The sequence below is a fragment of the Streptococcus mitis genome, assembly GCF_001579035.1.
Taxonomy (GTDB): Bacteria; Bacillota; Bacilli; order Lactobacillales; family Streptococcaceae; genus Streptococcus; species Streptococcus mitis_J.
Genome location: NZ_KQ970285.1, coordinates 210,199 through 257,219, shown reverse-complemented (window position 1 = coordinate 257,219; position 47,021 = coordinate 210,199). Strand labels below are relative to the sequence as shown.

Sequence of the window (47,021 nt, the reverse complement as noted above, 5' to 3'; positions counted from 1 at the left end):
GATCCCAGTCATAAGAAAATCCAAGCGCATTGATTTGGCGTTTAAAGTTGGCAATATTTTCAGCCGTAAATTCTGCTGGGTCATTACCTGTATCCATAGCGTATTGCTCTGCAGGCAAACCAAAAGCATCCCAACCCATTGGGTGAAGGACATTGTAGCCTTGCGCACGTTTGTAACGGCTGAGGATATCCGTTGCGGTATAACCTTCTGGGTGTCCTACGTGCAGACCCGCTCCAGATGGATAAGGGAACATATCAAGAGCATAAAACTTCGGTTTTGATGCATCTGTTCCTGTCTTAAATGTATGATGTTCTGCCCAGTAGCCCTGCCACTTAGGCTCAATTTCTTTATGATTGTAAAAACTCATGGTCTCTCTCCAATTTTGTGATGTTACTATTATACCATTTTTGAGGGAATTTGAAATGTGTTAAAAGAAAAAACTATATACTGTATTTCATCAATTTTGATGACTATGAATTACTCTATCTCCCACTTTTTTATCTTATTGTTATGCGGGAAATCAAAGAGCATAACAATAAGATTATCTCTTATAACACAAAATACTAATTTTAGACCGAAGATACGACTGGAATGCTCATTAATGTATTTATAATAAATAGCCGACAACCTATGTCGCTTTTTGATTTATGAAGAGCGTCGGATTCAATACGAGGATCAATAAAAGACTACCATTTTAAAAACAGTAGTCCTTATTGTTTATTTTGAATTTACATAGGCGTCTACAGCGATGATAGCTTGAGCAACATCTGAAGGCGAAATCTTAAACGGCATCTGATGGATTGTCTCACCCTCCATAGTTGCTTGTTTACCAACTTTTATTAAATCATCATATCCAACTTGATCTAAATGCATTTCTTTTAGAGTTGTTGGCATACCAATTTTTTTGTAAAACTCAATATACTTATCAAGTTCTTCTTTAGGTCTATTTTCCAATAAAAGTTGTACCAAGGTTCCATAAGCTACTTTTTCACCATGTGTTAAATGATGAATGTCACCTGTCAATGCAGTAAAACCATTATGAATCGCATGCGCCGCAGCTAATCCTCCACTTTCAAAACCTAGGCCACTCAATAAAGTATTAGCTTCAACAATATTTTCTAATGCTGGTGTCACCACTTTAGCTTCACAAGCTGCCATAGCCTGTAAACCATCTGCAAACAGTGTTTCTTCACATTTCTTCGCAATTGCAACTCCAGCCAACGTTTGCTGTTGTCCCAACATAGTTTTTCCATTTGCCTGCATAACCGCACGCGCCTCAACCCAAGTTGCTAAACCATCTGCAATACCAGACGCTAATAAACGCTTAGGGGCTTGTGAAATAACTTTTGTATCAACCAAAACTAAATCTGGATTTTTAGAATAAAATAGATAATGATCAAATGCACCTTCATCTGTATAAATAACAGATAAAGCAGATACAGGTGCGTCGGTCGATGCAATTGTTGGAGCAATAATAACAGGCTTTTCAATCAAATCTGCAATAGCTTTTGCGCTATCAATCGTCCTTCCCCACCAAGACCGATAATACTATCACAATTTTCCTTCTCAGCCAAGGCAACAACTCGATTGATTTCATTGTCAGAAGCTTCACCATTAAACTGGGCTAGAACAATATGGAAACCATACCTATGTAGGTAATCTTCAAATCGTTTTCCAACAATATCATAAACCAACTGATCGCATAATAGAATAGGACGATTCCCCAAATCCAATATTGATTTGGCATTTTCAAATAAGGCATTTTCCCCTTGAATATATCTCGAAGGACTAGCAAAAATTCTCATGTTTGTTTCCTCTCTATCTAAATGGAACGACTATTTTGAGTAGCAAACCAGTCGTCAGAAAAGTCATCAACCGCCTTTTGGATAGATGGCATGGCGAAAGCTGATTCAAAAACATCTGCTCCTGCTGTAACAGCATGCGCACCTGTAGCTAAAGCATTATTTACTTGTGCTACATTTTTAAAGGATGCAGCTAAAATCTTACTAGGAGAGTTCTGTCTATCAATAGCAAGAGCTAATTGACGAATGACAGAATTTGAATCAATGTTCAGATTTTCCATTCTATTATAATATGGAGCTAGGTAATCCACTCCTGCTTCGATAGCTAATAATCCCTGAATAACTGTATAAATAGCTGTTGCAGTGATATGGTAGCCCTCTTTTTTTAGCACCTTTATTGCACGTAATCCAGCTGGAGTAACAGGTACTTTGATAAATATATCATCTCCTGCTTGTCTCCGAATTTCATGAGCATCCTTTAAGATGCCTTCAAAATCTTGAGAAATCACCTGAACATGAATAGAGGGTGTAGAGCCAATCAATTCTCTTACATCTTTGATTCGTTCAAAAAAATTAATAGAACCCTCTCTTTTTGCAATAGTGGGATTTGAAGTTACCCCAGCTAGCGGTAAAATTTCAGACCATTTTTTAATCTCATCTAAATTTAATGTGTCAAGCATAAATTCCATAAAAAGAACCTCTTTATTTTACAATGTATGCTCAGTACGTCCTATAATATCATCTTGGGTTGCCTTAGAAAGAACATTGAAGAATGCAGAGTAGCCTGCAACACGAACAATTAAGTCTCTGTGTTTTTCAGGATGTTTCTGAGCGTCAATCAGCGTCTCTCTGGAAACAACATTGTATTGAATATGGTACCCATGTAAACGATTAAAGAATGTTCGTAACAAAGCAATTAGTTTTAATTTATCTTCTTCTTTGGCTAAGGTTTGAGGATTTACTTTCTGATTTAAGAGAACCCCACCTACGATTTCATCTGTTGGTAATTTTGAAACAGATTTTAAAACAGATGTAGGACCGTGTTGATCCATATTATGTGATGGTGAACAACCCTCTGCTAACGGTGTACCCGCGTTGCGTCCATCTGGAGTTGCTAATGTTCCACGTCCCTGCCCTACGTTGGCTGAGATAGAAGATGTTCCTGAATAACGAATTCCTCCAATAGGACCTCTTCCATAACGTGTATTAGGATATTTAGCAATTTCATCAACATAAATGTCATAAGCAGCAGTAACCAATTTGTCAGCATAATCATCATCATTACCGTACTTAGGTGCATCATGAATCAACATTTCTTGAATGACCTTACCTTCTTCTCCGGCATAATCTGTTTCCAGTGCATGCCAAAGCTGACTTGGGCTTATACGTTCTTCCTCAAATACCAATTTTTTAATTGCAGCTAATGAATCCGACAAATTTGCAATTCCAACTTGCAAACCTGATATATAATCATATACTGCTCCACCTTCTTTAAGGTGTTTTCCACGACCAATACAATCATCAGTCAATGCTGAACATAGAATATCAGGAACTTCTCGTTCCAATGATAAATCAATAGAATTTTCAACAATAACACTCATTCGTGTCAAATATCTTAGTGTTTTATCCCAAGCATTTTCTAATTCAGAAAAGTTCTTCATATCCTTAAAATGACCAAAGCTTGGTGCAAACCGTTTACCCGAAGCCGGATCAATTCCATCATTCATCGTGATAAGTAGAACCTTAGGGAAGTTCATATAACTCATACCTGTGCAACGATAGCCCCATTTCCCTGGAACTGCCGTTTCAACACATCCAATGGCACTGTAATCATAAGCATCATCTTCCAATACTCCTTTTGCAATAAAAGAAGGAATAATAATCTCATCATTATTAAATGCAGGCATACCAAAACCAAGTTTCATCACTTCAATACACTCATTCATGAAACGAGCATCTAAACCTGCATGGTAACGTACAGTTAGATTAGGTTGCGGTAGATGGGTTTGTGCAACTGATTTTAATACCAAATAAGATAATGGGTTAACAGCATCCTTCTTATCTCGAGTCTGTCCACCAATTGTAACATTTTGATATAAAGGACTTCCTGCTGAAGAAAATGTATGTGCTTGACTGCGAACCTTATTAATTGTAATTGTCTTAATCCAAAGATTTGTCAGACGTTCAACAATGCTATCTTCTGTTTCTTTACCACTTTCTAAATCAGCCTTCATATATGGATACATATATTGATCAAAACGACCATATGAAAGAGAGTGGCCATTAGATTCAATTTGTAAAATACATTGAATAAACCAAACTGATTGAATAGCTTCTGCAAAAGTAGTTGCCGGTTCATATGGGACTCTAGAGCAAATATCTGCAATCTCAAGTAATTCTTTCTTACGTTTAGGATTTGCATTTTCGGCTAAACTTTTAGCAAGATCAACAAAGCGATTTGCATATACTTTAATAGCATCGATTACGATAAATATAGAGTCGTAAAAATGATATTTATCAATACTTGCTGGATCTGTTAAATCTAGCGCTGCTTTCGCTTTACGAGCCCGCTCTTCAAAACCTCTTAAACCAAATTGCAACAGTTTCTGATAGTTAACTGCTAAGTGAGCATCTCCAGAATTCATCTTACCTTCCATACCGAAGAATCCTGTTTCCATATAAACAGACACTTCTTCAGGTAACAAGGCACCAGCTCTAGCACGTAAATTATTATTTTCCCAAAACGGAGCAATACTTCTAAGTTGTTCTTTTGTTTCTTCTGTAATATAGAAAACATCTCCATCACGCTTTTCAAAAAGATCCAACTCATTGAGAACAAATTCTAGCGTATATTCTGGAAAAATAGGAGCATCTTTATTGGAAGAAGCTTGATTTCCCGCAATCATAGATTCTTCTTCGATATAAATAGTCATATTTTCCAAAATTTCTTTGAGCATATAGGCGCGTTTTAGGACATTAGGTTGTTCCTTATATCGATCATAAGCGCGTGTTGCTAAAACTGCTCTTTCAGCATCAATATAAGGTTTTTTATTTAAAACATCTTCTCGATATTTGTTCATCCTTTCAGTAAGGCTGCCAAAATATTCTGTCTTGATTGTTGTTCTTGCTACTTCTGTATTTACCATCGTAAGCACCTTTCTTTCGAAAATATTTTTGTTTCTTTCGAAAATATAATACCTGGTTTTTTAGAAAATTTCAAGCTTTTAACTAGAAAAACTTTAACTCTCTAATTTTTAGCACAAATGTGTATGTTTAATGATAATACACAAATGTTTTTTTAGAATTATCATGCTTCATTCTGATAAGCTAAACGATCCTGTACTTTAAAGAATGGGAAATAAACTAATGTAGACATCGCTAATATCACCAGCTGAGTAATAACTCCTTGCCATCCACCAACCATAAATCCTGATATAATAGCTGGGGTGCTCCAAGGTAATGTAACTCCTGAAAATGGCTGCATGAAACCTGTTGCAATAGCTCCATATACTATAACAGCTGCAAGTACAGGAACAAGAATGAAAGGTACAAACATAACTGGATTCATGACAATCGGAAATCCAAATACAACTGGCTCATTTACGTTAAATATTGCTGGAAAAGCTGCTACTTTCCCTAAGGCTTGGTATTGTTTTGATTTTGCTGCAAAAAGCATGGCAACTACAAGACCAAACGTAATCCCTGAACCTGATAGAATTAAAAATGAATCTAAAAATTGTTGAGTAACAATATGTGCACCATTTTCTAATGATAGATTACCAGAGGCTAACATAGCTTTATTAGCATCAAGATTAGATAAAAGCAGAGCTGTCACTACTCCATTTACTACCGATTGTCCATGGACACCAAACCACCATAAAAATGATATGAAAAAGGCAATTCCAATCGCACCATACAAAGATCCAGTTAAACCTTGCAATGGAACTTGAATAACAGAATAAATCATTTCAATAAATGTTCCGCCATTAGTCAATGACTTCGCTAAAATATATACAATCATAGAAGATAAGAAAATTACAAATGCTGGAATCATTGCTTCAAACTGTTTGGCAATAGCTTGTGGAACTTGTTCTGGCATCTTAATAACAATTTTTCTCTTTATAAAGAAGGTATAAATACTTCCTACTACCAAACCTATAATGATAGCACCGATAATTCCTTGGCCTCCAAACCAAACTTTACTAATAGCGTCTCCAATCGCCTCACCTTGTTTAGGGATATAAGATGATCTTAGCAAAATAAAGAATGCAGATACAGAAAGAACCCCAGCTGGCAATGCCTCTACTCCGCTATTCTTAGCATAAGAATAGGCAATTGAAAAACAAGAAATTAGACCCATAATAGCAAAAGTTCCTGAATAGACTTGCATAAAAGGCTCTGTCCAGTCTGCCCCAAATACACTAGCAATACTTTGATTCAATCCTTCAAAGGGTAATTGCCCTATAATCAAGAATAAACTTCCAACTACTGTTAATGGTAAAATAGCCAACATACCATCTTTTAGAGCTATAATACCACGCATATTCACAAATTTCATCATTGGTGCAATGATTTTCTGAACATCCATCTTTGCCATAATAAAACTCCTTTTCTTACCCATTAATCAAAGATAGGGCTAAATCTAATACTTTTTTCCCATCTAACATACCATAATCCATCATCGGAATAACAGCTATCGGAATATCACACTTATCACAAATTTCTTTTGATTTATCTAATGTATAAGCGACTTGTGGACCCAATAGTGCAACATCTATATTTGGCGCATAATCAGCTAATTTGGACTGAGAAAACGCCTCTATTTCTGCTTCAACTCCACTAGCTTGCGCTGCAATTTTCATATTATTTACAAGCATACCAGTGGAAAATCCTGCTGCACAAAACAAACCAATCTTCACCATTATATTTTCCTCCTCTATGTTAATAACAATGATAATACTCTAGTATTATTTTTTATGAAGTTCTTTTCTCAAACTAATAATTTCTTTGATTAAATTAATCTCCGTCATACTAGTCATGAGATGATCTTGCGAATGGACAAAAAGTGCTGTAATCTCCGTTTTTGTACCAGACGCTTCTTGTGCCAAGAATTTTGTTTGTAGATTATGGGCTTCTAATAAGGCGGCATCAGCTAACTGTATTTCTTCTTCACACCGTTCACATGTACCGTTTTTTATGTAATCTAACGCTTTATAAATATGTTGTTTCGCATCACCAGCATATAAAATTAAACCCATGATAATTTGATCTGGAACAATCATTTCCATAAATTCCTCCTCATTTCACTATGTAAAAAGCTTTTTTCATTTGAAATTTTAAAATTTTCTTTTGTATCTATAGAATACAACTACATAATAAAGTTGTCAATCCAAAAACAACAGATAAACTATTTTTATTTATTTAAGCACAAATGTGCAAATGATTAAAAATAAAAAACGATAAACTGAATCAGTCTATCATTTTCACTCACATAAAATATTTCGAAAAGAAAAATCACCATCTTCTTCCAAAACTTTTAAAATTGTATTTTTATCTGTAATCAAATGATTTACTAAATTAGCACGCAAGACAGAAAGAATCGAAGATACTTTCGTATCACCGTAAGCAACAGCTAAACTTTGAGGAATATTTTTTAAATCTTCCAAAGAGATTGCTATCGTTCTTTCCTGTAAGTTTTCATAGACTTCTTTACCTTTTGAATCAAAAAATCGACAACAAATTTCTCCTACAGTTTTAACTTTGGTCAATTCTTTAAAGTCATCCTCTGTAAGCATGTCTAACCATTGATGTTTTCCTTTATTGCTAAAATCACCAATTCCGACTACAGCTATATCTAAATCTTTCCAACTATTTTTCAAATCTTCAAAATATCTTGATTGCAAAATACCATCTGCTAACAATTTATTTTCTTGCACAATCGTTGCATTCATAAATGTACACTCTCCATGAAATTTTCTAGACATTTCATAAATCAGTGTATTCACATGGTATTTAGCGTGTATGTGACTAGGACCACCTGCTAGAGGATAGAAGTGAACATTTCGGACACTTTTGCTGTGGATTAGATCTACTAAATTACTTAAACTTTTCCCCCAAGAAAAGCCAATGTTCATATTATCATCAATTAGATTCCTAAGGACGCCTGCTGCAACTTGAGAAATTCTTTCAGATAAAATTGTTGGATTATCATCAAATTCGTTTGGAATAATTTCTAAACTTTCCAGACCATACTTTTCTTTTACATAATTTTCCAACTTAAACATATTGGTATCAAAATTCTCTATTTCAATTTTAACAATTCCTGCATTCCTTGCTTCTGTTAACATTCTACTAATAGAGGTTCTATAAATTCCTAATTTTGCTGCTATTTGTGACTGATTTAAGTTTTCAATATAATACAGATAAGCAATTTTAGAGAGCAGTTTATTCCTATCTTGATTCATACACTTAACCTCTTACGAAACTACCTTAACCATTATCCCAGCATTTTCTAATGTAGCTATATTTTGTTTAGAAAGTTTTTCGTCTGTTATTACTTCATAGACTTGACTTAAAGCAAATCTTCTTACTATACCCCTTTTATCAAATTTACTTGAGTCAGTTAGGACAATGACTTTATCCGACGCTGCTGAAATATATTGAACTACCTCACTGCGCATTAAATCTTTTCCTGTAAAGCCCATCTCTTTATCGTAACCATCTGTCCCAACAAAAGCTTGATGCACATGAAAAGTCTGTATCATTTCTTTTAATAAAGGTCCCACAGTAACCTGTGAATCCTTCTGAAACTCTCCACCAAGAACAATAATACGACATGAATCATAAGCTCTCACAAAATTTGCTATAAAAAATGAATTTGTTACAATCGTAACATTTCTTTTTTGCTTGCAAATTTCCTCAGCAAGTAAAGCACAGGTTGAACCAGATTCTATCATTATTGTTTCATTATCTGATACCAATTTTACTGCTTCTTGAACAATTTTTCTCTTAATTTCATAATTAATTGACAAGCGTACATTTAAGTCATCTCCACTATTTAACACAGCATATCCATGCTCTCTGTGTAATAAGCCTTTTGACTCTAATTTATCTAAATCTTTTCTAATCGTTACTTTCGATACATTTAATTTTTCCGATAATGTATTAACATCAATCTTTTCATATTCTGATACTAATTTAATAATTTGTTCCAATCTTTTCATTTTACACCTCCGTTTTATTCTACCAAAATAAAAAGCAAAAAACAACAAATTAAACTTTCGTTCGTAATTGTTTTTCTTTCGTTTTTGTGATAGGATAGAATTATAAAGAGGAGGAACTCTTATGGAAATATCTAAAGGAATTATTTTTAATATTCAACACTTTTCAATTCATGACGGTCCGGGTATTCGTACAACTGTTTTTTTAAAAGGATGCCCTCTGCGCTGTCCATGGTGTTCTAATCCTGAATCTCAAAGAATGAAACCTGAAAAAATGAAAGATGCTCAACGAGAGAAATTCACTTTAGTAGGTGAAGAAAAAACTGTAGAAGAAATTATTACAGAGGTATTAAAAGATAAAGAATTTTACGAAGAATCCGGTGGAGGTTTAACTTTATCAGGGGGTGAAATATTTGCTCAGTTTGAATTTGCTAAAGCCATCTTAAAGTCAGCTAAAGAACATCACATACACACTGCCATTGAAACTACTGCCTTTGTTGATCATGAAAAATTTGTTGATTTAATCCAATATGTGGATTTTATCTACACAGACCTAAAACATTATAATTCTATAAAACATAAAAAAGTGACTGGGGTTTTTAATCAAATGATTATTAAAAACATTCATTATGCTTTTTCTCAACATAAAACTATCGTTTTAAGAATCCCGGTTATTCCTGATTTTAACAATAGTTTAGAGGATGCAGAAGAATTCGCTACTCTATTTAACTCATTAAATATCGACCAAGTTCAACTACTCCCTTTTCATCAATTTGGTGAAAACAAATATCGTTTATTAAATCGGAAATATGAAATGGATGGAGTCAACGCACTTCATCCCGAAGATCTTATTGATTATCAAAAGGTATTTCTGAACCATCATATTAATTGTTATTTCTAGTTCATTTCCTTGAAATGCTCTAGCTATTTGCAGATAACAAGCATCTATAATACATACTTAACTTTTCAAAAGGTTTAGCTAAAAAATTTTAGCCAAACCTTTTCTATTTTACCTTGCTCTAGAATTTTTAAACTGCTATACTTATAACAGAAAACCCTTCCAAGGAGGTAGCGGATGTCTCATTCCTTTAAAAAATCTCTCCAAAAAGAAATTCTCCATAGAAGCTCTATCGCAGCCTTTGTGACCTCACTTTTACTACTCATTTTACTTTTTGGTTTTTCCTATTTTTTACAAAAGCAACAACTCTCCAAAGACACGAGACAGATTGTCAAGCAGGTTCAAGAGATGAAAGAAGCCAATAATGAGCTCCTGACTACCATGAACCATAAAATGATTCTTGGATTTTTGGACGGCAAACACACAGAGAGAGAAGTCTTTAGCTTATTTTATGAGACAAAAGCTAAATTAAAGCTTAGTTCTGACCTCATTATTCTAAGCGATACAGGTGAATTACTATTTAGTACCAATCGAAATCATCAAGAAAGTATTTTATCACCCTACTATCTAAAACTACTCATTCAAAATCCTTCTCAGGATAAAGTTACAGAAAAAATTGCACTCTCTTCAGATAAGCAACATTACACACTCTTTATCAAACCACTACTTCAAAACCAACGAGTTAAGGCCTATACTATTGCTTTCGTAAATGAGAATGATTTCATTTCAAGTTTCCCAATGATCAATTCCAAATACATCATTACCGATAGCTTTGGAAATATGTTTTCCAACAATACAAATCAGTTTACTCGTTCCACTCTTGAAAAATTGGATGAAAAACTCCTACACTCTCGCACCCACTGGTATGCGAATGAACCGCTTATTGTTCAAAAAGAAAAAGTCGGTGCTATTTTTTCAATCTATACTTTTCAATCCTTCTTTCCCATTCCTAGCTTACTCGGTCTAGCCTCCGTCCTCACCTTATGTATATTCTTCCTCTACTTCTGGCAAGCAAGACGAATTGCTCATAAGATTGCTACACACAATGCTGTTCCTATTGAAAGTTTGGTTTACCAACTTCAAGAAATTCCCAAACAAGCAGATAAAAGGCTTTCTCTACAAACAGGGGATGAGTTTGAGTTTATGGCAGAAAAAATCAACAATATGTTGTACGAATTAGATCAACTTCATCAAAAAATGCTAACCATAGAAAAAGAAAAGTGGATTTTTGAAAGAAAAATGCTGGAAGCTCAGTTCAATCCTCATTTTCTCTACAATACACTTGAGACGATTAAAATCACTTCTTTAATGGATGCTGCTCTCACACAAGACCTGATTCAAAATCTCACGCGCATTCTTCGCTACAGTATCACCGATTTAGAAAAAGAAACAACCATTTGTCAGGATTTAAAGATTATAGAGGATTACCTTATGATTCATAAGATTCGTTTCGAGCACTTTTCCTATGATATTGTCTGCCCAGAAACTGTCGATAATCAACCTATTCCTAAACTTTTCTTGCTTCCTCTAGTAGAAAATGCTATAAAATATGGGATGCAATACCGTATTGATCTTCATATTGATATCCAAATTACCTTGGAAGCAGATTCTCTAACTTTTTTAGTCAAAGATAATGCTGGAGGACTCACCAAACAAGAGCGACTCGCTATTTTAGACTCTTTAAAAAGCCCTCATACCCAGCATGGCATCGTAAACAGCTACAAACGATTGAGCAATTTCTTTTCTGATGTCCAGCTAGATCTAGGAGTCAATCGCCAAGGAGAAACTTGGGTCAAATTTGTAACGAAAGGACTAACTCATGTTTAAGCTCATTATCGTAGAAGACGAACACCTCATCCGAAAATGGCTAGAGATTGCCGTAGACTACTCTGCCTTAGGTATCCAAGTCGTAGGAACTGCCAGTCACGGTCAAGAGGGAATGAAACTCATCCAAGAAAAAGAACCTCATATTGTCTTAACAGACATCACAATGCCAATTATGGATGCTTTTATGATGTTCGAAGCCACTCGTACCCTCCCCTATGAAAAAGTTATCTTATCAGGTTATAACGATTTTCAAAATGCCAAAAAAGCCATGCAATATGGAGCAGTTGATTTCTTATCCAAGCCAATTGACACCAAGGAATTGACAGAATGTCTTCAAAACATTGTTTTGCGATTACAAGGTAGCACCTATCAAGAAACTCCTTTTTTAGAAGAATATCAAACTTTACTCACCTCTATCCAACAGATTGATACACAAAACCAAATCATTCAACAAATTATTTCCTTTGTCCACAAGCATTATGCAGAGCATTTTACGATTGCGACTATTGCTGAAGCTTTAAACTATAGCGAAAGCTATCTATATAAAGTTATCAAAGAAGACTTCCCCATGACTCTAAATGAATATATCTTACAATATCGTCTGAAACAAGCTATAGATAAGATGGCTGAATCTCCCAACTCCCCTCTAAGCGACATCTCTGATCAAGTTGGATTTTCAGACTATAAATATTTTGCCAAAGTATTTAAAAAGTATCTCCATATTTCCCCAAAGGAATTGAAATCACTCGGAAGAATAGTAAAATAAGCTATTCTTCTTTTTGTAGAGAATTTTACTCTAATAGAATAGAATTATCGGTTTTAAAAACGCTTACATTGTTTTAAAATAAACTTAAATAACACAACGGAGGTATCCATCATGAAAAAGAAATGGATGTATTATGCTGCTTGCGGACTAGCTCTTTTTGGTCTTGTTGCTTGTTCTTCTAATGAATCTGCCGATGGCGGTTCATCTGATAAAGGAGACGGCGGTTCGCTAGTCGTTTATTCACCAAACTCAGAGGGCTTAATCGGAGCAACTATTCCTGCCTTTGAAGAAAAATATGGTATCAAAGTAGAACTGATTCAAGCTGGTACTGGAGAACTTTTCAAAAAACTAGAGTCAGAAAAAGAAGCTCCTGTAGCTGATGTCATCTTTGGTGGTTCTTATACACAATATGCTACCCACGGAGAACTCTTTGAAAACTATACTTCAAAAGAAAATGATAATGTTATCAAAGAATATCAAAACACAACTGGCTACTCTACTCCTTATACACTAGATGGTAGTGTTTTAATCGTCAATCCTGATTTAACAAAAGGCATGAACATCGAAGGATATAGCGACCTTCTCAAACCTGAACTAAAAGGAAAAATTGCAACTGCTGACCCAGCAAACTCTTCTAGCGCCTTTGCTCAATTAACAAATATGCTACAAGCTCAAGGTGGTTACAAAGACGATAAAGCCTGGTCTTATGTAAAAGATCTCTTCACACTTATTGATGGGAAAATCGGTTCAAGTTCATCTGGTGTCTATAAAGCAGTCGCTGACGGAGAAATGGCTGTTGGTCTCTCTTATGAAGATCCAGCAGTTAAACTCTTAAATGACGGAGCTAACATTAAGGTAGTCTATCCAAAAGAAGGAACCGTCTTCCTACCTGCTAGTGCTGCTATCGTTAAAAAAGCGAAAAATATGGAAAATGCCAAGAAATTTATCGATTTTATTATCTCTCAAGAAGTACAAGATACACTTGGTACAACCACTACTAACCGTCCTGTTCGTAAAAATGCCAAAACAAGCGAAAATATGAAACCAATTGACAAAATCAAAACACTCACTGAAGATTATGATTATGTCATCAAGAATAAATCAGATATCGTTAAGAAATACAACGAAGTCTTTACAGATATCCAATCTAAACAGTAAAAGAGGTTCACTATGAGTGAGATCAAAATTATCAACGCCAAAAAAATCTACCACGATGTCCCTGTTATTGAGAATTTGAACATTACAATTCCAAAAGGAAGTCTCTTTACCCTTCTTGGACCTTCAGGTTGTGGGAAAACGACTCTTCTTCGTATGATTGCAGGTTTCAACAGTATCGAAGGCGGAGAATTTTACTTCGATGATACAAAAATCAATAATATGGAACCCAGCAAACGCAATATCGGGATGGTTTTTCAAAACTACGCTATTTTCCCACATTTGACTGTTCGAGATAATGTTGCTTTTGGTCTTAAGCAAAAGAAGGTTCCAAAAGAAGAATTGATTCAACAGACCAATAAATATCTTGAACTCATGCAAATTGCTCAATATGCGGATCGAAAGCCCGATAAACTCAGTGGTGGACAACAACAACGTGTCGCCTTGGCACGTGCCTTAGCGGTTAATCCAAGTGTTCTCCTCATGGACGAGCCACTTAGTAATCTGGATGCCAAACTTCGCTTGGATATGCGTCAAGCCATTCGAGAAATCCAACACGAAGTAGGAATTACAACTGTTTATGTGACCCACGACCAAGAAGAAGCTATGGCTATTTCAGACCAAATTGCTGTTATGAAAGACGGAGTCATCCAACAAATCGGTCGGCCAAAAGAACTCTATCATAAACCAGCTAATGAGTTTGTAGCAACCTTTATCGGACGCACAAATATTATCCCCGCCACTCTTGAAAAACGGAGCGACGGCGCTTATATCGTATTTTCAGATGGCTATGCCCTTCGAATGCCAGCCCTTGATCATGCTGAGGAGCAAGCCATTCATGTAAGCATTCGTCCTGAAGAGTTTATCAAAGATGAATCTGGAGATATTGAAGGAACTATTAGCGATAGCGTCTATCTTGGACTGAATACTGAATACTTCATCGAAACAGGGTTTGCCTCAAAAATTCAAGTTAGCGAAGAATCAACTTTTGAAGAAGATCTACAAAAAGGCGATCGTATTCGCCTACGAATCAATACTCAAAAATTAAACGTCTTTTCTGCAGATGGTTCACAAAACCTGATAAAAGGAGTCAACCATGGAACGTAAAAAACTAAATATTTGGACAGCCTCCTCTTTCTTCATCTTTCTTACCTATCTTGTCTTTCTCGTTTATCCTATCGTTACCGTGCTCAAGCAAGCACTCATACATGAAGGTCAATTCTCACTAGCTAATTTTGTCACTTTCTTTAGTAAAGCCTACTACTCTGAGACACTTGTTAACAGTTTCAAGGTTTCCATTACCGCTACTGTCACTTCCTTAGTCGTAGGAACCCTATTAGCTTATCTCTTCTCTATGTATGACTTCAAGGGGAAGAAATTTCTACAAATATTGATTATCATTGCTTCCATGTCAGCTCCTTTTGTGGGAGCCTACTCCTGGATTCTCTTACTGGGACGAAACGGGGTCATTACTAAATTCCTGACAAATTCCCTTCATCTTCCAGCTATCGATATTTATGGATTCAAAGGAATTGTACTTGTCTTTACACTGCAACTATTCCCACTGGTATTTCTATACGTTGCTGGGACAATGAAGAGTATTGACAATTCTCTACTTGAAGCAGCTGAAAGTATGGGGTCCTTCGGATTTAAGCGTATCGTAACGGTCATTTTACCTCTCCTCGTTCCAACCTTACTAGCTGCTGCCCTACTTGTATTTATGAGAGCATTCTCAGACTTTGGAACGCCTATGTTGATTGGTGAAGGGTATCGGACTTTCCCCGTCTTGATTTATACCCAATTCATTAGCGAGGTTGGAGGAAATTCTGCTTTTGCATCTGCTTTAGCAATTATGGCGATTATCATTGCCTTGGCAATTTTCCTTATCCAAAAACACATTGCAAATCGCTACAGTTTCAGCATGAATTCGCTCCATCCAATTGAGCCTAAAAAAACTACAAAAGGAAAAATGGCTGCCATTTATGCAACAGTCTACGGAATTATCTTTATCTCTGTTTTACCTCAAATTTACTTGATTTATACTTCTTTTCTAAAAACATCAGGTATGGTATTTGTCAAAGGTTATTCTCTAAACAGTTACAAGGTAGCTTTCAATCGTATGGGCTCTGCTATTTTCAATACCATTCGTATCCCTTTGATTGCCTTAGTTCTAGTTGTTCTATTTGCAACATTTATCTCCTACCTAGCCGTTAGAAAACGGAATTTGTTTACAAACTTAATTGACAGCCTCAGTATGGTTCCTTATATTGTACCAGGAACCGTTCTAGGGATTGCCTTCATTTCTTCCTTCAATACCGGTCTATTTGGAAGTGGATTTCTTATGATTACTGGGACAGCTTTCATCCTGATTATGTCCCTATCTGTCAGAAGATTGCCTTATACTATTCGCTCATCTGTTGCTAGCTTGCAACAAATAGCACCAAGTATTGAAGAAGCCGCTGAAAGCTTAGGAAGTAGCCGTCTCAATACCTTTGCCAAGATTACAACTCCAATGATGCTATCTGGTATTATTTCTGGAGCCATCTTATCTTGGGTCACAATGATTTCAGAACTCTCTACTTCTATCCTCCTCTACAATGTCAAAACAAGAACAATGACTGTAGCCATTTATACAGAAGTTCTCAGAGGAAATTACGGTGTAGCCGCAGCCTTGTCAACTATCCTCACTGTTCTAACAGTAGGTTCCTTGCTCTTGTTCATGAAAATCTCTAAAAGCAACAGCATTACACTTTAGTTTTCCCCCTCAAAAACAGCCGAAAGGATTACCCTCGGCTGTTTTTTCTTATCTTGATATTCTTATCAAATCCCTAGTTCCTAGCAAGCAAGTCTAAACTGATTATACTCAATGAAAATCAAAGAGCAAACTAGGATACTAGCCGCAGGTTGCTCAAAGCACTGCTTTGGGGTTGTAGATAAGACTGACGAAGTCAGCTCAAAACACTGTTTTGAGGTTGTGGATAGAACTGACGAAGTCAGTAACCATATCTACGGCAAGACGACGTTGACACAGTTTGAAGAGATTTTCGAAGAGTATTAAATAGAGGCTTCCTCCATCTTCTCACGTCCTAGTTCTCGGTAACTACGGTCACCAACAACCTCAACGCTAAACTGACCGTCCTCATATTCAAGAATCGTCACGCTACCATTATCGAGACCATGTGGATGCATACCATTGATCAGATAAACAATGGTTCCAATGGTCATTCCATGGCTGACAACGAGAGCATTGCCTCCACCTTGTTCTTCCATTTCTTTGGCAATCGCTTCAAAACCTTCCTTGATTCGGCCACTGAGTTTTTCCCAGCCTTCAGCCCAACCAGCTGTATCGACCTCTACCAAGCCCTCAGCCAGTTCAGCATAAGATAATTGGTGAACATGGTCCACATTAAAGATACGAGGAATAATGCCCATGAAAAGATCACCATCATAAGCTCCATCAAAGCTACCAAAACACCATTCTCTGATCCGCTTGTCCATGCGATAAGGAATTTTTCCCTGCAAGCCAAGCTCGTCAAGGATAATTCCCATTGTCTGAATGGTGCGCCCAGAATCACTCGAATAAGCACGCTCAAACTGCAGACCAGATTCTCGCAAACCGATTCCTAACTCTTGAATCCCTCGTTCACCTTCAGTTGTTAAGGGAGTATCGCTCCAACCTTGCGCGCGACCAATCGTGTTAAACATGGTCTTGCCATGACGTACCAAATACAATCGTACTTTTACCATTTTCCGTCCTCCATTTGCTTCTATTATATCATGGATGATAAAACAAAAGCCACCCAGACAGGCGACTTTTGCAGGAGATTATTATGAAAAAGTTTAGGAGTTCTATTAAATAAAGATATTAGATGAAAATCAAATTCAAACTAAATCAGTGTTATCTGTTTCAAATAATATTAGGAGGTCTTTATTTAATGATTATAGTATACACATCCAACCTTAAATAGAACTTAAAATTTCTCCTATTTTCTTAATTTTTAAAACTATGAATTGGTGCTGGGATTTGTCCTCCACGAGAGATAAAATCAACAGACGAAGCTCCATTGACTTTCATTACTGGAGCTGTACCAAGAAGACCACCAAACTCAATCATATCGCCTTCTTTTCCTTTGGGAATGATACGTACAGCTGTTGTTTTCATGTTAATGACACCAATTGCAGCCTCATCCGCAATCATAGCCGCAATGGTCTCAGCAGGTGTATCTTCTGGGATGGCAATCATATCCAAACCAACAGAACAGATAGCCGTCATGGCCTCCAGTTTTTCTAAATTAAGAGAGCCATTTTGCACTGCCGCAATCATACCCTCATCCTCAGAAACAGGGATAAAGGCACCAGACAAACCACCAACTTGGTTGCAGGCCATCACTCCACCCTTCTTAACTTGGTCATTCAAGAGAGCCAAGGCAGCCGTCGTTCCGTGCGTACCAACTGTTTCTAGCCCCATTTCTTCAAGGACACGTGCCACAGAATCTCCAACCGCAGGAGTTGGTGCCAAACTCAAGTCCACAATACCAAACTCCACACCCAGTCTCTCACTGGCCAACTGACCAACCAATTGACCGATACGAGTGATTTTAAAGGCAGTCTTCTTAACTGTTTCTGCTACTACATCAAAGCTCTGTCCACGAACTTTTTCCAAGGCACGCTTGACCACGCCAGGACCAGAAACTCCGACATTGATGATAACATCTGCTTCCCCAACACCATGGAAGGCACCAGCCATAAATGGATTGTCCTCAACAGCATTAGCGAACACAACCAACTTGGCCGCTCCCATATCTGATAGATTAGCCGTTTCCTTGATAACTCGTCCCATATCCGCCACAGCCGTCATATTGATACCAGACTTGGTTGAGCCGATATTGACTGACGAGCAGACCTTGTCCGTTTCAGCCAGAGCACGAGGAATAGAATTGATGAGAATCTTATCTCCCTTTTGATAACCTTTTTGTACCAAGGCAGAGAAACCACCAATAAAGTCCACACCAATCTCTTTCGCAGCCTTATCAAGCGCTTTTGCCAGAACCACGTAGTCCGTCGCATCTGTCGCTGCCCCAATCAGAGAAATAGGAGTCACCGATACACGCTTATTAACGATTGGAATTCCCAACTCAGCTGCAATTTCATCCCCAACAGCCACTAAATTAGCCGCCTTGGTCGTAATCTTTTGATAAATTTTCTCCGCAGCACGATTGATATCTGGATCGATACAGTCCAAAAGGGAAATTCCCATGGTAATGGTTCTAATATCGAAGTTTTGCTCCTCAATCATGGCGATAGTTTCCGTAACTTGTCTAATATCCATGTGCACCTCCTAGATATTATACATAGCTTCGAAAATCGCTGCACTCTGAATATTGATTTTTACATTCAAAGTTTGTCCAAAAGCTTCAAACTCATTTCGCAGATAAGTAAAATCTTGCTTTTCATCACTAGAGACAACAGCCATCATCGTGAAATATTCATCTAAGACAGTTTGAGAAATATCGTCTATGTTCAAACCCAATTCTGCAATTTTGCCAGAAACACCTGCAACAATTCCAGATTTATCTTTACCAACAACAGTTATAATCGCTTTCATAAGCAAACTCCAATTCTTCTTTTAATAGGAAACCTGAACATTAAACAGGATTCTTTTCAAATAGTATAGCATAATTCTAACGAAAATACTCAAAAACGCCTGCTTACGAAGTTGTTCTTAAGCAAAAAACAATTTCGTAAACAAGCGTCTACTATCCCAACTTATGATGAGTGTTCCCGCTAGGACCGAAATCCTAGCGGTAGACCAGAGCTAGACTAAGAGCACAAGACTCCATCATCATAACACTCAACAAAATTGATGATTTTATACTAATTCGATAATCGCCATTGGCGCTGCATCACCACGACGTGGTTCAGTTTTAAGGATACGAGTGTATCCACCGTTACGTTCAGCATAACGAGGTGCGATTTCTGAGAACAATTTTTGAAGTGCTGTAGTAGAAGTGTACTTATCAGTTGCTTCATCATAGTTTTCAGATGCGATTTCATTACGTACGAAAGCAGCTGCTTGACGACGTGCATGCAAATCACCACGTTTACCTAGAGTAATCATTTTTTCAACAGTTTTACGGATTTCTTTAGCACGAGCTTCAGTTGTCACGATTGATTCGTTGATCAAAAGGTCAGTTGTCAAATCACGAAGCATTGCTTTACGCTGTGAGCTAGTGCGTCCTAGTTTACGGTAAGCCATTTATTCCTCCTTTATTTATCTTTTAATCCAAGACCCAAATCAATGAGTTTGAGTTTCACTTCTTCCAAACTCTTGCGTCCAAGATTTCGTACTTTCATCATCTCTGCTTCAGATTTTTCTGTCAAATCATGCACAGTATTGATACCGGCACGTTTTAAACAGTTGTATGAACGCACAGACAAGTCCAGTTCCTCAATCGTACGATCCAAAATACGGTCGTCAGATTCAGTATCAGCTTCTTTCATCACTTCAGTTGACTTAGCAATCTCAGTAAGATTTGTAAACAAATCAAGATGTTCTGTCAAAATACGTGCTGAAAGCCCTAAAGCATCTTCTGGAATAATTGTTCCATTTGTCAAGATTTCAAGGGTTAATTTGTCAAATCCATCATTGCTACCTACACGAGCAGGTTCCACTTGATAGTTGACTTTTGTAACTGGTGTATAAATAGAATCTACAGCAAGTGTTCCAACTGGTGCATTATCTTTTTTATTTTCATCAGCAGGTACATATCCACGACCACTGTTAACAGTCATAGTCGCTTTTAGGGAAGAACCTTCACCGATTGTAAAGAGATAATGATCTGGATTTACAATTTCAATATCGCTATCTGTCAAAATGTCACCAGCTGTTACTTCAGCAGGACCTTCAACATCTAGTTCGATGATTTTTTCGTCTTCAACGTACGATTTCACTGCAATTCCTTTAATGTTCAGAATGATTTGCATCACGTCTTCACGAACACCTGGAACTGTGTCAAACTCATGTAACACACCATCAATATTGATAGATGTCACAGCTGCTCCTGGTAGAGAAGCTAGAAGTACACGACGAAGAGAGTTACCAAGAGTTGTACCGTAGCCACGTTCAAGTGGTTCAATTACAAACTTGCCATAATCTTTATTTTCATCAATTTTTGTTATATTTGGTTTTTCAAACTCGATCATTTAGTTACTCCCTCTTAAACGAAAAGCAGTGTAATGCGATGATTATACACGGCGACGTTTTGGAGGACGAGCACCATTGTGTGGCACTGGAGTCACATCACGAATTGCTGTTACTTCAAGACCAGCGGCAGCAAGCGCACGAATAGCTGACTCACGACCAGAACCTGGACCTTTTACAGTAACTTCAACTGATTTAAGACCGTGTTCTTGTGCAGATTTAGCAGCAGCTTCAGAAGCCATTTGAGCAGCGAATGGTGTAGATTTACGAGAACCTTTGAAACCAAGAGCACCAGCTGATGACCAAGCAATTGCATTACCATGCACATCAGTAATCATAACAATAGTGTTATTAAATGTAGCGTGAATATGAGCAATACCAGATTCGATATTCTTTTTCACACGACGTTTACGTGTTGGTTTAGCCAAGACTTTTACCTCCTATATTATTTTTTCTTACCAGCAATCGCAACAGCTTTACCTTTACGAGTGCGAGCGTTGTTTTTAGTGTTTTGTCCACGGACAGGAAGTCCACGACGGTGACGGATACCACGGTATGAACCGATTTCCATCAAACGTTTAATATTCAAGTTTACTTCACGACGAAGGTCACCTTCAACTTTGATTGCATCCACTTCACGACGGATAGCATCTTCTTGATCTGATGTAAGATCACGTACACGAACATCTTCTGAGATTCCAGCAGCAGCCAAAATTTTCTTAGATGTTGCAAGTCCGATACCATAAACATAAGTCAATGAGATTACTACGCGTTTGTCATTTGGAATGTCAACTCCAGCAATACGAGCCATGTTTTCTCCTTTCTATCTTATCCTTGACGTTGTTTGTGTTTTGGATTTGCTGGGCAAATTACCATAACACGACCATTACGACGAATAACTTTACAGTATTCGCAAATTGGTTTGACCGATGGTCTTACTTTCATTTCTTATCCCTCCAAGTTTTTCGATTATTTAAAGCGGTAAGTGATACGTCCACGTGTCAAGTCATATGGACTCATTTCGACAGTAACACGATCTCCCGCTAAAATACGAATATAGTTTTTACGAATTTTACCAGAAACTGTTGCTAAAATCTGATGTCCATTTTCAAGTTCAACCGTAAACATTGCATTCGGCATTGTATCAACTACTTTGCCTTCAACTTCAATCACATCGTCTTTTGCCACGCAAAAGCACCTCCATAAATTTCGATTCGATGCCTCTAGACACAGAGACAACAATTATAAGTCAGACTATCTCAGTATAACATTTATAGCGAATTTTTGCAAGTGTGAAAAACGCTTTATTTCAAATTTGTCAATACTTTTTTGATATCTGAAAAGACATCATTGATATCTTGATTACCTTCGATGTCGTGAACCAAACCTTTGGCACGGTAGTGAGCAATGATTGGTTCCCCTTGAGCAATATTAACGTCCAAACGACGTTTTACTGTCTCAGGTTTATCATCTTCACGTTGGTAATAATCTTCTTCTTTATAGTCAACTGGTGGGTTAAAGATCTTGTGGAAAGTTTCTCCAGTTACGCGGTGGATAATACGACCACTCAAACGTTCCAAAAGGCTGTCAGGATTTACTTCAATGTTGATAACACCTTCTAGTTCAATGCCAAGTTCAGCCAATGTTTTGTCCAAGGCATGAGCTTGTTCGATTGTACGTGGGTAACCATCCAACAAGAATCCTGTTTCTTTAATATCATCTTGTGAAAGACGTTCTTTTACGATCCCATTTGTAACTTCATCAGGAACCAATTCACCCTTGTCAATATATAACTTAGCAAGAACACCCATTTCAGTTTGATTTGCCATTGCAGCGCGGAACATATCACCTGTTGAGATATGTGCAACATGGAATTGTTCTACGATTTTCGCTGCTTGAGTTCCCTTACCTGCACCCGGTAAGCCCATAATCAAAAGATTCATGATCTGATCTCCTTATTTTATTTTTAAATAGAAGTAAAAAATCTTTTCACCCCTATTTAAAAACAAAATAGAAGAGGGGAGACCAAACTCTCACAAATGTTAGAGTTTAAACCTCCACTCCCTCAGTATTTACTGATTCCGTAAATACTTTTATTCTGTTCTGTCCATGAAACCAACATACTTACGTTTCAATAGGTAACCTTCCAATTGCTTGATTCCTTCGATACCAGTAGAGATAATGATCAAGAGACTTGTTCCACCAAAGGCAACAACATCAGAAAGACCAAATACATCTTTAGCTGCAATCGGCAAAATGGAAATCACACCAAGGAAGAGGGAACCAACAGTTGCAAGACGACGAAGAAGTTTAGACATATATTCTTCTGTACCTTTACCAGGACGAACTCCATGGATATAGGCACCGCTCTTTTGTAGGTTCTCTGCCGCTTTTTCAGGATTAATCTGTACAAACGTATAGAAGAATGTAAAGAGAATAATCAACAAAGCATACATGGCAATACCAGTTGGAGAAGTGGTTGCCAACATCTCTTGTGCTACCCTTACCCAAGCCCAATCATGACCTGTAGCGCTCAAAAATTGAAGAATCGCCGCAGGCGCTGCAGTAATGGAACTGGCAAAGATAACAGGGATAACTCCAGCAGGGTTTACCTTCAATGGAAGGTAAGAGCTAGATGGAGCACCTTGTGCAACCTTAGTATATTGGATTGGAATTTTGTATTCTGCTTGTTGAACATAAGTTGTAAAGTAAATAATCAACAATACAGTAATAATCAAAATGATTACGAAAATGATAGATGAAGTGATACGGCTACTTGGGACGTTCACAAAGTAGTCTACATAGATGCCTTGAATCATCTCTGGAATTGAGGCAACAATCCCGGCAAAGATAATCATGGAAACACCATTTCCGTATCCCTTATCTGTAATTTGCTCACCCAACCAAGTGACAATCATACTACCAGCTGTTAAGATGATACCAATCGTCAGAAAAACTTGTGGAGTTAAAGCAGTTTTAATCAATTGAGCTCCAGCCAAGGTATTAAAACCAGCTGTAATCCCGATAGATTGCACAAAAGCGAGAACTAGAGCAATATAACGAGTAGCTTGATTCAATTTTCTTCGGCCTACTTCCCCTTGTTTTCCCCACTCTACAAACTTGGGTAAAATATCCATTTGCAAGAGTTGGACAACGATAGAAGCGGTGATATAGGGACTAACTCCTAGGGCAAAAATCGAAAAGTTTTTTAGGGCATTCCCCGACACCAAGCTCAACATGTTTAAGAAGGATAATCCACTTAAAGCATTCAAGCTATTGGCATTCACACCAGGAACTGTAATGCTAGTTCCGATACGAAAGACCAAAACGATAAAAATTGTAAATAAAATTTTTGATCGAACCTGCTTGACTTTAAGAGCTTCTCTTAATAATTTAAAAAACATAGGTCACCTCTCTTAGATGACTTCTACTGAACCACCTTTAGCAGTGATAGCTTCTTCAGCTGATTTAGAGAATTTAGCTGCTTTCACAGTCAATTTCTTAGTCAACTCACCGTTACCAAGAATTTTAATACCTGATTTTTCAGCTTTAACAATTCCTGCTTCGATAAGAACAACTGGAGTAACTTCAGCACCATCTTCAAAGACGTTCAATTGGTCAAGGTTCACAATTGCGTATTCTTTAGCGTTGATGTTAGTGAATCCACGTTTTGGAAGACGACGGAACAATGGAGTTTGTCCACCTTCAAAACCAAGGCGAACTCCGCCACCGCTACGAGATTTTTGACCTTTTTGACCACGACCAGATGTTTTACCGTTACCTGATGAAGTACCACGACCAACGCGGTTACGTACTTTACGAGAACCTTCTGCAGGTTTCAATTCATGAAGTTTCATTTTTATTTTCTCCTCTTTTGTAAAATGCTAGCGCCGATAAGGGAGAAAAGGTTGTCTCCCCCACTCAACTCGCCTATACGACGTCATCATAGATGACTATATCTAGTTTTAGGGGATGGTATAGTGCACATCCCCTAAAAATTCATTAGTTTACTTCTTCAACTGTTACCAAGTGAGATACTGCAGTGATCATACCACGGATAGCAGCGTTATCTTCTTTAATAACAGAGCTGTTCAATTTGCCAAGTCCAAGTGCTACAACAGTTTTACGTTGTGATGGAATGCGTCCGATTGGAGACTTAGTCAAAGTAATTTTAATTTGAGCCATTTTATCCCCTTTCTTATGCCAAATCAGAAACTGAAATACCACGAAGGGCAGCAACTTCTTCAGCGCGTTTCAATTGTTTCAAACCTTCAACAGTTGCACGAACAATGTTGATTGGAGTGTTAGAACCAAGTGATTTAGATGTAATATCTGCCACACCTGCCAATTCCACAACGGCACGAACTGCACCACCAGCGGCAACCCCAGAACCTTCTACAGCAGGTTTCAACAATACTTTAGCTCCACCGAATTCTGAAAGAACTTCGTGTGGGATTGTTGTTCCAACCATAGGAACTTCGATCAAGTTTTTCTTAGCATCATCTACTGCTTTACGGATTGCTTCTGGAACTTCTTGAGCTTTACCAGTACCAAATCCTACGCGACCGTTGTGGTCACCAACAACAACAAGAGCTGCGAAACGAAGACGACGTCCACCTTTAACAACTTTAGTAACACGGTTGACAGCAACTACGCGTTCTTCTAATTCAACTGCATTGTCTTTAAATGCCATTTTCTAGTGTCCTCCTATTAGAATTTCAATCCGTTTTCACGAGCTGCATCAGCCAAAGCTTTCACACGTCCGTGATATAGATATCCACCGCGGTCGAACACCACTTCTGAAATACCTTTAGCGTTTGCACGTTCTGCAACGAGTTTACCGACAGCAACGGCTTGTTCAGTTTTAGTTCCTTTTGAAACTTCTTTGTCAAGAGTTGAAGCACTTGCGAGCGTTACACCCGCTACGTCATCAATCACTTGAGCGTAGATGCCTGTATTAGAACGGAATACGTTCAAACGTGGGCGATCAGCAGTTCCAGAGAGTTTTCCGCGAACGCGACGGTGGCGTTTTTGGCGGAGTTTGTTTTTATCTGGTTTTGAAATCACAGTTTTCACCTCTTTAGTTTTAAATCGTGTGCTATGCACAAAGTTGGAAAATAGGTTGGTGGTTGAGAATCAACCACTCAACATTATTTACCTGTTTTACCTTCTTTACGGCGAACAAATTCACCAACGTAACGGATACCTTTACCTTTATATGGTTCTGGTGAACGAAGGCTACGTACGTAAGCAGCTGTTTGACCAACTACTTCTTTTGAAATTCCGCTAACAACGATTGTTGTTGGGTTTGGAAGTTCAAAAGTAATTCCTTCTGGAGCTTCAACTTCATCTGGATGAGATTTACCAACAGCCAAAACAAGTTTAGATCCTTGAAGTTGTGCACGGTAACCAACCCCGCGCATTTCAAGTTCTTTCTTGAATCCTTCTGATACACCAACAACCATGTTGTTCAAAAGGGCACGAGTAGTTCCGTGGATAGTTTTCATTTCTTTTGAATCGTTTGGACGGTGAAGAGTTACTTCAGTACCTTCCACACGGATTTCAATATCTTTTGAGAACTCACGAGTAAGTTCTCCTTTAGGTCCTTTTACAGTTACAAGGTTGTCATTGTTAGTGAGTTCAACACCAGCAGGCAACACGATAACTTTATTACCAATACGTGACATATTTATTTTCTCCTGTTAAATTGTCAGGCCAGAATGGCCAGTTTTCACGGGGTTAAATCGATTTCTCGATTTAAAGGAACATTTAGTTTTCAATTTCAAAGTGAATCTAGGCATCGTCTCGCAGGCATAACTTTAGGTTAGGCAAGAGACGATAACGAAGAGTCACAAAGAAATTGGGAGCTAAATATTACCAAACGTAAGCGATAACCTCACCACCAACATTCTTTTGGCGTGCTTCTTTATCAGTAAGCAAACCTTCAGAAGTTGAAAGGATAGCAATTCCAAGTCCGTTAAGAACTTTTGGAAGGTCTTCACGTTTTTTGTAGACACGAAGTCCTGGTTTAGAAACACGTTTCAAGTTAGTGATAACTTTTTCACCGTTTGGTCCGTATTTAAGGAATACACGGATGATGCCTTGTTTGTCATCTTCGATGATTTCAACGTTTTTTACAAAACCTTCGCGTTTAAGGATTTCAGCAATCCCTTTTTTGATGTTTGATGCAGGTACTTCAAGTACTTCGTGTTTAGCTTGGTTAGCGTTACGAATACGAGTTAGGAAGTCTGCGATTGGGTCAGTCATAACCATTTTGTTTTTCTCCTCTTACTAGTAGTTTGCAAGTTGCACTTGCTAGTTAATACATGATACAAAGAGCGTAACAGCAAGAGCGAAAATAGGCAATTTGATGCAGGAGCGATGCTCCAAAGCAAATTGGTCTTTTTTGCCAAAGCTGTAGCTCGTGTTCAAATTGGCAAGCCCAACTGAACCCGGGCTAAACTCTGTGTGAAAAAGATAAACTTTCCTAGAAACTTCAGTTTCTTCGTCAAGTTTCCTATTTTCACTTAGAGTTTTGACGCCCTTGATATCTTAAATTACCAAGATGCTTTTGTTACACCAGGGATTTGTCCTTTGTAAGCTAATTCACGGAAGCAAACACGGCAAAGTTTAAATTTGCGGTAAACTGAATGTGGACGGCCACATTTTTCACAACGAGTATAAGCTTGAGTAGAGAACTTCGCTGGACGTTTGTTCTTAGCAATCATTGATTTTTTAGCCATTAGATTTACCTCCTATATTATTTTGCAAAAGGCATTCCAAGGCCTGTAAGCAATGCACGTGACTCTTCGTCAGTGTTAGCAGTTGTTACGATAACGATGTCAAGACCACGAGTTTTGTCAACGTCATCGAAGTTGATTTCTGGGAAGATCAATTGTTCTTTCACACCAAGTGTGTAGTTTCCGCGTCCATCAAATGATTTTGTAGGAACACCGTGGAAGTCACGTACACGTGGAAGTGAAACTGAAACCAATTTATCCAAGAATTCGTACATACGTTCACCACGAAGGGTAACTTTTGCACCGATCGCAACACCTTCACGAAGACGGAAGCCGGCGATTGATTTTTTAGCTTTAGTGATAAGTGGTTTTTGACCTGAGATAAGTGCCAATTCTTCAGCAGCTTTTTCAAGGCTTTTAGCGTTTGATACAGCTTCACCAACACCCATGTTCAAAACGATCTTATCTACTTTAGGCACAGCCATCACTGATGAGTAGTTAAATTGTTCTGTCAAAGCAGGAACTACTTCATTAAGATATTTTTCTTTTAAACGATTTGCCATTATACTTCTCCTTTCCTTCGTGATTAATCAAGCACTTCGCCTGATTTTTTGTTGTAGCGAACTTTTTTACCGTCTACAAATTTGTAACCAACACGACCAGCTACACCATTTTTGTCCAAAACTTGAACGTTTGATACGTGGATAGCTGCTTCTTTCTCGATGATACCACCTTGAGGAAGCTCGTTAGTTGGACGTTGGTGTTTCTTAACGATGTTAACACCTTCAACGATAACTTTGTTTACTTTTGGAAGGGCAGTAAGGACAACAGCTTCTGTTCCCTTATCTTTACCAGCGATTACGCGAACTTTGTCGCCTTTTTTTACAAACATTAGGTTTCTCCTTGATTTTTCTTACGCCCATAAGGGCACCCTGGAGGTAAATCCAGGGGACTAGTTTGTTTCTAAAAATTAAAGTACTTCTGGAGCAAGTGACACGATCTTCATGAAGCCACCTTCACGCAATTCACGTGCAACTGGGCCAAAGATACGTGTTCCGCGAGGAGTTTTGTCTTCACGGATGATAACTGCTGCGTTTTCGTCAAATTTGATGTATGAACCATCAGCACGACGAGCACCTGATTTAGTACGAACGATAACTGCTTTAACAACGTCACCTTTTTTAACCGCACCACCAGGAGTAGCTTGTTTTACAGATGCCACGATAACATCACCGATGTTTGCAAATTTACGTCCTGAACCACCAAGAACTTTGATAGTCAAGATTTCGCGAGCACCGCTGTTGTCTGCGACTTTCAAACGAGTTTCTGTTTGAATCATTTCAGTTTTCTCCTTTCAGGTTTGATTAGATGATGACCGCTTCTTCAACAACTTCTACAAGACGGAAACGTTTTGTAGCTGAAAGCGGACGAGTTTCCATGATACGTACGATATCGCCTTCTTTGGCAACATTGTTTTCATCATGAGCTTTGTATTTTTTAGAGTAGTTAATACGTTTACCATAGACTGGGTGGTTACGTTTTGTTTCAACTACAACTGTGATTGTCTTGTCCATTTTGTCAGATACAACACGTCCAACAAGAACTTTACGATTATTGCGTTCCATTGAAATTTCTCCTTCCCTAGTCTATTATTTCGCTTCAGATTGAACTGTTTTGATACGAGCGATTTGTTTTTTAACTTCTTTCAAGCGAGCTGTTTGTTCCAATTGACCAGTAGCAGCTTGGAAACGAAGTTCAAACAATTCTTTTTTCAATTCGTTTTCGCGCTTCGCGAGTTCTTCTTGAGAAAGACCACGAAGTTCTTTAACAAATTCTTTTACTTCATTAAGTTTCATGCCTTCTCCTTATTCTGCTTCACGTTTTACGAATTTACATTTAACTGGCAATTTGTGGCTAGCAAGACGAAGCGCTTCGCGTGCAATCTCTTCAGATACACCAGCAATCTCGAACATCACTTTACCACGTTTAACTGGTGCTACCCAACCTTCAGGTGCCCCTTTACCAGATCCCATACGCACACCGATAGCTTTAGCAGTGTATGATTTGTGTGGGAAGATTTTAATCCAAACTTTACCACCACGTTTCATGTAACGAGTCATGGCGATACGAGCAGCTTCGATTTGGCGGTTAGTGATCCAGTGGCTAGTTGTAGCTTGAAGACCGTATTCACCGAATGCTACTTCTTTTCCACCTTTTGCTTCACCGCGCATTTTTCCACGGAATTCACGACGGTGTTTAACACGTTTAGGTACTAACATTGGTTATTTACCTCCTTTAGTGTTTTTGCGAGCTGGAAGAACTTCACCACGGTAGATCCATACTTTAACACCAAGTTTACCGTATGTAGTATCTGCTTCTTCCCAAGCGTAATCGATATCTGCACGAAGTGTGTGAAGTGGAACAGTTCCTTCAGAGTATCCTTCAGCACGGGCGATATCTGCACCGTTCAAACGACCTGATACTTGAGTTTTGATTCCTTTAGCTCCAGCACGCATTGCACGTTGGATTGCTTGTTTTTGTGCACGACGGAAAGCAACACGTTGCTCCAATTGACGAGCAATACCTTCACCTACAAGGTGAGCATCCAAATCAGGTTGTTTGATTTCGATGATATTGATGTGTACTTGTTTTCCAGTCAATTTGTTAAGTTTTGCACGGAGTGCATCAACGTTAGCACCACCTTTACCGATAACCATACCTGGTTTAGCAGTGTGAAGTGAAACGTTAACTTTGTTTACTGCGCGTTCGATTTCGATAGTTGAAACTGCTGCGTCAGCAAGTTCTTTTTGAACGAATTTACGGATTGCAAGATCTTCATGAAGGTAATCCGCGTATTCTTTTTCAGCATACCATTTGGCATCCCAATCACGGATGATGCCGACACGCATACCAATTGGATGTACTTTTTGACCCACGATTTTACCTCCTTATTTTTCTGCAACAGCTACAGTGATGTGAGCTGTACGTTTGTTGATTGGTGAAGCTGAACCTTTCGCACGTGGACGGAAACGTTTCATAGTTGGTCCTTCGTTTGCGAATGCTTCAGATACTACCAAGTTAGCTTTATCCAAACCAAAGTTGTTTTCAGCGTTAGCTACAGCTGAGTTCAAAACTTTCAAGATGATTTCAGCAGCTTTGTTTGGAGTGAATGTCAAGATTGCGATTGCATCGGCTACGCTTTTACCACGGATGTTATCAAGAACAAGACGTGATTTACGAGGTGAAACACGTACTGTACGAGCCATTGCTTTAGCTGAAGTAATTTCTGCCATTTATGTTCTCCTTATTTTCTACGTGTTTTCTTGTCGTCTGCAGCGTGACCTTTGTAAGTACGAGTTGGTGCAAATTCACCAAGTTTGTGACCTACCATGTCTTCTTGGATGTAAACAGGTACGTGTTTACGACCGTCATAAACTGCAATAGTGTAACCAATGAAACTTGGGAAGATCGTTGAACGACGTGACCAAGTTTTAATAACTTTTTTCTTTTCGTCGTTAGCTTGAGCTTCAACTTTTTTCATCAAATGCTCATCGACGAAAGGTCCTTTTTTAAGACTGCGTCCCATTTTTATATTTTCTCCTTTAAATGTTGTACCACAGCGGCTTGCGCTCACATGGAGCGCTACCGAGCTGGCGGATTTACTAGTTGCTTAAGCGACTAGTTTAATATTATTTCTCGTTGCGACGACGAACGATAAGTTTGTCAGATTTCGCTTTCTTGTTACGAGTTTTAAGACCAAGAGCAGGTTTGCCCCATGGGGTAGATGGTGCTTTACGACCAACTGGTGCTTTACCTTCACCACCACCGTGTGGGTGATCGTTAGGGTTCATTACAGAACCACGAACTGTTGGACGAATACCTTTCCAACGGCTACGTCCTGCTTTACCAAGGTTTACAAGTCCATGTTGTTCGTTTCCGACAACACCAACTGTAGCACGGCAAGTTCCAAGAATCATACGAACTTCACCTGATTGAAGACGAACAAGAACGTATTTGCCTTCAGAACCCAATACTTGAGCAGATGCACCAGCAGCACGTACCAATTCACCACCACGACCTGGTTTCAACTCGATATTGTGGATCAAAGTACCAACTGGGATGTTAGCAAGTGGAAGAGCGTTTCCGACTTTGATATCTGCTTCTGGACCTGAAACGATACGTTGACCTACTTCAAGACCTTTTGGAGCGATGATGTATGCTTTCACACCGTCAGTGTAGTGTACAAGAGCGATGTTTGCAGAACGGTTTGGATCGTACTCGATTGTTTTAACAACTGCTTCAACGTTGTCTTTATTACGTTTGAAGTCAACCAAACGGTAGAAACGTTTGTGTCCACCACCTTGGTGACGAACTGTGATACGACCGTTGTTGTTACGACCAGCCTTGCTCTTCAATGCAACAAGCAATGATTTTTCAGGAGTGCTTGTTGTGATTTCAGCGAAATCCAAAGAAGTCATATTACGGCGACCGTTTGTTGTTGGTTTATAAACACGAATTCCCACGATATTTCCTCCTTAGATTATTCAGCTTCAGCAGCAAACAACTCGATTGCTTTAGAATCAGCTGTAAGTGTGATGATAGCTTTTTTAGTTTTGTTAGTAAAACCAGTGTAACGTCCAACACGTTTAGCTTTTGGTTTTACGTTGATTGTGTTAACGTTGGCAACTTTAACACCTTCGAAAGCAGCTTCAACAGCTTGCTTAATCAAAAGTTTGTGTGCACGAGTGTCAACTTCAAATACATATTTGCCTGCTTCAAGTTGAGCCATTGAGCTTTCAGTGATGACAGGTTTTTTGATAACATCATACAAATTCATTATGCAAGAACCTCCTCGATTTTAGAGATAGCTGCTTGTGTGACAAGAAGTTTGTCGCTATTTGCGATGTCAAGAACACTTGCAGTTGTAGCAGTTGCAACTTTCACGTTTGGAAGGTTACGAGCTGAAAGAGCTGCGAATTCATTTCCTTCTTCAAGGATAACAAGAACTTTAGAATCGATGCTCAATGCTGCAAGAACTTTTGCAAATTCAGCAGTTTTTGGAGCTGTAAATTCAAGAGAATCAACGGCTACAAATTTGTTTTCAGCAACTTTTTCAGAGTAAACTGATTTAAGAGCTAGGCGACGAACTTTTTGTGGAAGTTTGTAGCCGTATGAACGTGGAGTTGGTCCGAAGACAACACCACCACCACGCCATTGTGGTGAGCGGATAGAACCTTGACGAGCACGTCCAGTTCCTTTTTGACGCCATGGTTTGCGTCCACCACCTGATACTGCAGAGCGGTTTTTAACAGCGTGTGTTCCTTGGCGAAGGCTTGCGCGTTGGCTGATGATCACATCAAACACAACTGATTCATTTGGTTCGATACCAAATACTGCATCGTTAAGAACAACTTGGCCAGCTTCTTTACCAGTTTGGTCAAATAATGTTACGTTTGCCATTGTGACTGATTTCCCCTTTCTTTATTATTTACCAGCTTTAACTGCTGATTTGATAGTGATAAGAGATTTCTTAGCACCTGGTACGTTACCTTTGATAAGGATAACGTTCTTTTCTGGAACAACTTGTACAACTTCAAGGTTTTGAATTGTTACGCGGTCGCCACCCATACGTCCTGCAAGGTTTTTACCTTTGAATACGCGGTTAGGTGCAACAGGTCCCATAGAACCTGGACGACGGTGGTAACGAGAACCGTGAGCCATTGGTCCACGTGATTGTCCGTGGCGTTTGATAACACCTTGGAAACCTTTACCTTTAGAAGTACCAGTTACGTCAACAACGTCTCCAGCTGCGAATGTTTCAACTGTGATTTCAGCGCCAACTTCCAAGCCTTCAACGTTTTTGAATTCACGAATGAAGCGCTTAGGAGCCGTGTTAGCTTTCGCTACATGTCCTTTAGCAGGTTTGTTGCTCAATACTTCGCGTTTGTCATCGAAACCAACTTGGATAGCGTTGTATCCGTCTGTTTCAACAGTTTTAACTTGAAGGACAACGTTTGGAGTTGCTTCAATAACTGTTACAGGGATCAATTCGCCAGCTTCAGTGAAGATTTGAGTCATTCCCACTTTTTTCCCTAAGATTCCTTTTGTCATGAGAAAATAGTTCCTTTTCTATATTTTTTATTCAAAAAGTTTTTAACGAGCGTTTTTTATGCTCAAGTCTAAGATACAAAGGGCGTCAAACTCAAAGTGAAAATAGGAAACTGACGCAGTGTCTAGCAGACACTAGGAAGTTTATCTTTTTCACACCGAGTTTAGCCCGTGTTCAATTAGATTGAAACACCAGCCTCTGCTCTTTTATATTTTAGATTAAAGTTTGATTTCTACGTTTACACCACTTGGAAGATCCAATTTCATCAAAGCATCAACTGTTTTTTGAGTTGGGTTAACGATATCGATCAAACGTTTGTGTGTACGCATTTCAAATTGTTCGCGTGAGTCTTTGTATTTGTGAGTCGCACGAATGATTGTGTAGAGGCTACGTTCAGTTGGAAGTGGGATTGGACCCGCAACTTGTGCACCTGTACGAGTAGCTGATTCTACGATTTTTGCAGCCGCTGTGTCAAGCGTACGGTGTTCGTAAGCTTTCAAACGGATACGGATTTTTTTGTTTGCCATCTTTTTCTCCTTTTCGTCTATTTAAGATAATAGGCTAGCTCCACAAGAAAACCGACGCGGTGTTGCGTGGCAATGCAACCGAGCGTGTCGCAACCTCTTGCATCAAAGCTAAGGCTGTAATTTACAGCACCATAATAGAATAACACAAAGCCCCTGCGATTGCAAGGGATTTGTTGCTGTTTTTTCGTTTTTTTACGATGAAACTGTTTTCCTACTTTTTCTTTCTAAAATTAGGGATTTTCTTCTATATAATAAGCTGACTCCTCTTGACCTCAAATTTACCTTCTGATTGGTCCACTAGAATGTCCGCCCTTGACTCAGTTTCTTTATAGTATCGCAGATACTGCTCCCGTCTCATCTGATGGCTAGCCAATATAAAGGAGGCATCGCGATTTCTCACAGTCGTATCTCTAGCTAGGCGCCTCTTTAATTCGGTGTCCTCATCCGTGTAGAAACAGATGGTTTTGTCAAAGAGTTCCTTTGGTAAAAATCCTACAGACATCCCTTCGACAATCAGAATTAGTTTGGCTCCAGATAAGACCTCACTAGCCTTCCAAGGTTCTTCAATTGTTAAGATATCCATGCCAGCCTTTAAAGCGAGAATGTCTCTTTCTAAACTTACCAGTTCATGAGCCACAGGTAAACAAGCGGTCACTTTTTGGTCTGGAGTCTCCTTTGGCACTACCAGATGGCGTCCTGAGGTGATATAAGGATCTGTTTCTAGCAAATTTACCGTAGTATAATCTAAGGTTTGGTACAATTCCTGTGCAAAGGTTGATTTACCTGAAGCCCCATGACCGTATATTCCCAGTGTCCTGACTTTCCCCGTCTCGATCTCTGAGACTAGTTGGTCTACTAAGTCTTTTTTCTTCATTCTCTCTTCACCTGTTCATAGCTTTCTTTTCCGTCATTAAGCTTGTCCCAAATCACTACTTGCTCACTTTGGAGCGATTTTTGCACATCGATAATTCGTTGGTTGGACGATCCTCGAAACTGGAGCATGAGATTTCTCTTAGTTCGGTCATACCGTCCATCTACAAGGATGTCAATCAGTGATAAGAGTTCCAATTTGTCTGGAGTCTCCAGCATCATTTCTTCCCAAGTGTAGCCCGTCCAGGACCAGATGTCTTTTTCTGGTAGTTCCTTTCGAATGCGTTTAACGAGAGGCAGGAGAATCCCCGTATTGAGAAAAGGTTCTCCTCCCAACAAAGTCAAGCCTTGAACATAGGGCTGGGCAAGGTCTGCCATGATCTGTTCTTCTAGCTCTGCTGTATAGGGAATGCCAGCATTAAAAGACCAAGTCGCTACATTATAACACCCCTCGCAGTGAAACATGCAGCCTGATACATAGAGAGAGTTACGCACACCCTCTCCATCCACAAAGTTGAAGGCCTTGTAATCAATAATACGCCCTTGACTGAGTTCCTCACTTTTCCATTCTTGTGGTTTTGGATTATTCATTCGCTACCTCTATCCAATAACGCTCCACACCATTGCGAACATCCTCAAGGAGCCCACCATTTGCTAGAATAACTACTCTGCTAGCAGGATTCTTCACGCTACAGGTCACTAGAGTTCTCTTGATGTTCTTTTCCTTAGCAACTTGCAAGCCCTGACGGAGAGTCTCTTTTGCATAACCCTTGCCTCTTTCAGATGGACGAATGGAGTAGCCAATGTGGCCAGCATAATTCAGTAAACCCTCATTCAGTCTCAATCGCAGATTCAAAAATCCTAGAGCATGACCTGCATCATCAAATGATACAAATTGAATAGAAGGAACACGATTTTCAGGCAAGTTTATTCCTGTCTCTTTTTGCATATTTGTTTCCAACCACTCTTCATACACAAAGTTCTCTGTATCCCAAAATCCGCCATCATGGGCTGATTGGCTCTTTTCAAACTCTGCCATCATCTCTAAAACTGTTTCTTTATCTGCTAATCTTGGTCTGTGTAATTCCATCCTTACCTCCCACTATGAGAAAAGCGAGAGCTGACTCTCACTTTTATTTCTTCTTATTCTTATTTAAAAATTGTTCTCTGAGGTTGAGCAAGCGTTCTTTCTTACCAGCTCCACCTTTAGAGTGTTTCTCGTGATAACGGGTCACTTGTGCACGCCCCTTATCGTCTAATTGATATTTTCCCATTTCATTTCTTTCTAATTGGTTACTTGGTTACCAGCTATTTTAATCGTTGAGCCATTCATATGTTTGACACGCGCTGCGATTTCCTTGTGACGGCCGTTGACCATGGGTCTCGCTTGAGGATTACCTAAATAGCCACAAGTCCGTTTAACAACGTCTACTGTTTTAGGGTCGCTATTGCCACAGTTTGGACAAGCAAATCCTCTCTCAGTTGGTTCAAAATCCCCTTCAAAGTCACACTTGTAGCAACGGTCTATTGGAGTATTGGTTCCAAGATAACCCACACGGTCATAAGCATAATCCCAGACAGCTTCCAAGGCTTTAGGATTTTGCTGGAGGACTGGATACTCACAATAATGGATGAAACCACCTGACGCACCTGCTTCTGGATAGACTTTCTCAAAGTCTAATTTTTCAAACGGTGTTGGATTTTTACGAACATCGTAGTGGAAAGAGTTGGTGTAGTATTCCTTATCTGTAATATCAGGAATAGAACCAAACTTGTCTGTATCTAGTCGACAGAAACGGTCTGTCAAACTTTCAGACGGTGTTGAGTAGATAGAGAAATGGTAGCCATATTGGTCAGACCACTCTTCTACACGGCGTTTCATATCGCGAATGATGTCTAGCGTGAATTCCTTAGCATCTGGATTACTTTCCCAGCTGTTACCAAAGAAAACTGTCGCTACTTCATACAAGCCGATGTAACCCAGCGAAACTGTTGCCCGACGATTCTTAAAGAGCTGGTCAACACTTTCTTCTTTACCTAGACGATGGCCAAAAGCACCGTACTGATAAAGAATAGGAGCATTTGCCGGTGTCGCTTCCTTGGTTCGTTCGACACGGTAAACCAGAGCATCCTCAGCGATATTCATACGCTCGTTGAAGATTTCCCAGAACTTATTCATGTCGCCCTCAGACTCAAGAGCAATACGAGGCAGGTTAACTGTCACAACGCCTAGATTCATCCGACCCGAATTGACTTCTACACCATTCTCATCTTTCCATCCTTGAAGGAACGAACGGCAGCCCATAGGAACTTTGAAAGAACCTGTCAAGTCAACAATCTTATCATAGGATAAGACATCCGGATACATCCGTTTGGTTGCACACTCGAGGGCCAACTGTTTGATGTCGTAGTTAGGCGAACCTTCCTCTAAATTGAATCCTCTTTTAAGCGTGAAGATAAGTTTAGGAAAGATAGCCGTACGGTGTTCTGAACCAAGACCCTTGATGCGAATGTTTAAAATAGCTTTTTGAATTTCTCGTTCAAAACGACTGGTTCCCAGACCAAAACCTAGCGAAGTAAAAGGTGTTTGTCCATTTGAAGTGAAGAGAGTATTGATTTCATACTCAAGAGATTGCATGGCATCGTAGATGTCCTTTTGCGTTTTCTTCCAAGCGTAATCTTCCCGTTTTTCAGGCAATACCCACTCTTCTGCATCTTTGAGATGTTTTTGATAGTTCTTCTCTGCATAAGGCGCCAAAATTTCATCGATACGGTCAGCTGAACAGCCACCGTACTGGCTAGAAGCAACGTTGGCAATGATTTGAGAAATCTGTGCTGTCGCAGTCTGGATAGACTTGGGACTCTCTACCTCTGCATTTCCAATCTTAAAACCATTTTCCAACATACCCTTAAAATCAATCAAACAGCAGTTGGTCATAGGGGTATAGGGACTGTAGTCCAAATCGTGATAGTGGATATCCCCCTTTTGGTGGGCATTGGCTACGTGCTTAGGAAGCATTTGCAGTCCGATTGATTTCCCAACAATCCCTGCTGTCAAATCACGCTGAGTGTTAAAGACATCACTGTCTTTATTAGCATTTTCATTGACAACCGCCTGGTCTTTGTTGAGTAGTTTATGGATACTAAAGTTAATATCTGTCGCTTTTGAGCGCTCAAAATCCCTTTGTGTCCGATAAGTAATATACTCCTCAGCCAGCGCATATTCTTTGGCTTCAAGGAGTTCATGTTCTACAATATTTTGAATTTCGTAAATCTTAACCCCCTGTGGAAAGCGACTATGAATTTCTGTGACAATTCGCTCGGTCAGAGCATTGAGGCGTTTTTCGACCAAGGGTGTCACATCCATAACCTTGTCTGCTGCCTTGTGGAGAGCCTTGTCAATCTTGTCCACATCAAATACAACACGTCTCCCATCTCGTTTCTCGACGAAGAGAGTTGGCAAAATTGTAATTTTTTCTTCTAGTGCAATCATATGCATGCTCTTTTCTAAAATGTTCTTTCTAAAAAGTATTATACCACTCTAAAAAGAAAAATCAATATCTTGTGTTAAAAATCCTAAAATTTTTAAAAATACACAAGATATTGATTTGGTTATTTGATTTTATAGACTTTAAACTCTGAGTAATCAGTCTTTACTGGTTGGTAATTTTCTTTCAAGATTGTTTCCACTTCAGACCAGACTGACACCTTATCGTTCACCACAATCACCTTAGGTTGTTTTTCTTTCAAGTCATTGAGTAGCTTATTCCGATTTTCCTCAGTTGCTGTATAGTGCAACGGGGACAAAATAGCCGATGGCGACAAGCGCTCACTCTTACGATAAAGAGTAGCAGTATCATCCCATGCATAGACAGCATCTTCCGTACTTGTCTCCTCTTTCACTAAATCAGCAAGACGATTACGTTCTTGATAAGGTACCGGATAAAGGACAAACTTTATCAAAAAGGGAACAGTCAAAAGATAGACAAGCCCTAAAACTGGCAGATATAGATTTCCTTTGAAGAAACGACTCCATAGGCTAACTGGCGTCTCTCTTCGTCTTCTTCTAACACTACGCCCCCTCTGTTGACTCTTAATATTGGTTACCAATAAAAGTAGGAAAACAGGGAAGACGACCATCAAATAAGAAGCGTGCAGAGGCTCTTGTGAAAAGAAAAGCAAAATCAAACCTAAAATTGTCACAAAACTTGCAGGAACCGAAATGACGTATAGTTTAGAAGGTTTGGATTGAAAGAGACCTAAAAAGATACAAACCACAAATCCCAAACCAAGGGACAACAAGCCATAAAAAGCCATATTCTCTAAAATTTTAGAAGTGAAATCAAAGCGAATACTGTCAATGGGATAGCGAATACCACTAATGGCATCCCCAAAACTTCCTGTTGCAACACTATAATAGGCAGTTGGATAAAAGACAAGTGAAAAACCTAAAGCCACTGCAAGAAACTGATAAAATCCATGTGTAAAACGTCTATGCCCAAGGTTAAAGACCAACAAGCCTAAACTCACTACAGCAATAAACAGGAGCGATGCCAAGGGAGCAAAGAAAAATCCGCCCGCCAAAGCCAGCCCAATCCGTACAAATCCCTTATCATGGTTTGGATTACTTAGATAAGCCGCAACTAAACTAAAGGCCGCGAATAAGAAAGGAAGCGCTAAAAGAGTCGCATAGCCTCCACCAAAAGCAAGACCTATAACTAGCATATAAAAAATAGTCACCATTTGTCCAGCTTGGTCTCCTTGCTCTGTCAAGGTGTCCGCCGATCGAAAGAGGAAAAATCCTCCTGCTACCAAGGCTAACCACTCAAAGATGGCAAAGAAAAATCCGCCCTGAGTCACGTAAGTCAGCAAATAATAAAGTAAACCTTGACTTCCATAATAGTCGCTGTAAATCTTCCCTGTCTGATGAAGCGCCCAACCTGCATAAAAATCCTGCACTTCTTGTGCACTCATTAAATCGAGTAATAGCGGTACTCCTAGAGTTATTCCTGTTACAAGCGTACTCCATAGTAAAATTTTCACCAAAGGAAGACGACTTGATTCACGATGATGCAATTCTTGTTCGATTTGGTATTCTAGAGGTTCACGATTCTCCTGATGAACTTCTTCTACTCTACCATACACACTCATATCGTTTCTCCTATTCAATTTATCTGTCTTAGTATATCAAAAAGTCCTAGGATTGTCAGCTTGCGATGGGTGTTTGAGTGATTTTTTGCATAGTTTCACAAAGGTTTCAATTTCTCGAAAGCGGTGTAACTGTGTCTGTTTAAATGATATGATATAATCCAATTCTTTCTGGGTCAGCATCTTTCCTCCTACATCTTCTTATTCGTAAAAGACAAGAAAAATAGGACTGGTTTGTGTCCTCAGTCCTAGATTTCTTATAAGATAGGGGCGAATAACTGGGCAATTTCTTTTACAAGCTTTTGATACCAGCTCGTTTTGATAGAATGAGGATAGACTTCCTGAGAATCTGCAAATATATTTTGAAAATCTCGGGCTATTTCCATTATAGAAGGAGTTTTATAGAGTAAGACTGCATTTTCATAATGGTGTACCAAGCTCCGGTAGTCGAGATTGATTGTCCCCACCACCGCAAAATCTTCGTCTACCAACATCTGCTTACTATGAATAAAACCTGGGCTATACTCATAAATTCGAACCCCAGCAGAAAGAAGGTCTGGATAAGCCCCTCTTGTGACTAACTGAATGAACTTCTTATCTGGTATGTAAGGGGTGATAATTCGAACATCGACCCCTCTCATAGCTGCATTTTTGATTGTCTCCGTTAAATCATAATCTATGATCAAATAAGGTGTCGTAATATAGACCGATTCCGTTGCTTGATTGATCAAACTCTGATAAACCTTTTTCCCTACCTGCGTTCGAAAAATTGGCTTGGGTCCACTTCCGTATGGAATGGTTAATCCGTCACTTGGAATAGAATGATTTTCTAAATGATATTGATCAAAATCACTAATCTCTCCTCGATTGATGTACCAAGTGGTCAAAAATAAGCGTGTCAGGGCTTTTACTGCTAGTCCGTCCAAGCGAATTCCACTATCCTTCCAATAACCAAATCTCTCGACGTGGTTAATGTACTCATCTGCCAGATTGACCCCACCAGTATAGGCTATCTGACCATCAACAATCAATATTTTTCTATGATCTCTGTTATTATAGGCCACTGTCAAACGAGGAATAACTTTATTGAATTTATGGGCCTCGATGCCCAGCTGACGAAGTCGATGTGCATAATCTCCTGTTAAAGTAGCCATACAGCCAATATCATCATAGAGCAGTTTAACTTCAATGCCTTGAGCGACCTTTTGCTCCAAGATTTCTAGAATACGATTCCACATCAAACCTTCTTCTATAATGTAATATTCCAAGAAGATAAATTTCTCAGCCTTTTTGAGATCTTCTACCATCTTTTTCCACATAGCTTCTCCGTTAGGAAAAAATGTAGAGGCAGTTTGATCATAGATATCGGCATTGGTATCCATACTCAATAAGGACTTGATGACGCCATATGCCGCCTTATCACTTTCTTTTAATTCCTCTTTTAGTAACTGGCTATTTGCTTCTTGGAAATGCATGGAGCCTAGCTTCTTCAGTTGTTTGATTTCTTTTTTGGACAATCGCCTTTCACCAAACATCAGATAGAGCAAGGGGCCAAATACTGGCACAAAGGCTACTAATAACCAGGTTACCTTATTCTCAGGAGTCGTATTACGGTTGACTATCGAAATGATTGTGATGATACTCAGTAGAATGAGGACAGTAATCCATAAAATGGGGGCCATGCGCCCTAAATAAAGAAAGAGACCAAAAACCAGACAAAGTTCAAGTAACATAATCGAAAGACTAAAGCCATACTTGGACATCAATAATTGAAATTTCCTATATTTCATATCCCCTCCTTGATATTTTGAATGCTAAAAACAAGTAATTGATACTAGTATAACTCAGGTATTCGATAGAAGGCAAGTATTTATGATTATTTTCTAGGTAAAAGTAAAAAGGCTGAAAAATCCAGCCCTTTCTACTTGCATAGTCTTATTTAGTTAAAACGATTTGGTCCGATGGGTCTCTATCCATATCATCTACGATGATTTGATTACCGTTTACAGTGTAAATTTTGACATCATCGCCAATAATCATACGTTGATTTGCTGCATCAAATGTGACCTGTTTGACTTTCTGATCCCCGTCAGATTCGAGCTCAGTCCATGTACCAGTCGTTCCAGTGACCACTAAAGTGATACGGTCTCCGTCATCTTGGCCTGTATAAGTCCCATCAATATTAGTTGGTTGAGCCTCAGGCGCATTTTGTGAAGAACTTGTCGTTGCCCGGTTTGTATTTTCTGTGGAAGATGAAGCAGCAGATTGTGATTGCTGAGTTTGTTGTGTTTGCGGTTTAGCTGCTGGTTGTTGAACCTGTTGAACTCTTTGTGAACAAGCTACTAAGAGACTAAGGCTTGCTAGAGTGGTCAATTTATCTGCTCACGTTCCAGCAAGTAGCCCCGTACTTCTGAGATAAAATAGAGAGACCCTGTAATGAATAACAAGTCCTGCGTATCTGCTCTTTCTTCAAAACTACTAATAAATTCTCGGTAAGAAGGAATTACATGGTAACCGGTCACATCTGTCTCGTCCAAGGACCCTTGATAGTCAAAGCCGGTCACCTTGAGTTCTACCTGAGGTAAATTTTCAGTCAGATAACCCAACATCCCTTGATAATCCTTCCGTTTCAAGGCTCCAAATAGGATTTGAGGACGATAACCTTCCTGCTCTTTTTCTTTGATAAATTCAACCAAGCGAGTCAAGGCAGGGAGGTTATGAGCACCATCCAAATAAATCTGTGGGCGAATACACTCCAAACGCCCAGCCCAATGGGTCTTCTCCAAAGCCTGTCTTACAGCCTGTTCATCAACAACATCCTTTCCTTCCCTCATAAAAAGAAGAAACGTTTGCAACGCCAAGGCCGCATTCTCCTGCTGATAAGCTCCTTCTAAGCCTATTTTCAACTGTGAAAGGTTAGCCAAAGAGCTTGAAAAACCCCCATTCAGCATTAAAAAATCCTGACCTGCCTGATAAAGGTCAACAGCTAAAGAGTCTGCTTTTTTCTGACAAACAAGCCTAGCTTCTGAAGGCAACTTAGCAATCACTGCCTTCTCACCAGCCTTGAAAATACCAGCTTTCTGCTCTGCAATTGCTGCTATACTGTCACCCAGAGTCTCCTGATGATCAAATCCGATGGAGGTGATGACAGCAATCTCTCCAGTTACCACATTGGTTGTGTCAAGTAAGCCACCAATTCCCACTTCTAGTAGAAGCAAATCCACCTCTTGCTCTCTAAAATAAAGAAAAGCAATCAAGGTCAGCAATTCAAAAAAGGACAACTGATCATGGGTTTGCAGAAGCGTTTTCTCCATCTCCTTGACCTGCTCGGCCAAACGGATGAAGTCTGTGTCTGCTATAGGTTGCCCATTAATGCAGATTCGGTCATTGATAGATACGATATGAGGAGAGGTAAAGGTCGCGACTTTTTTACCATGCCCCATAAATAACTCCCTCATAAAAGCAATGGTAGATCCTTTCCCATTAGTCCCTGTTACATGGATAATAGGGTAAGACTGCTCAGGATTTCCTAACAAATCCACCGCTTGCTGTATTCGGCCCAAGCCTGATCGAAAATTCAAACCAATCCGACTATGAAGCCATTCTTCTACTTCAAACATACACATCTCCTTGATAAAAGTCTAATCAATTACCACACCAAAGCATGATGACTAACAAAAACAAGGCCAGGATTTTCGTCCCGACCTCTTACCTGGTTAGCTAATAACTAACTACTATGATTATTAACTTGGGCTAAAAACGTCCTCCGGACGTTCCAACTCTTCCAATTTCTAGGAGTTGGGATGATACAGTCTCCCAGACTTACCAGCTCTCTCTTATTTAAAGGAACTGGGGTAAAAATATCCACAGGACATTCCAACTCTTCCCAATTTCTGGGAGTTGGGCTGATACAGCCTCCCAGACTTACTGACGGTTTTTATTTTTAGCGTCAGGCTAAAAACGTCCCCCGAACTTACTGACGGTTTTTATTTTTAGCGTCAGGCTAAAAACGTCCACTGGACGTTCCAACTCTTCCCAATTTTTGGGAGTTGGAGTGATACAGTCTCCCAGACTGTATCACTCCTCCATAAAACTATTGAAGACTTCTTCAATCATGTTCCATTCGTCTTCTGAGTCTTCTGGGATTGGTTGCAATTCACCTTCTGTTCCATCTTCGTTTTCGATGAATGAGTAAGCTTGGATTTCAACTTGTCCGTCTTCATCTTCTTCTGCGTTAACTGGTACTAGAAGAACATAGTTTTTACCAAATTCTTCTTTTCCATCAATCGTCAAAAGGATTTCAAACAAGGTTTCATTTCCTTGCTCATCTACTAGTGTAATTAATTCACGTTCTTCGTGGTCGTGGTTATGATCGTGTGACATAGCCTCTCCTTTGTATTAAAATTTTCTATCTAAATAATTTTGTAAAATCAGCTGAGCTGCTAACTTATCAATGACTTTCTTGCGCTTATTACGGCTGATATCTGCTTGTTCAATCAACATGCGCTCTGCGGCAACTGTTGTCAAGCGTTCATCTTGATAGTCTACTGGTAAACCAAAAAGCTCTTCTAGCTTTGCTCCGTATGCTTGACTAGCTTCCACGCGCGGTCCGCTTGTATTGTTCATGTTTTTAGGCAAACCCACTACAAATCGTTCAACCTTATAAGTATCAACCAACTCCTTAACGCGGTCAAAACCAAATTGGCCTTGCTCCTCATTGATTTGGATGATTTCAAGCCCTTGAGCTGTAAAACCGAGCGGGTCGCTAATAGCCACTCCTACCGTTTTTGAACCGACGTCCAATCCCATAATTCTCATAGGTTATAGATCGACTCCTTGTCCTTTAAGGTAGTAGCGGACCAATTCCTCAACGATTTCATCACGCTCATACTTACGGATTTGATTTCGTGCATTATTATAACGAGGAACATAGGCAGGGTCTCCACTCAATACGTAACCTACGATTTGGTTGATTGGGTTGTAGCCCTTATCGTTCAACGAAGCATAAACATCAGTCAGAGTTTCGCTAATTTCTTTTTTATTGGAATCGTCCAATTTAAAACGTACTGTTTCTTCAGTAAATCCCATTCTAACACCCTCTTTCCTTAGAATAGTACTATTATAGCATAATTCCTTACGTTCTACAATTCAGGCAGTCTATTTATTTGGATTTTCTATTGTTCTGTCGCGCCATTTGCCAATCTGTCTGAAATATATTTGCTTGGTTCATTTTTCAAAAGATTTTCTAAACCAATGTTCTTCAAATATTCTAACTGAGAAGCCTTCTTGACATCCAAAACTTGAAAATCAAAACTAGTCGTTGTTTGAAGTTCTGTTGCACTCAATAGTTTAGTTTCAAGCTTAAATCCTGCTAATTTGCGAGCTTCTATGATAGACTCATCCTTCTCCTCCGCCTCGAGAAGAGCTTTTTGAGTTTCTTCCACTCCATGTTGGTCGATATAAGTCTTCAACTCATCAGAGACTGGACGTTTTTGTTGAATGGTTAGATTCAAAAAAGTCTTGTCTTTATAAGTAATGGTTTGGGTTTGCTGGCTACCATCATCTGACTTAGGCAAGAGCAAAGTCTTGGTTACAACTGTATTCTTCTCAGCATTTTCAATGACTGGCAATGCCGACTGAAGCGTCTCCTTTTCTGTTTTTGTAGCTGGTCCAGTTTCTTTTTTCTGTCCGCAACCAACCAGAACAAAAAGGAAAGCTAGACTAACAAGAACTATTTTTTTCATTTCTTTCTTCTTTCTTTTTGAAATTAAAATAGAATAAGACTGGGAATTGCTCCCAGCCTTGATGTTTATAGAGCTGCACGCAAACGTGCTTCTGCATTTTCTACATTACGGACAGAGCGTGGTAGGAAGGCACGAATATCGTCTTCCTTGTAGCCAACTTGCAGGCGTTTTTCATCTACAAGGATTGGGCTCTTTAAAATTCTCGGTGTTTCCATAATCAGATTGAGAACTTCGTTGACACTCAAATCTTCAATATCCACTCCAAGGGCTTTGGCATAGCGATTTTTAGACGAAACGATGCTGGCTATTCCGTTATCTGTTTTGGTTAGAATATCCAGTAATTCTTCTCTCGTAATTCCTTCTTTACCAAGGTTTTGTTCTTTATAACTTAACTGGTGGGCATTGAGCCAGGTTTTTGCTTTTTTACAGCTAGTACAACTTGAGACTGTATAAATTTTAATCATGTACCTACCCCTTTCGCTACATGTTACTATCAGTTTAGTCTATTATACCATAAAAAACATCCGACTTGCGACCTATTTTTAAATTTTTTTGACTTTTTTCGTCATTTTCGTACTTTTTTCTTGACAAAATGAAATTTACAGCCATTCTTGATATTTCTTGATATAGATTTTTTTCACAATTGTCACGCTAATCATATACAAAATAATGATGAAAAGTAAAAAGATGAAATAAATCGGTTTTAAAGGAGTTAGATGAAGTAGGATTGCGAGTGGACTGTAGGGAAGGAAGGTCACAAAGGCTGCAGCCAATAAGGTTGTCACAAGGACTAGCCAAGCTGGACGACTTTGTAAAAAGGGAATTTTGGCTGAACGCAGCATATGTATAACCATGGTCTGTGACCACATAGACTCGATAAACCAACCTGTCTGAAACAAGACAATAAATCCTACGGCAGACTCCGCTCCATGGACATAGGCTTGACCTGTCGTCATGGGTACAATGATAAAATAGAGCAAAATAAAGGTCAAAATATCAAAGGCAGAAGAGATA

62 protein-coding genes and 1 pseudogene are annotated in these 47,021 nt (G+C 39.0%); 7 read left to right on the top strand and 56 right to left on the bottom strand.

Annotated elements, in window-relative coordinates; genetic code table 11:
• The 9 genes and pseudogenes from SMIDD26_RS12490 to SMIDD26_RS01245 all read right to left on the bottom strand — a co-directional run.
• Positions 1–367 (bottom strand): class I tRNA ligase family protein (locus tag SMIDD26_RS12490; protein WP_246746838.1); only part of this gene is annotated, 367 nt, incomplete at its 3' end.
• A gap of 350 nt (positions 368–717) precedes the next feature.
• A pseudogene (locus tag SMIDD26_RS01280) lies at positions 718–1,805 on the bottom strand (glycerol dehydrogenase).
• A gap of 17 nt (positions 1,806–1,822) precedes the next feature.
• Positions 1,823–2,491, bottom strand: coding sequence for a fructose-6-phosphate aldolase (locus tag SMIDD26_RS01275; RefSeq protein WP_061438668.1), 669 nt, complete (start codon positions 2,489–2,491; stop codon positions 1,823–1,825).
• Between the two features lie 18 nt (positions 2,492–2,509).
• Positions 2,510–4,948, bottom strand: a complete 2,439-nt coding sequence (locus tag SMIDD26_RS01270) for a glycyl radical protein (RefSeq protein ID WP_000248298.1) — start codon at positions 4,946–4,948, stop codon at positions 2,510–2,512.
• 161 nt (positions 4,949–5,109) lie between these two features.
• A complete protein-coding gene (locus SMIDD26_RS01265) occupies positions 5,110–6,399 on the bottom strand; it encodes a PTS sugar transporter subunit IIC (RefSeq protein ID WP_061438667.1) in 1,290 nt (429 codons plus the stop codon).
• 16 nt (positions 6,400–6,415) lie between these two features.
• On the bottom strand, positions 6,416–6,724 hold the full coding sequence (locus SMIDD26_RS01260) for a PTS sugar transporter subunit IIB (RefSeq protein ID WP_061438666.1): 309 nt from the start codon (positions 6,722–6,724) through the stop codon (positions 6,416–6,418).
• A gap of 45 nt (positions 6,725–6,769) precedes the next feature.
• Positions 6,770–7,090 (bottom strand): PTS lactose/cellobiose transporter subunit IIA, encoded by a 321-nt coding sequence (locus SMIDD26_RS01255; RefSeq protein ID WP_000425250.1) that lies wholly within the window; start codon positions 7,088–7,090, stop codon positions 6,770–6,772.
• A 195-nt stretch (positions 7,091–7,285) separates the two neighbouring features.
• Positions 7,286–8,266 carry a sugar-binding transcriptional regulator gene (locus SMIDD26_RS01250; protein WP_061438665.1) on the bottom strand — a complete coding sequence of 327 codons (981 nt, stop codon included), beginning with the start codon at positions 8,264–8,266 and terminating at the stop codon, positions 7,286–7,288.
• A gap of 12 nt (positions 8,267–8,278) precedes the next feature.
• The gene (locus SMIDD26_RS01245; RefSeq protein ID WP_061388975.1) at positions 8,279–9,025 is read right to left on the bottom strand and encodes a DeoR/GlpR family DNA-binding transcription regulator; all 747 of its coding nucleotides are present in this window, start codon (positions 9,023–9,025) and stop codon (positions 8,279–8,281) included.
• A gap of 121 nt (positions 9,026–9,146) precedes the next feature.
• Between SMIDD26_RS01245 and SMIDD26_RS01240 the strand changes: the two genes are divergently transcribed.
• The 7 genes from SMIDD26_RS01240 (at position 9,147) to SMIDD26_RS12485 (ending at position 16,726) form a co-directional block, all read left to right on the top strand.
• Positions 9,147–9,923: a glycyl-radical enzyme activating protein gene (locus SMIDD26_RS01240; RefSeq protein ID WP_000406173.1), complete on the top strand. Its 777-nt coding sequence runs from the start codon at positions 9,147–9,149 to the stop codon at positions 9,921–9,923.
• Positions 9,924–10,097: 174 nt separating this feature from the next.
• A complete protein-coding gene (locus SMIDD26_RS01235) occupies positions 10,098–11,747 on the top strand; it encodes a sensor histidine kinase (RefSeq protein WP_061438664.1) in 1,650 nt (549 codons plus the stop codon).
• A complete protein-coding gene (locus SMIDD26_RS11195) occupies positions 11,740–12,513 on the top strand; it encodes a response regulator transcription factor (RefSeq protein ID WP_134990076.1) in 774 nt (257 codons plus the stop codon). Before SMIDD26_RS01235 ends, SMIDD26_RS11195 begins: the two co-directional genes overlap by 8 nt.
• A 111-nt stretch (positions 12,514–12,624) precedes the next feature.
• Entirely contained in the window at positions 12,625–13,671 is a 1,047-nt protein-coding gene (locus tag SMIDD26_RS01225; protein WP_061438663.1) for an ABC transporter substrate-binding protein, read from the top strand.
• A gap of 12 nt (positions 13,672–13,683) precedes the next feature.
• Complete coding sequence (locus SMIDD26_RS01220) at positions 13,684–14,775, top strand: ABC transporter ATP-binding protein (protein WP_061438662.1); 1,092 nt, start codon at positions 13,684–13,686, stop codon at positions 14,773–14,775.
• The gene (locus tag SMIDD26_RS01215) at positions 14,765–16,423 is read left to right on the top strand and encodes an ABC transporter permease (protein ID WP_061438661.1); all 1,659 of its coding nucleotides are present in this window, start codon (positions 14,765–14,767) and stop codon (positions 16,421–16,423) included. The genes SMIDD26_RS01220 and SMIDD26_RS01215 overlap by 11 nt, the downstream gene beginning before the upstream one ends.
• Positions 16,424–16,534: 111 nt before the next feature.
• Positions 16,535–16,726, top strand: coding sequence for a hypothetical protein (locus SMIDD26_RS12485; RefSeq protein ID WP_061438660.1), 192 nt, complete (start codon positions 16,535–16,537; stop codon positions 16,724–16,726).
• Here the strand turns inward: SMIDD26_RS12485 and SMIDD26_RS01205 are convergent.
• The 47 genes from SMIDD26_RS01205 to SMIDD26_RS00965 all read right to left on the bottom strand — a co-directional run.
• Positions 16,723–17,415, bottom strand: coding sequence for a histidine phosphatase family protein (locus SMIDD26_RS01205; protein ID WP_050261297.1), 693 nt, complete (start codon positions 17,413–17,415; stop codon positions 16,723–16,725). The two genes, SMIDD26_RS12485 and SMIDD26_RS01205, sit on opposite strands and share 4 nt — an antisense overlap.
• Positions 17,416–17,659: 244 nt before the next feature.
• The gene (locus SMIDD26_RS01200; protein ID WP_061438659.1) at positions 17,660–18,997 is read right to left on the bottom strand and encodes a PFL family protein; all 1,338 of its coding nucleotides are present in this window, start codon (positions 18,995–18,997) and stop codon (positions 17,660–17,662) included.
• A gap of 9 nt (positions 18,998–19,006) precedes the next feature.
• Positions 19,007–19,273 carry an ACT domain-containing protein gene (locus SMIDD26_RS01195; protein WP_000644124.1) on the bottom strand — a complete coding sequence of 89 codons (267 nt, stop codon included), beginning with the start codon at positions 19,271–19,273 and terminating at the stop codon, positions 19,007–19,009.
• Positions 19,274–19,537: 264 nt separating this feature from the next.
• A complete protein-coding gene (gene rplQ / locus SMIDD26_RS01190; RefSeq protein WP_000331493.1) occupies positions 19,538–19,924 on the bottom strand; it encodes a 50S ribosomal protein L17 in 387 nt (128 codons plus the stop codon).
• A gap of 11 nt (positions 19,925–19,935) precedes the next feature.
• On the bottom strand, positions 19,936–20,871 hold the full coding sequence (locus tag SMIDD26_RS01185; RefSeq protein WP_000568988.1) for a DNA-directed RNA polymerase subunit alpha: 936 nt from the start codon (positions 20,869–20,871) through the stop codon (positions 19,936–19,938).
• A 42-nt stretch (positions 20,872–20,913) separates the two neighbouring features.
• The gene (gene rpsK, locus SMIDD26_RS01180; protein ID WP_001118385.1) at positions 20,914–21,297 is read right to left on the bottom strand and encodes a 30S ribosomal protein S11; all 384 of its coding nucleotides are present in this window, start codon (positions 21,295–21,297) and stop codon (positions 20,914–20,916) included.
• 17 nt (positions 21,298–21,314) lie between these two features.
• Entirely contained in the window at positions 21,315–21,680 is a 366-nt protein-coding gene (gene rpsM / locus SMIDD26_RS01175) for a 30S ribosomal protein S13 (RefSeq protein ID WP_000090781.1), read from the bottom strand.
• 17 nt (positions 21,681–21,697) lie between these two features.
• Positions 21,698–21,814: a 50S ribosomal protein L36 gene (gene rpmJ / locus SMIDD26_RS01170; RefSeq protein ID WP_001808836.1), complete on the bottom strand. Its 117-nt coding sequence runs from the start codon at positions 21,812–21,814 to the stop codon at positions 21,698–21,700.
• Positions 21,815–21,838: 24 nt separating this feature from the next.
• On the bottom strand, positions 21,839–22,057 hold the full coding sequence (gene infA, locus SMIDD26_RS01165) for a translation initiation factor IF-1 (RefSeq protein ID WP_001029883.1): 219 nt from the start codon (positions 22,055–22,057) through the stop codon (positions 21,839–21,841).
• A gap of 116 nt (positions 22,058–22,173) precedes the next feature.
• Positions 22,174–22,812, bottom strand: coding sequence for an adenylate kinase (locus SMIDD26_RS01160; RefSeq protein WP_061438658.1), 639 nt, complete (start codon positions 22,810–22,812; stop codon positions 22,174–22,176).
• A 150-nt stretch (positions 22,813–22,962) separates the two neighbouring features.
• Complete coding sequence (gene secY, locus SMIDD26_RS01155) at positions 22,963–24,273, bottom strand: preprotein translocase subunit SecY (RefSeq protein ID WP_049511466.1); 1,311 nt, start codon at positions 24,271–24,273, stop codon at positions 22,963–22,965.
• Between the two features lie 12 nt (positions 24,274–24,285).
• Positions 24,286–24,726 (bottom strand): 50S ribosomal protein L15, encoded by a 441-nt coding sequence (gene rplO / locus SMIDD26_RS01150; RefSeq protein WP_061438657.1) that lies wholly within the window; start codon positions 24,724–24,726, stop codon positions 24,286–24,288.
• Positions 24,727–24,871: 145 nt separating this feature from the next.
• Positions 24,872–25,054 carry a 50S ribosomal protein L30 gene (gene rpmD, locus SMIDD26_RS01145; protein WP_000057241.1) on the bottom strand — a complete coding sequence of 61 codons (183 nt, stop codon included), beginning with the start codon at positions 25,052–25,054 and terminating at the stop codon, positions 24,872–24,874.
• 13 nt (positions 25,055–25,067) lie between these two features.
• Positions 25,068–25,562: a 30S ribosomal protein S5 gene (rpsE, locus tag SMIDD26_RS01140; protein ID WP_000874202.1), complete on the bottom strand. Its 495-nt coding sequence runs from the start codon at positions 25,560–25,562 to the stop codon at positions 25,068–25,070.
• 17 nt (positions 25,563–25,579) lie between these two features.
• Positions 25,580–25,936, bottom strand: coding sequence for a 50S ribosomal protein L18 (rplR, locus tag SMIDD26_RS01135; protein WP_000624044.1), 357 nt, complete (start codon positions 25,934–25,936; stop codon positions 25,580–25,582).
• Positions 25,937–26,019: 83 nt separating this feature from the next.
• Positions 26,020–26,556, bottom strand: a complete 537-nt coding sequence (rplF, locus tag SMIDD26_RS01130; protein ID WP_000086635.1) for a 50S ribosomal protein L6 — start codon at positions 26,554–26,556, stop codon at positions 26,020–26,022.
• 187 nt (positions 26,557–26,743) lie between these two features.
• On the bottom strand, positions 26,744–27,142 hold the full coding sequence (rpsH, locus tag SMIDD26_RS01125) for a 30S ribosomal protein S8 (RefSeq protein ID WP_000245504.1): 399 nt from the start codon (positions 27,140–27,142) through the stop codon (positions 26,744–26,746).
• A gap of 284 nt (positions 27,143–27,426) precedes the next feature.
• On the bottom strand, positions 27,427–27,612 hold the full coding sequence (locus SMIDD26_RS01120) for a type Z 30S ribosomal protein S14 (protein ID WP_001085697.1): 186 nt from the start codon (positions 27,610–27,612) through the stop codon (positions 27,427–27,429).
• 17 nt (positions 27,613–27,629) lie between these two features.
• A complete protein-coding gene (gene rplE / locus SMIDD26_RS01115) occupies positions 27,630–28,172 on the bottom strand; it encodes a 50S ribosomal protein L5 (protein WP_000013542.1) in 543 nt (180 codons plus the stop codon).
• A 23-nt stretch (positions 28,173–28,195) separates the two neighbouring features.
• On the bottom strand, positions 28,196–28,501 hold the full coding sequence (rplX, locus tag SMIDD26_RS01110) for a 50S ribosomal protein L24 (protein WP_000497691.1): 306 nt from the start codon (positions 28,499–28,501) through the stop codon (positions 28,196–28,198).
• Between the two features lie 78 nt (positions 28,502–28,579).
• The gene (gene rplN, locus SMIDD26_RS01105; protein ID WP_000616545.1) at positions 28,580–28,948 is read right to left on the bottom strand and encodes a 50S ribosomal protein L14; all 369 of its coding nucleotides are present in this window, start codon (positions 28,946–28,948) and stop codon (positions 28,580–28,582) included.
• Positions 28,949–28,973: 25 nt separating this feature from the next.
• Positions 28,974–29,234, bottom strand: coding sequence for a 30S ribosomal protein S17 (gene rpsQ / locus SMIDD26_RS01100; protein WP_000440801.1), 261 nt, complete (start codon positions 29,232–29,234; stop codon positions 28,974–28,976).
• Positions 29,235–29,258: 24 nt separating this feature from the next.
• The gene (rpmC, locus tag SMIDD26_RS01095; RefSeq protein WP_000772918.1) at positions 29,259–29,465 is read right to left on the bottom strand and encodes a 50S ribosomal protein L29; all 207 of its coding nucleotides are present in this window, start codon (positions 29,463–29,465) and stop codon (positions 29,259–29,261) included.
• A 9-nt stretch (positions 29,466–29,474) separates the two neighbouring features.
• Complete coding sequence (gene rplP, locus SMIDD26_RS01090) at positions 29,475–29,888, bottom strand: 50S ribosomal protein L16 (protein WP_000960946.1); 414 nt, start codon at positions 29,886–29,888, stop codon at positions 29,475–29,477.
• Between the two features lie 3 nt (positions 29,889–29,891).
• Positions 29,892–30,545 (bottom strand): 30S ribosomal protein S3, encoded by a 654-nt coding sequence (gene rpsC, locus SMIDD26_RS01085; protein ID WP_000529936.1) that lies wholly within the window; start codon positions 30,543–30,545, stop codon positions 29,892–29,894.
• A 12-nt stretch (positions 30,546–30,557) separates the two neighbouring features.
• On the bottom strand, positions 30,558–30,902 hold the full coding sequence (gene rplV, locus SMIDD26_RS01080; protein WP_000818137.1) for a 50S ribosomal protein L22: 345 nt from the start codon (positions 30,900–30,902) through the stop codon (positions 30,558–30,560).
• Positions 30,903–30,913: 11 nt separating this feature from the next.
• Positions 30,914–31,195, bottom strand: coding sequence for a 30S ribosomal protein S19 (gene rpsS, locus SMIDD26_RS01075; protein ID WP_000533766.1), 282 nt, complete (start codon positions 31,193–31,195; stop codon positions 30,914–30,916).
• A gap of 103 nt (positions 31,196–31,298) precedes the next feature.
• The gene (gene rplB / locus SMIDD26_RS01070) at positions 31,299–32,132 is read right to left on the bottom strand and encodes a 50S ribosomal protein L2 (protein ID WP_000512911.1); all 834 of its coding nucleotides are present in this window, start codon (positions 32,130–32,132) and stop codon (positions 31,299–31,301) included.
• A 17-nt stretch (positions 32,133–32,149) separates the two neighbouring features.
• Entirely contained in the window at positions 32,150–32,446 is a 297-nt protein-coding gene (locus SMIDD26_RS01065) for a 50S ribosomal protein L23 (protein WP_001055347.1), read from the bottom strand.
• Entirely contained in the window at positions 32,446–33,069 is a 624-nt protein-coding gene (gene rplD / locus SMIDD26_RS01060) for a 50S ribosomal protein L4 (RefSeq protein ID WP_000024539.1), read from the bottom strand. Before rplD ends, SMIDD26_RS01065 begins: the two co-directional genes overlap by 1 nt.
• 24 nt (positions 33,070–33,093) lie before the next feature.
• On the bottom strand, positions 33,094–33,720 hold the full coding sequence (gene rplC, locus SMIDD26_RS01055) for a 50S ribosomal protein L3 (RefSeq protein ID WP_000160197.1): 627 nt from the start codon (positions 33,718–33,720) through the stop codon (positions 33,094–33,096).
• Between the two features lie 216 nt (positions 33,721–33,936).
• Positions 33,937–34,245 (bottom strand): 30S ribosomal protein S10, encoded by a 309-nt coding sequence (rpsJ, locus tag SMIDD26_RS01050; protein WP_001284513.1) that lies wholly within the window; start codon positions 34,243–34,245, stop codon positions 33,937–33,939.
• 244 nt (positions 34,246–34,489) lie between these two features.
• Positions 34,490–35,119 carry a uridine kinase family protein gene (locus tag SMIDD26_RS01045; protein ID WP_061438656.1) on the bottom strand — a complete coding sequence of 210 codons (630 nt, stop codon included), beginning with the start codon at positions 35,117–35,119 and terminating at the stop codon, positions 34,490–34,492.
• Positions 35,116–35,706, bottom strand: coding sequence for an anaerobic ribonucleoside-triphosphate reductase activating protein (gene nrdG / locus SMIDD26_RS01040; protein WP_061438655.1), 591 nt, complete (start codon positions 35,704–35,706; stop codon positions 35,116–35,118). The genes SMIDD26_RS01045 and nrdG overlap by 4 nt, the downstream gene beginning before the upstream one ends.
• Positions 35,699–36,205 carry a GNAT family N-acetyltransferase gene (locus SMIDD26_RS01035; RefSeq protein WP_061438654.1) on the bottom strand — a complete coding sequence of 169 codons (507 nt, stop codon included), beginning with the start codon at positions 36,203–36,205 and terminating at the stop codon, positions 35,699–35,701. The genes nrdG and SMIDD26_RS01035 overlap by 8 nt, the downstream gene beginning before the upstream one ends.
• 43 nt (positions 36,206–36,248) lie before the next feature.
• Positions 36,249–36,389 carry a hypothetical protein gene (locus SMIDD26_RS01030; protein ID WP_000521618.1) on the bottom strand — a complete coding sequence of 47 codons (141 nt, stop codon included), beginning with the start codon at positions 36,387–36,389 and terminating at the stop codon, positions 36,249–36,251.
• Positions 36,390–36,400: 11 nt separating this feature from the next.
• Entirely contained in the window at positions 36,401–38,608 is a 2,208-nt protein-coding gene (gene nrdD, locus SMIDD26_RS01025; protein WP_061438653.1) for an anaerobic ribonucleoside-triphosphate reductase, read from the bottom strand.
• 119 nt (positions 38,609–38,727) lie between these two features.
• Complete coding sequence (locus SMIDD26_RS01020) at positions 38,728–40,266, bottom strand: hypothetical protein (RefSeq protein WP_061438652.1); 1,539 nt, start codon at positions 40,264–40,266, stop codon at positions 38,728–38,730.
• A gap of 254 nt (positions 40,267–40,520) precedes the next feature.
• Positions 40,521–42,053, bottom strand: a complete 1,533-nt coding sequence (gene cls / locus SMIDD26_RS01010; protein ID WP_000877326.1) for a cardiolipin synthase — start codon at positions 42,051–42,053, stop codon at positions 40,521–40,523.
• A 145-nt stretch (positions 42,054–42,198) separates the two neighbouring features.
• Positions 42,199–42,636, bottom strand: coding sequence for an SP_0198 family lipoprotein (locus tag SMIDD26_RS01005; protein WP_061438650.1), 438 nt, complete (start codon positions 42,634–42,636; stop codon positions 42,199–42,201).
• Complete coding sequence (locus tag SMIDD26_RS01000; protein WP_061438649.1) at positions 42,633–43,883, bottom strand: folylpolyglutamate synthase/dihydrofolate synthase family protein; 1,251 nt, start codon at positions 43,881–43,883, stop codon at positions 42,633–42,635. Before SMIDD26_RS01000 ends, SMIDD26_RS01005 begins: the two co-directional genes overlap by 4 nt.
• 457 nt (positions 43,884–44,340) lie before the next feature.
• A complete protein-coding gene (locus SMIDD26_RS00995; protein ID WP_000017620.1) occupies positions 44,341–44,646 on the bottom strand; it encodes a DUF1292 domain-containing protein in 306 nt (101 codons plus the stop codon).
• 15 nt (positions 44,647–44,661) lie between these two features.
• Positions 44,662–45,081 (bottom strand): Holliday junction resolvase RuvX, encoded by a 420-nt coding sequence (gene ruvX, locus SMIDD26_RS00990; protein ID WP_004239076.1) that lies wholly within the window; start codon positions 45,079–45,081, stop codon positions 44,662–44,664.
• A gap of 3 nt (positions 45,082–45,084) precedes the next feature.
• Positions 45,085–45,351 (bottom strand): IreB family regulatory phosphoprotein, encoded by a 267-nt coding sequence (locus SMIDD26_RS00985; protein WP_000507059.1) that lies wholly within the window; start codon positions 45,349–45,351, stop codon positions 45,085–45,087.
• Positions 45,352–45,437: 86 nt separating this feature from the next.
• Entirely contained in the window at positions 45,438–46,007 is a 570-nt protein-coding gene (locus SMIDD26_RS00980; RefSeq protein WP_061438648.1) for an SP0191 family lipoprotein, read from the bottom strand.
• A gap of 65 nt (positions 46,008–46,072) precedes the next feature.
• Positions 46,073–46,471: a transcriptional regulator Spx gene (spx, locus tag SMIDD26_RS00975; RefSeq protein WP_000591165.1), complete on the bottom strand. Its 399-nt coding sequence runs from the start codon at positions 46,469–46,471 to the stop codon at positions 46,073–46,075.
• Positions 46,472–46,606: 135 nt separating this feature from the next.
• Positions 46,607–47,021: cation transporting ATPase C-terminal domain-containing protein (locus SMIDD26_RS00965; protein WP_348538394.1), on the bottom strand; the 415-nt coding region annotated here is incomplete at its 5' end.

What these genes read in the sequence shown, in the direction of transcription:
- SMIDD26_RS01275 (WP_061438668.1), bottom strand. Translation starts at nt 2,491, where the DNA reads ATGGAATTTATGCTTGACACATTAAATTTAGATGAGATTAAAAAATGG.
- SMIDD26_RS01270 (WP_000248298.1), bottom strand. Translation starts at nt 4,948, where the DNA reads ATGGTAAATACAGAAGTAGCAAGAACAACAATCAAGACAGAATATTTT.
- SMIDD26_RS01265 (WP_061438667.1), bottom strand. Translation starts at nt 6,399, where the DNA reads ATGGCAAAGATGGATGTTCAGAAAATCATTGCACCAATGATGAAATTT.
- SMIDD26_RS01260 (WP_061438666.1), bottom strand. Translation starts at nt 6,724, where the DNA reads ATGGTGAAGATTGGTTTGTTTTGTGCAGCAGGATTTTCCACTGGTATG.
- SMIDD26_RS01255 (WP_000425250.1), bottom strand. Translation starts at nt 7,090, where the DNA reads ATGGAAATGATTGTTCCAGATCAAATTATCATGGGTTTAATTTTATAT.
- SMIDD26_RS01250 (WP_061438665.1), bottom strand. Translation starts at nt 8,266, where the DNA reads ATGAATCAAGATAGGAATAAACTGCTCTCTAAAATTGCTTATCTGTAT.
- SMIDD26_RS01245 (WP_061388975.1), bottom strand. Translation starts at nt 9,025, where the DNA reads ATGAAAAGATTGGAACAAATTATTAAATTAGTATCAGAATATGAAAAG.
- SMIDD26_RS01240 (WP_000406173.1), top strand. Translation starts at nt 9,147, where the DNA reads ATGGAAATATCTAAAGGAATTATTTTTAATATTCAACACTTTTCAATT.
- SMIDD26_RS01235 (WP_061438664.1), top strand. Translation starts at nt 10,098, where the DNA reads ATGTCTCATTCCTTTAAAAAATCTCTCCAAAAAGAAATTCTCCATAGA.
- SMIDD26_RS11195 (WP_134990076.1), top strand. Translation starts at nt 11,740, where the DNA reads ATGTTTAAGCTCATTATCGTAGAAGACGAACACCTCATCCGAAAATGG.
- SMIDD26_RS01225 (WP_061438663.1), top strand. Translation starts at nt 12,625, where the DNA reads ATGAAAAAGAAATGGATGTATTATGCTGCTTGCGGACTAGCTCTTTTT.
- SMIDD26_RS01220 (WP_061438662.1), top strand. Translation starts at nt 13,684, where the DNA reads ATGAGTGAGATCAAAATTATCAACGCCAAAAAAATCTACCACGATGTC.
- SMIDD26_RS01215 (WP_061438661.1), top strand. Translation starts at nt 14,765, where the DNA reads ATGGAACGTAAAAAACTAAATATTTGGACAGCCTCCTCTTTCTTCATC.
- SMIDD26_RS12485 (WP_061438660.1), top strand. Translation starts at nt 16,535, where the DNA reads ATGAAAATCAAAGAGCAAACTAGGATACTAGCCGCAGGTTGCTCAAAG.
- SMIDD26_RS01205 (WP_050261297.1), bottom strand. Translation starts at nt 17,415, where the DNA reads ATGGTAAAAGTACGATTGTATTTGGTACGTCATGGCAAGACCATGTTT.
- SMIDD26_RS01200 (WP_061438659.1), bottom strand. Translation starts at nt 18,997, where the DNA reads ATGGATATTAGACAAGTTACGGAAACTATCGCCATGATTGAGGAGCAA.
- SMIDD26_RS01195 (WP_000644124.1), bottom strand. Translation starts at nt 19,273, where the DNA reads ATGAAAGCGATTATAACTGTTGTTGGTAAAGATAAATCTGGAATTGTT.
- rplQ (WP_000331493.1), bottom strand. Translation starts at nt 19,924, where the DNA reads ATGGCTTACCGTAAACTAGGACGCACTAGCTCACAGCGTAAAGCAATG.
- SMIDD26_RS01185 (WP_000568988.1), bottom strand. Translation starts at nt 20,871, where the DNA reads ATGATCGAGTTTGAAAAACCAAATATAACAAAAATTGATGAAAATAAA.
- rpsM (WP_000090781.1), bottom strand. Translation starts at nt 21,680, where the DNA reads ATGGCTCGTATTGCTGGAGTTGACATTCCAAATGACAAACGCGTAGTA.
- rpmJ (WP_001808836.1), bottom strand. Translation starts at nt 21,814, where the DNA reads ATGAAAGTAAGACCATCGGTCAAACCAATTTGCGAATACTGTAAAGTT.
- SMIDD26_RS01160 (WP_061438658.1), bottom strand. Translation starts at nt 22,812, where the DNA reads ATGAATCTTTTGATTATGGGCTTACCGGGTGCAGGTAAGGGAACTCAA.
- secY (WP_049511466.1), bottom strand. Translation starts at nt 24,273, where the DNA reads ATGTTTTTTAAATTATTAAGAGAAGCTCTTAAAGTCAAGCAGGTTCGA.
- rplO (WP_061438657.1), bottom strand. Translation starts at nt 24,726, where the DNA reads ATGAAACTTCATGAATTGAAACCTGCAGAAGGTTCTCGTAAAGTACGT.
- rpmD (WP_000057241.1), bottom strand. Translation starts at nt 25,054, where the DNA reads ATGGCTCAAATTAAAATTACTTTGACTAAGTCTCCAATCGGACGCATT.
- rpsE (WP_000874202.1), bottom strand. Translation starts at nt 25,562, where the DNA reads ATGGCATTTAAAGACAATGCAGTTGAATTAGAAGAACGCGTAGTTGCT.
- rplF (WP_000086635.1), bottom strand. Translation starts at nt 26,556, where the DNA reads ATGTCACGTATTGGTAATAAAGTTATCGTGTTGCCTGCTGGTGTTGAA.
- rpsH (WP_000245504.1), bottom strand. Translation starts at nt 27,142, where the DNA reads ATGGTTATGACTGACCCAATCGCAGACTTCCTAACTCGTATTCGTAAC.
- SMIDD26_RS01120 (WP_001085697.1), bottom strand. Translation starts at nt 27,612, where the DNA reads ATGGCTAAAAAATCAATGATTGCTAAGAACAAACGTCCAGCGAAGTTC.
- rplE (WP_000013542.1), bottom strand. Translation starts at nt 28,172, where the DNA reads ATGGCAAATCGTTTAAAAGAAAAATATCTTAATGAAGTAGTTCCTGCT.
- rplX (WP_000497691.1), bottom strand. Translation starts at nt 28,501, where the DNA reads ATGTTTGTAAAAAAAGGCGACAAAGTTCGCGTAATCGCTGGTAAAGAT.
- rplN (WP_000616545.1), bottom strand. Translation starts at nt 28,948, where the DNA reads ATGATTCAAACAGAAACTCGTTTGAAAGTCGCAGACAACAGCGGTGCT.
- rpsQ (WP_000440801.1), bottom strand. Translation starts at nt 29,234, where the DNA reads ATGGAACGCAATAATCGTAAAGTTCTTGTTGGACGTGTTGTATCTGAC.
- rpmC (WP_000772918.1), bottom strand. Translation starts at nt 29,465, where the DNA reads ATGAAACTTAATGAAGTAAAAGAATTTGTTAAAGAACTTCGTGGTCTT.
- rplP (WP_000960946.1), bottom strand. Translation starts at nt 29,888, where the DNA reads ATGTTAGTACCTAAACGTGTTAAACACCGTCGTGAATTCCGTGGAAAA.
- rplV (WP_000818137.1), bottom strand. Translation starts at nt 30,902, where the DNA reads ATGGCAGAAATTACTTCAGCTAAAGCAATGGCTCGTACAGTACGTGTT.
- rpsS (WP_000533766.1), bottom strand. Translation starts at nt 31,195, where the DNA reads ATGGGACGCAGTCTTAAAAAAGGACCTTTCGTCGATGAGCATTTGATG.
- SMIDD26_RS01065 (WP_001055347.1), bottom strand. Translation starts at nt 32,446, where the DNA reads ATGAATTTGTATGATGTTATCAAAAAACCTGTCATCACTGAAAGCTCA.
- rplD (WP_000024539.1), bottom strand. Translation starts at nt 33,069, where the DNA reads ATGGCAAACGTAACATTATTTGACCAAACTGGTAAAGAAGCTGGCCAA.
- rplC (WP_000160197.1), bottom strand. Translation starts at nt 33,720, where the DNA reads ATGACAAAAGGAATCTTAGGGAAAAAAGTGGGAATGACTCAAATCTTC.
- rpsJ (WP_001284513.1), bottom strand. Translation starts at nt 34,245, where the DNA reads ATGGCAAACAAAAAAATCCGTATCCGTTTGAAAGCTTACGAACACCGT.
- SMIDD26_RS01045 (WP_061438656.1), bottom strand. Translation starts at nt 35,119, where the DNA reads ATGAAGAAAAAAGACTTAGTAGACCAACTAGTCTCAGAGATCGAGACG.
- nrdG (WP_061438655.1), bottom strand. Translation starts at nt 35,706, where the DNA reads ATGAATAATCCAAAACCACAAGAATGGAAAAGTGAGGAACTCAGTCAA.
- SMIDD26_RS01035 (WP_061438654.1), bottom strand. Translation starts at nt 36,205, where the DNA reads ATGGAATTACACAGACCAAGATTAGCAGATAAAGAAACAGTTTTAGAG.
- SMIDD26_RS01030 (WP_000521618.1), bottom strand. Translation starts at nt 36,389, where the DNA reads ATGGGAAAATATCAATTAGACGATAAGGGGCGTGCACAAGTGACCCGT.
- nrdD (WP_061438653.1), bottom strand. Translation starts at nt 38,608, where the DNA reads ATGATTGCACTAGAAGAAAAAATTACAATTTTGCCAACTCTCTTCGTC.
- SMIDD26_RS01020 (WP_061438652.1), bottom strand. Translation starts at nt 40,266, where the DNA reads ATGAGTGTGTATGGTAGAGTAGAAGAAGTTCATCAGGAGAATCGTGAA.
- cls (WP_000877326.1), bottom strand. Translation starts at nt 42,053, where the DNA reads ATGAAATATAGGAAATTTCAATTATTGATGTCCAAGTATGGCTTTAGT.
- SMIDD26_RS01000 (WP_061438649.1), bottom strand. Translation starts at nt 43,883, where the DNA reads ATGTTTGAAGTAGAAGAATGGCTTCATAGTCGGATTGGTTTGAATTTT.
- SMIDD26_RS00995 (WP_000017620.1), bottom strand. Translation starts at nt 44,646, where the DNA reads ATGTCACACGATCATAACCACGACCACGAAGAACGTGAATTAATTACA.
- ruvX (WP_004239076.1), bottom strand. Translation starts at nt 45,081, where the DNA reads ATGAGAATTATGGGATTGGACGTCGGTTCAAAAACGGTAGGAGTGGCT.
- SMIDD26_RS00985 (WP_000507059.1), bottom strand. Translation starts at nt 45,351, where the DNA reads ATGGGATTTACTGAAGAAACAGTACGTTTTAAATTGGACGATTCCAAT.
- SMIDD26_RS00980 (WP_061438648.1), bottom strand. Translation starts at nt 46,007, where the DNA reads ATGAAAAAAATAGTTCTTGTTAGTCTAGCTTTCCTTTTTGTTCTGGTT.
- spx (WP_000591165.1), bottom strand. Translation starts at nt 46,471, where the DNA reads ATGATTAAAATTTATACAGTCTCAAGTTGTACTAGCTGTAAAAAAGCA.